The organism is Anoxybacillus ayderensis (assembly GCF_013761015.1).
GTDB lineage: Bacteria > Bacillota > Bacilli > Bacillales > Anoxybacillaceae > Anoxybacillus > Anoxybacillus ayderensis.
In genome coordinates this window covers 1-52,301 of the sequence record NZ_JACDUV010000010.1, presented here as the reverse complement: position 1 = coordinate 52,301, position 52,301 = coordinate 1, and the positions used below count along the sequence as shown (strand labels likewise).

General features: G+C 42.1%; 46 protein-coding genes and 1 pseudogene. 40 read left to right on the top strand and 7 right to left on the bottom strand.

From position 1 onward, the window contains the following. Positions 1-118: 118 nt before the first annotated feature. From HNR63_RS12920 to HNR63_RS12905, 4 genes are all read left to right on the top strand, one after another. A complete protein-coding gene (locus HNR63_RS12920; RefSeq protein ID WP_181520943.1) occupies positions 119-970 on the top strand; it encodes an amidase in 852 nt (283 codons plus the stop codon). Positions 971-981: 11 nt separating this feature from the next. Continuing rightward, positions 982-1,563: a Uma2 family endonuclease gene (locus HNR63_RS12915; protein WP_181520941.1), complete on the top strand. Its 582-nt coding sequence runs from the start codon at positions 982-984 to the stop codon at positions 1,561-1,563. A 19-nt stretch (positions 1,564-1,582) separates the two neighbouring features. Further along, positions 1,583-3,076, top strand: a complete 1,494-nt coding sequence (locus HNR63_RS12910; RefSeq protein ID WP_181520940.1) for a glycoside hydrolase family 32 protein — start codon at positions 1,583-1,585, stop codon at positions 3,074-3,076. Positions 3,077-3,176: 100 nt separating this feature from the next. Then, positions 3,177-3,899, top strand: coding sequence for a TspO/MBR family protein (locus HNR63_RS12905; RefSeq protein WP_181520950.1), 723 nt, complete (start codon positions 3,177-3,179; stop codon positions 3,897-3,899). 327 nt (positions 3,900-4,226) lie between these two features. On the opposite strand, the gene HNR63_RS12900 is transcribed toward HNR63_RS12905, so the two are convergent. Further along, positions 4,227-4,643 carry a hypothetical protein gene (locus HNR63_RS12900; RefSeq protein WP_181520939.1) on the bottom strand — a complete coding sequence of 139 codons (417 nt, stop codon included), beginning with the start codon at positions 4,641-4,643 and terminating at the stop codon, positions 4,227-4,229. 296 nt (positions 4,644-4,939) lie between these two features. Here HNR63_RS12900 and HNR63_RS12895 point away from each other — a divergent pair. The 8 genes and pseudogenes from HNR63_RS12895 to copZ all read left to right on the top strand — a co-directional run bounded on the left by HNR63_RS12895 (position 4,940) and on the right by copZ (position 11,782). Continuing rightward, positions 4,940-6,315: pseudogene (locus HNR63_RS12895) on the top strand (HAMP domain-containing sensor histidine kinase). Between the two features lie 2 nt (positions 6,316-6,317). Further along, complete coding sequence (locus HNR63_RS12890; protein WP_181520938.1) at positions 6,318-6,992, top strand: response regulator; 675 nt, start codon at positions 6,318-6,320, stop codon at positions 6,990-6,992. Then, positions 6,977-7,531 carry a TVP38/TMEM64 family protein gene (locus HNR63_RS12885; protein WP_181520937.1) on the top strand — a complete coding sequence of 185 codons (555 nt, stop codon included), beginning with the start codon at positions 6,977-6,979 and terminating at the stop codon, positions 7,529-7,531. Before HNR63_RS12890 ends, HNR63_RS12885 begins: the two co-directional genes overlap by 16 nt. Before the next feature lie 82 nt (positions 7,532-7,613). Next, positions 7,614-8,033 carry a hypothetical protein gene (locus tag HNR63_RS12880; RefSeq protein ID WP_246316803.1) on the top strand — a complete coding sequence of 140 codons (420 nt, stop codon included), beginning with the start codon at positions 7,614-7,616 and terminating at the stop codon, positions 8,031-8,033. Positions 8,034-8,204: 171 nt separating this feature from the next. Beyond that, positions 8,205-8,477 carry a hypothetical protein gene (locus HNR63_RS12875; protein ID WP_021095624.1) on the top strand — a complete coding sequence of 91 codons (273 nt, stop codon included), beginning with the start codon at positions 8,205-8,207 and terminating at the stop codon, positions 8,475-8,477. Positions 8,478-8,852: 375 nt separating this feature from the next. Next, positions 8,853-9,164 carry a metal-sensing transcriptional repressor gene (locus HNR63_RS12870; RefSeq protein ID WP_181520936.1) on the top strand — a complete coding sequence of 104 codons (312 nt, stop codon included), beginning with the start codon at positions 8,853-8,855 and terminating at the stop codon, positions 9,162-9,164. 14 nt (positions 9,165-9,178) lie between these two features. Then, positions 9,179-11,560 carry a heavy metal translocating P-type ATPase gene (locus tag HNR63_RS12865; RefSeq protein ID WP_181520935.1) on the top strand — a complete coding sequence of 794 codons (2,382 nt, stop codon included), beginning with the start codon at positions 9,179-9,181 and terminating at the stop codon, positions 11,558-11,560. An 18-nt stretch (positions 11,561-11,578) separates the two neighbouring features. Then, entirely contained in the window at positions 11,579-11,782 is a 204-nt protein-coding gene (gene copZ / locus HNR63_RS12860; protein ID WP_035019187.1) for a copper chaperone CopZ, read from the top strand. 41 nt (positions 11,783-11,823) lie between these two features. Here copZ and HNR63_RS12855 read toward each other — a convergent pair whose 3' ends face one another. Further along, positions 11,824-13,353: a multicopper oxidase family protein gene (locus HNR63_RS12855; RefSeq protein ID WP_181520934.1), complete on the bottom strand. Its 1,530-nt coding sequence runs from the start codon at positions 13,351-13,353 to the stop codon at positions 11,824-11,826. Positions 13,354-13,589: 236 nt separating this feature from the next. Between HNR63_RS12855 and asnB the strand changes: the two genes are divergently transcribed. Further along, entirely contained in the window at positions 13,590-15,482 is a 1,893-nt protein-coding gene (gene asnB / locus HNR63_RS12850; RefSeq protein WP_181520933.1) for an asparagine synthase (glutamine-hydrolyzing), read from the top strand. 92 nt (positions 15,483-15,574) lie between these two features. Further along, the gene (locus HNR63_RS12845) at positions 15,575-15,985 is read left to right on the top strand and encodes a protease complex subunit PrcB family protein (RefSeq protein ID WP_246316802.1); all 411 of its coding nucleotides are present in this window, start codon (positions 15,575-15,577) and stop codon (positions 15,983-15,985) included. Between the two features lie 21 nt (positions 15,986-16,006). Here the strand turns inward: HNR63_RS12845 and HNR63_RS12840 are convergent, their stop codons facing one another. Beyond that, complete coding sequence (locus tag HNR63_RS12840) at positions 16,007-17,476, bottom strand: phytoene desaturase family protein (RefSeq protein ID WP_343047769.1); 1,470 nt, start codon at positions 17,474-17,476, stop codon at positions 16,007-16,009. A gap of 70 nt (positions 17,477-17,546) precedes the next feature. Between HNR63_RS12840 and HNR63_RS12835 the strand changes: the two genes are divergently transcribed. The 3 genes from HNR63_RS12835 (at position 17,547) to HNR63_RS12825 (ending at position 21,570) form a co-directional block, all read left to right on the top strand. After that, positions 17,547-18,956, top strand: coding sequence for a cryptochrome/photolyase family protein (locus HNR63_RS12835; RefSeq protein WP_181520930.1), 1,410 nt, complete (start codon positions 17,547-17,549; stop codon positions 18,954-18,956). 144 nt (positions 18,957-19,100) lie between these two features. Further along, positions 19,101-20,531: an aldehyde dehydrogenase family protein gene (locus HNR63_RS12830; protein ID WP_181520929.1), complete on the top strand. Its 1,431-nt coding sequence runs from the start codon at positions 19,101-19,103 to the stop codon at positions 20,529-20,531. 115 nt (positions 20,532-20,646) lie between these two features. Continuing rightward, positions 20,647-21,570, top strand: a complete 924-nt coding sequence (locus HNR63_RS12825; RefSeq protein ID WP_181520928.1) for an AEC family transporter — start codon at positions 20,647-20,649, stop codon at positions 21,568-21,570. 52 nt (positions 21,571-21,622) lie between these two features. On the opposite strand, the gene HNR63_RS12820 is transcribed toward HNR63_RS12825, so the two are convergent. Further along, complete coding sequence (locus tag HNR63_RS12820) at positions 21,623-22,087, bottom strand: GyrI-like domain-containing protein (protein WP_181520927.1); 465 nt, start codon at positions 22,085-22,087, stop codon at positions 21,623-21,625. A 116-nt stretch (positions 22,088-22,203) separates the two neighbouring features. Between HNR63_RS12820 and HNR63_RS12815 the strand changes: the two genes are divergently transcribed. Together HNR63_RS12815 and HNR63_RS12810 are read left to right on the top strand one after the other, a co-directional pair. Beyond that, positions 22,204-22,599, top strand: coding sequence for a GtrA family protein (locus tag HNR63_RS12815; protein ID WP_181520926.1), 396 nt, complete (start codon positions 22,204-22,206; stop codon positions 22,597-22,599). 92 nt (positions 22,600-22,691) lie between these two features. Further along, complete coding sequence (locus tag HNR63_RS12810) at positions 22,692-24,053, top strand: methyl-accepting chemotaxis protein (protein ID WP_181520925.1); 1,362 nt, start codon at positions 22,692-22,694, stop codon at positions 24,051-24,053. A 34-nt stretch (positions 24,054-24,087) separates the two neighbouring features. On the opposite strand, the gene gltC is transcribed toward HNR63_RS12810, so the two are convergent. Beyond that, the gene (gene gltC / locus HNR63_RS12805; protein ID WP_181520924.1) at positions 24,088-24,987 is read right to left on the bottom strand and encodes a glutamate biosynthesis transcriptional regulator GltC; all 900 of its coding nucleotides are present in this window, start codon (positions 24,985-24,987) and stop codon (positions 24,088-24,090) included. Between the two features lie 119 nt (positions 24,988-25,106). Between gltC and gltB the strand changes: the two genes are divergently transcribed. The 5 genes from gltB (at position 25,107) to HNR63_RS12780 (ending at position 33,779) form a co-directional block, all read left to right on the top strand. Then, positions 25,107-29,651, top strand: a complete 4,545-nt coding sequence (gene gltB, locus HNR63_RS12800) for a glutamate synthase large subunit (protein ID WP_220127522.1) — start codon at positions 25,107-25,109, stop codon at positions 29,649-29,651. 37 nt (positions 29,652-29,688) lie between these two features. After that, a complete protein-coding gene (locus HNR63_RS12795; protein WP_181520923.1) occupies positions 29,689-31,149 on the top strand; it encodes a glutamate synthase subunit beta in 1,461 nt (486 codons plus the stop codon). Positions 31,150-31,215: 66 nt separating this feature from the next. Continuing rightward, positions 31,216-31,575, top strand: coding sequence for an alpha-helical endospore appendage domain-containing protein (locus HNR63_RS12790; protein ID WP_021095285.1), 360 nt, complete (start codon positions 31,216-31,218; stop codon positions 31,573-31,575). A gap of 79 nt (positions 31,576-31,654) precedes the next feature. Beyond that, on the top strand, positions 31,655-33,367 hold the full coding sequence (ilvD, locus tag HNR63_RS12785; protein WP_181520922.1) for a dihydroxy-acid dehydratase: 1,713 nt from the start codon (positions 31,655-31,657) through the stop codon (positions 33,365-33,367). A gap of 85 nt (positions 33,368-33,452) precedes the next feature. After that, on the top strand, positions 33,453-33,779 hold the full coding sequence (locus tag HNR63_RS12780) for a DUF3870 domain-containing protein (RefSeq protein WP_003395822.1): 327 nt from the start codon (positions 33,453-33,455) through the stop codon (positions 33,777-33,779). A 20-nt stretch (positions 33,780-33,799) separates the two neighbouring features. Here HNR63_RS12780 and HNR63_RS12775 read toward each other — a convergent pair whose 3' ends face one another. Next, on the bottom strand, positions 33,800-34,990 hold the full coding sequence (locus HNR63_RS12775) for an acyl-CoA dehydrogenase family protein (RefSeq protein ID WP_021095283.1): 1,191 nt from the start codon (positions 34,988-34,990) through the stop codon (positions 33,800-33,802). Further along, positions 34,980-36,137 (bottom strand): CaiB/BaiF CoA transferase family protein, encoded by a 1,158-nt coding sequence (locus tag HNR63_RS12770; RefSeq protein ID WP_181520921.1) that lies wholly within the window; start codon positions 36,135-36,137, stop codon positions 34,980-34,982. The genes HNR63_RS12775 and HNR63_RS12770 overlap by 11 nt, the downstream gene beginning before the upstream one ends. A gap of 408 nt (positions 36,138-36,545) precedes the next feature. Between HNR63_RS12770 and gabT the strand changes: the two genes are divergently transcribed. The 16 genes from gabT to HNR63_RS12690 all read left to right on the top strand — a co-directional run bounded on the left by gabT (position 36,546) and on the right by HNR63_RS12690 (position 52,147). Further along, positions 36,546-37,847, top strand: a complete 1,302-nt coding sequence (gene gabT, locus HNR63_RS12765) for a 4-aminobutyrate--2-oxoglutarate transaminase (RefSeq protein ID WP_181520920.1) — start codon at positions 36,546-36,548, stop codon at positions 37,845-37,847. Beyond that, a complete protein-coding gene (locus HNR63_RS12760; protein ID WP_181520946.1) occupies positions 37,847-39,289 on the top strand; it encodes an aldehyde dehydrogenase family protein in 1,443 nt (480 codons plus the stop codon). The genes gabT and HNR63_RS12760 overlap by 1 nt, the downstream gene beginning before the upstream one ends. Positions 39,290-39,303: 14 nt before the next feature. Next, the gene (locus tag HNR63_RS12755; protein WP_181520919.1) at positions 39,304-40,683 is read left to right on the top strand and encodes an APC family permease; all 1,380 of its coding nucleotides are present in this window, start codon (positions 39,304-39,306) and stop codon (positions 40,681-40,683) included. Between the two features lie 89 nt (positions 40,684-40,772). After that, entirely contained in the window at positions 40,773-42,398 is a 1,626-nt protein-coding gene (locus tag HNR63_RS12750) for a thiamine pyrophosphate-dependent enzyme (protein WP_181520918.1), read from the top strand. Next, complete coding sequence (locus tag HNR63_RS12745) at positions 42,395-43,870, top strand: aldehyde dehydrogenase family protein (RefSeq protein ID WP_181520917.1); 1,476 nt, start codon at positions 42,395-42,397, stop codon at positions 43,868-43,870. Before HNR63_RS12750 ends, HNR63_RS12745 begins: the two co-directional genes overlap by 4 nt. 13 nt (positions 43,871-43,883) lie before the next feature. Next, the gene (locus HNR63_RS12740) at positions 43,884-45,032 is read left to right on the top strand and encodes a saccharopine dehydrogenase family protein (RefSeq protein WP_181520916.1); all 1,149 of its coding nucleotides are present in this window, start codon (positions 43,884-43,886) and stop codon (positions 45,030-45,032) included. Positions 45,033-45,126: 94 nt separating this feature from the next. After that, complete coding sequence (locus HNR63_RS12735; protein ID WP_181520915.1) at positions 45,127-45,939, top strand: electron transfer flavoprotein subunit beta/FixA family protein; 813 nt, start codon at positions 45,127-45,129, stop codon at positions 45,937-45,939. Positions 45,940-45,951: 12 nt separating this feature from the next. Then, on the top strand, positions 45,952-47,001 hold the full coding sequence (locus tag HNR63_RS12730; RefSeq protein ID WP_181520914.1) for an electron transfer flavoprotein subunit alpha/FixB family protein: 1,050 nt from the start codon (positions 45,952-45,954) through the stop codon (positions 46,999-47,001). Further along, positions 46,994-48,289: an FAD-dependent oxidoreductase gene (locus HNR63_RS12725; RefSeq protein ID WP_009361404.1), complete on the top strand. Its 1,296-nt coding sequence runs from the start codon at positions 46,994-46,996 to the stop codon at positions 48,287-48,289. The genes HNR63_RS12730 and HNR63_RS12725 overlap by 8 nt, the downstream gene beginning before the upstream one ends. Continuing rightward, complete coding sequence (locus HNR63_RS12720; RefSeq protein ID WP_181520913.1) at positions 48,271-48,573, top strand: ferredoxin family protein; 303 nt, start codon at positions 48,271-48,273, stop codon at positions 48,571-48,573. The genes HNR63_RS12725 and HNR63_RS12720 overlap by 19 nt, the downstream gene beginning before the upstream one ends. A gap of 5 nt (positions 48,574-48,578) precedes the next feature. After that, entirely contained in the window at positions 48,579-48,779 is a 201-nt protein-coding gene (locus HNR63_RS12715) for a hypothetical protein (RefSeq protein WP_181520912.1), read from the top strand. Between the two features lie 149 nt (positions 48,780-48,928). After that, positions 48,929-49,972, top strand: coding sequence for a S8 family peptidase (locus tag HNR63_RS12710; protein WP_425485178.1), 1,044 nt, complete (start codon positions 48,929-48,931; stop codon positions 49,970-49,972). Between the two features lie 15 nt (positions 49,973-49,987). Further along, positions 49,988-50,950, top strand: a complete 963-nt coding sequence (locus HNR63_RS12705; protein WP_181520911.1) for an SAR2788 family putative toxin — start codon at positions 49,988-49,990, stop codon at positions 50,948-50,950. A gap of 15 nt (positions 50,951-50,965) precedes the next feature. Next, on the top strand, positions 50,966-51,514 hold the full coding sequence (locus HNR63_RS12700; RefSeq protein ID WP_181520910.1) for a hypothetical protein: 549 nt from the start codon (positions 50,966-50,968) through the stop codon (positions 51,512-51,514). A gap of 154 nt (positions 51,515-51,668) precedes the next feature. Next, the gene (locus HNR63_RS12695; RefSeq protein WP_246316800.1) at positions 51,669-51,938 is read left to right on the top strand and encodes a ferredoxin family protein; all 270 of its coding nucleotides are present in this window, start codon (positions 51,669-51,671) and stop codon (positions 51,936-51,938) included. A gap of 5 nt (positions 51,939-51,943) precedes the next feature. After that, positions 51,944-52,147 (top strand): hypothetical protein, encoded by a 204-nt coding sequence (locus HNR63_RS12690; protein WP_181520908.1) that lies wholly within the window; start codon positions 51,944-51,946, stop codon positions 52,145-52,147. Positions 52,148-52,301 lie beyond the last annotated feature (154 nt).

Sequence of the window (52,301 nt, the reverse complement as noted above, 5' to 3'; positions counted from 1 at the left end):
TACCAAAAACAGCAGGGGTGGCAAGCTTTTTTTGTCGAGAACCGCATAAAATCAGCAAAAACTTAGGGTATGTCTTTAAAACTTTTGACAATACCTTAGGTCATGGGAAGGGATATCAATGAAAAAAATTGTTGGCATCATCGCATTTTTATTCGCACTTGTTGTGGGAGGAGTATATTTGTTTGCACAAGAAAGACAGCCGGTGCGTGCAACGTGGCTTTGGAACCCATGGTTATTTGTGAAAGACGAAGATCGCGTTTTCTCTTTTTTACAAGAAAAACAAGTGAGCGATGTATACGTGCAAATCGATGAAGAAATTCCGATTGATACGTATCGTCAATTTGTCCGACGTGCAACCGAAAAAGGTATTCGTGTGTATGCGCTCGATGGGGCGCCAAATTGGATTGAAAATGGAGAAGGAATGGAACGCTTATTTCGATGGCTGGCCGAATATGAAAGCGTTGCCGAGAAGAATGAAAAGTTTCACGGTGTACATTTAGACGTTGAGCCATACTTGCACGCATGGTGGCGGACGAATGAAGAAGGGGCGATCGCTTCGTATCAAACGGTGTTACAACGAGCACGTGAGCTTGCGAAAGAACGATCGCTACGGTTTGAAGTAGATATACCGTTTTGGTTTGATAGGGTACAATATGGAAATGACAATTTGGCGGAATGGGTGATTGCGAATACAGACGGTGTGACAATAATGGCATATCGTGATCAAGCAAGAGACATCATTGACATCGTGAAAAAAGAAATGCAAATAGCTAGAAAATACGGGAAGCAAATTGTTGTGGGGGTTGAAACAGGACAGGTTGATGAAGGGGATGACGTTTCGTTTTTTGAAGAAGACGAGACGTATATGAACGAGCAATTGGCGATTGTTCAAAAGCACTACGCACGAACAAAAAGCTTTTCTGGCATCGCTGTGCATCATATGGAACAATGGATGAGTAGAAACGAGTGAAGGTGAGATAGATGAGTGAGCGTGAAGAAAAACAGCTGTATACGCTTGCAGAGTTTTTTGAGCTTGTCGGAGAACGACGAATGGAGTTGTACGAAGGTGTTCCTGTGCTCATGGCTCCAGCCTCATACGAACATGAGGGGGTTGTAGCGAATGTAATTGGGGAAATCACATTCGCGTTAAAAGGTAGCCCTTGTTTTGTGTTTGGAAGCAATTTGCAAGTCGTGCTTCTTTTCCAAGATGAGCAAAAAGGAAAAGAAAATGTCACGGTGTTACCGGACATCTCAGTTGTTTGTGAGAAAGAGAAACTGCGCAATAAGCGTTGTTATGGGGCCCCAGACCTCGTTGTCGAAGTTCTTTCTCCAAACACTGCAAGAAATGACCGATTATTAAAGCGTTATTACTATGAAAAAGCAGGGGTAAAGGAATATTGGATTGTTGATTATCAGCATCAGACGATTGAAAAATATGTCCTTCATAACGATCGTTTGCAACTAGAAGAAGTATATGATGCGCAAAACAATCATTTTGTCTCAACTTTGTTTTCAAATATACAGTTTTCTACACATGATATTTTTTCATTTTCTAATATATAAACGAGGAAGGGGAAAATGTATGTCGAAACATACGAAGCATATTTATGAAGCAGAAAGACGAGTACAACAAGCAAAAGAAAAAATGAACAGTACGTATCGCTTAGCATATCACATTATGGCGCCTGTAAACTGGATGAACGACCCGAACGGACTCATTCAATGGAACGGGGAGTACCATGTGTTTTATCAGTTTCACCCGGATAGCCCGAAGTGGGGACCGATGCATTGGGGGCATGTGAAAAGTAAAGACCTTGTACATTGGGAACGTGTACCGATTGCGCTTGCGCCGAGCGAATGGTACGACGAAGGTGGTTGTTTCTCGGGAAGCGCGGTGAATGATCAAGGAGTACTGACTCTTATTTACACAGGAAACGTTTGGTTAAATGAAGAACAAACGGAACTGAAACAATATCAATGTATTGCCACAAGCAAAGACGGCATTCATTTTGCAAAAGACCCGACCAATCCGGTACTTTCCGAGACGCCGTTTGACTGCCAAGGGCATATTCGCGATCCGAAAGTATGGAAGCATGGCGACGATTGGTATATGGTGCTTGGGACAAGAGAGGGGAATAACGGAAAAGTCGTTTTATACAAGTCGAACGATTTGCGCCATTGGGAATATGTCAACATCGTTGCGCAAAGCGATGGTAGCTTAGGCTATATGTGGGAGTGTCCAGATGTCTTCCGTTTGAACGGCAAAGATATTTTGTTATTTTCACCACAAGGGATTGAACCAGAAGGTGATCGTTTCCAAAACCTTCATCAAACAGGTTATGTTGTTGGTACGCTCGATTATAAAACAGGAAAACTAGCGCACGGAGCGTTTGAAGAACTCGATAAAGGGTTTGATTTTTACGCCGCGCAAACGTTTGAAGATGAAAAAGGACGACGCATTTTGTTCGGCTGGATGGATATGTGGGAGTCACAAATGCCGACGCAATCACATGGATGGGCCGGCGCGTTAACGATTCCGCGTCTTTTGGACTTGACAGATGATGAGAAACTGTTGATGAAGCCGGTGCCGGAATTGCAGTTATTGCGGGAAGAGCATGTGAAGCTGGAATCGATTTCAATAAAAGGAGAGAACGGAACGTATACACTTCCATTCAAAGGGGATCGACTAGAGCTACTCATCCGTTTTTCGTTAGCTAATTTTCAAGGAAATGCATTTGGTGTCAAAGTGCGTTGTTCGGGTGATGGAAGCGAAGAAACGATCTTCCGCTATGATGTGAAAGACTCCATCGTGACGTTTGACCGAAACCGCTCTGGAAAAGGAGAGGGCGGCATTCGTCGCGCTGTATTAGATAGACAGGGAGATGTGGTTACGTTCCACTTCTTCATCGATCGCTCATCGGTCGAACTATTTGTCAACGACGGTCGACTTGTGATGACAGGAAGAATTTATCCATCCGAAACGAGCCAAGGAATCGAATTGTTCACAGAAGGTGGGGACGTGACTGTCCTTTCTATCGATGCGTGGACATTGAAGGATATTTGGGGGGAGAAATAGGGGAGACGGTATAGAAAGCCGTCTCTTTTTGTTTCAAACGGTTATCGTGTCCACATGAGAGGAATAGTATAAATAAGAAAAGAAGAGATGGGGGATGATGATGGGACGATTTGTTATTTATATGATTGCATACGTTGTTATGGTTATTGTGAATATCATTGCTGAGCGGCTTCCATTAAATGGTCAGACGACAGGGGAAATATCGCGAAAAGCGGACGTCTTATTTACTCCGGCAGGGTATGTATTTTCGATTTGGGGATTTATCTACGTCCTATTAGCGATTTGGATTTTAAGACAATTTCCATCTTCCCGACGAGACTTACCTATTTATCGCCAAGCGTTCGTTCCTTTTGTTGTTAGCTGTATATTGAATGCGTTATGGATTGTTGTGTGGCATTATGAATATTTTTTCTTTTCGGTTATTGTGATGCTTTCTCTTCTTTTGACGCTGATATGGTTATATAAAGCGGTCAAACGTACGAATCCACGTTTTTTTGACCTTTTGCCATTTTCTATTTATTTAAGTTGGATTAGTGTTGCGACGATTGCAAACATTTCCTTTGTTTTAAAATACAACGGCTGGAACGGATTCGGATTATCTGATGCATTTTGGGCAATCGTTATGTTACTTGTTGCGACAGCTTTAGCCCTTCTTTTCATGCGCCGACAAAGCGATTACGTGTATCCACTTGTGTTCGTTTGGGCGTTTGTTGGCATCGGGGTGAAAAACCAAGGAACGGCGTCGCTTGTTGCGTACGTTTCATTTTTACTGGCAGGAGTTATATTAATTAGCACAGCATCTTTATACAAAGAAAAAACATAATCGCCCATATTTGCCTATGGGCGATTTATACATATTTATGTATCGCTTCATGAAATTGTTTTTGCATGTCTTTGTCATGAATAAGTTTTTTGAAGTGTGTTTTTGAAAATAAATATGTAGTGATGCTAGGATCTTTTAACATATGTTTTATCGTGTTTCGATCGAAGGCTTTTTGCGGTGCAATAATTCCTATTTTTTGCAGATGTTTTAATTTTCGTTTTGCGGTGAGATAACTAAACTGACCTAACAACAAAAAATCGAACAATCCACCTAACATTTCAAAACATAACTCGAATAGCATCCCCATCTTTCCCTCCGTCCTTTTTGTTATTTTTGATATATGATATCCTCTAATGTTTTTGCGCTATTCTTATTTAACGTACCAACATTTTCTTCAGGGTCATTACTTATAATCGTTGCTCCGATGTCCGTATGTTCAAACCATATGCGATACTGAATGACTTTTTCAGACATCTGTTGTTTTCCTTGTTTGAATATAATAAGTTTTGCATCTTCTTGTCTTGCCATTTTCACCTTTATTTGTCGATTCCATTTGATTTGCTCCAGTACCCGTTGTAGCTCCTCTAATGTTTTTATGTCTGTTATTTCTTTTTCGGATGATGTTTTTCCGTCAGTATAAATGATTACGTTCGCTTTTGTTATGACATCGTCTTCTTTTTGGATTAAGTAAAAAAGAAATGTTCCGATTATTACCAACAGAACAATCCACATATTCTTATGCATTTGATTTCCTCCATATTCCTAATTGGATAATATTTTATCATGATCGACTAGTTTTTTGAACAAAGAAAATGTGAGAAGAAGCTTATAGAAGAAGAAGGAATTGAAATTTTGCAAAGTCAAGAAAGCGATGTTTGGTCTCAAAACGTGGTGGATAAATACGAAAATCTTCAATGCAAACATCGGAGCGATCATGCCAATGCTCTGCCACAATTCCACAAGGGTATGTCGTCCCTCCACATTTTCTCCATATTTTTTCTGCTATAATGAAGAAAAACGCCAGTAAGGAAGGAATATTTGTGCGAAACCTTTCATTTAAGTTAGGGCTATTATTTTTTGTCTTTGTGTTAGGCATTGAAACCGTTTTATTTGTCGCTCTATATGTGACGCTTGTTCATGCGAAGGTTGACGAAGAGTTTGAACAATTGCTCGCAAGAGGGAATAATCATCGAGCGGTATTAGAAAGTCATTACGATGAAGTGACGTTAGAACATGTCGTTATGATGGAGTCGGAAGCGGAAACGGATGTCGTCATTACCGATGCGAAAGGGAATATTTTATATTTTTCCGATCACATTTTGCCGTTTGCGAAAAAACTCATTCCTTATACCGATGCTCGCCACATTCCTCATAGTGGAATGGTAGTGCGAAAAAACTGGAAAAACGAATCGTATATTGCCACCGCTAGCCCGATTCGGATGGACGGCAAGATAAAAGGATATGTATATATGTTTCAGCGGACGGCTTCTATTCAAAATATGATTGCTAAATTAAAATATCATTTTCTCGTTGTCGGCATTGTTTCCGTCTTTTTGACGATTTTGACGATTTTTTTCTTATCAAGAGTCATTACGATTCCGCTTATTCGGATGAAACAAGCGACCGAGAAACTAAGCAAGGGGGATTTTTCTGTCCGCCTGCAAGTGAAAGGGGAGGACGAGCTAGCGCAACTCGGAAAAGCGATCCAAACACTTGCGACCGATTTGGAATATTTGAAAAAAGAACGAAATGAATTTTTAGCGAGCATTTCGCATGAACTGCGCACCCCGCTCACATATGTGAAAGGATATGCGGACGTTGCGCGCAGACCGAATATTGCTGAAGAAGAACGAGCGAAATATTTGTCCATTATTTATGAAGAAGCAGAGCATATGCAAAAATTAGTGAAAGACTTGTTTGAGCTCGCGAAAATGGATCAACATTCGTTTCAAATTAAGAAAGAGCGAACTCTACTATGCCTTTTTTGAAAAAAATATACGAAAAAATGTATCCTGCATTTCAGACAAAAAATATGTCGCTTGTCTATCACTGTGATGCAAACGTTACCGTCCATATCGATCAACAGCGGTTTGAACAAGTGATGATGAATCTTTTAGACAATGCGTTAAAATATTCTCGCCAAGGTTCTACTGTTTCTATTGATGTGAAAACAGAGAAAAAGAACGTCATCCTCATCATTTCTGATGAAGGAATCGGCATCCCTGAAAAAGATTTGCCACATATTTTTGAACGGTTTTACCGAGTCGATAAATCACGGTCGCGAACAGGCGGGGGCACAGGGTTAGGTCTGGCGATTGCCAAAGAAATTGTCGAAGCGCACGGCGGTTCGATTCATGCGATAAGCAAATTTGGAAAAGGGACAAGCATGATCATTACGTTGCCGAGGAGTGAATGAAGGTGTATACCGTTTTACTGGTTGATGACGAAAAACGAATGTTGGATTTATTGGAGCTGTATTTAATCCCAAATGGGTATCGTTGTGTGAAATGCGAGTCAGGGCAGTCCGCTGTTCGCTATTTAGAAAATGATGAAGTAGACATCGTTTTGCTTGATGTGATGATGCCAGAGATGGACGGATGGGAAACGTGCAAACAAATCCGTAAGTTTTCAAACGTCCCGATTATTATGGTCACCGCAAGAGATGCGACGACAGATGTTGTTCAAGGGCTAAAAATTGGCGCAGACGATTATATTACAAAACCGTTTGACGAATCGGAATTGCTTGCGAGAATGGAGGCGGTATTGCGTCGTTCTGTAGGCAAACAAACGAAACTCGAGTTTCACGGCTTAGTTTGGGATGAAGCGCAACATAAAGCCCAATATGTCGGGCACGATATTTTTCTCACGCCAAAAGAGTTTGCCATGTTAGGACTTTTTCTCAAAAATCCAAACCGCGTATTTAGCCGCGAACAGCTGATCGTGACATTATGGGGGTATAACGCCAATACAGAAGAACGGACAATTGATTCGCATGTGAAAAATATTCGCGAAAAGCTCCGCCAAGCTGGTTTTCCAATCGATGAATTTTTGCAAACGGTTTGGGGAGTCGGATATAAATGGAAGAGCAAGTAATTGCTTTATTTCATACGTATCCATCGATCGCTTTTCTTCTCAGCATTGCGATCAATATTGTGATTAGTATTTTAGGTGTTGTTCCGAGCGTCTTTCTCACAGCTGCTAACTTGGCTGTATTCGGTTTTTGGCAAGGCACGTTTTTATCGTTTATCGGGGAAGCAGTTGGTGCGATTGTGTCATTTTTGTTATATCGAAAAGGATTTCGCAAACTTTCGGAAACGAAATGGCTTTCCGATCCGAAAGTGAAACGTTTGCTTGAGGCAGAAGGGACAGAAGCCTTTTCGCTTGTTTTGTCTTTGCGTCTTCTTCCTTTTGTTCCGTCGGGACTTGTGACGTTTGTGGCAGCCATTGGGCGCATGTCACTCCTTCTTTTTCTGGTCGCCAGCTCGCTTGGAAAGCTACCAGCACTTTTGTTAGAGGCATATTCGGTGTATCAAGTGATGAACTGGACATGGCAAGGGAAAGTGATACTGGCGCTTATATCTGCTTTTTTATTGATGTTTACTTGGAAAAGAATTGCTCAAAAAAAGGGGTAACTTCCATATATTTTCTAAATGTTTCTATGAACGTCGTACAAAGGAGAGTCGACCGTGATAGGATGTCAAAGCCAACGGTACCGTGAGTGCAAGCGATTATTCCATTACCGCGAAAGTGTATTTTGTAGACGGAACGACTCAAACGTATACGGCTGATTTTCCGATCGGTACGCAAGATTGGAACCGTGCGGCCATTTCGATCCATCCGTTTAAGCCGATTGACAAAGTGGACGCATCCGCTATGTTCCGCGGAAACTACACAGGAACGGTCTATTTTGACGCCATTCGTTTGATGGAAGGCAACGTCGTCACGAAAAACAAGTATGATGCCAATGGCAACTATGGGGAGGAAGAAACAGATGAAGCCGGGCATGTCACGAAAAAGAACTATGATGCCGTAGGAAATCTGTTGAGCGAATACGATGAGAAGGGACATCAAAGCCACCAAGCGAAGCGCGATAGAAAAAGCAAATTTCATGCAAAAAGGACTCTCTCTCCCTAATAGTGATGAAGTTGCAATTAAGTCATATGTAGACTATATTTATGAACAAGCATTTTCAAACAAATATTTACATGAAAACGATGAAGATATTGATGACGTTGACCAATATTAAAATGAGTAAAGTTAGGTATCAGTCGGGTATAATTCACGTATAAGTGAGGGAAATGAAAAATGAGCAAAGTTTATATTATTTCTGCTGCGGATGATAAGTCGGTTATTCTGGAATTACCGTCAACAAAAGAGGCTAAAATAGCCTACAAATACATTCGTTCTAAAACACCAGAAGCAAGCATTGGAGTATATGGTGCAAGAGATCTTCAAACATTTAGAAGAACACAAAGGACAATCGGACCTGCTACTGTGACGAGATCAGTTGAAACTTTTGTGAAAGCTTTGAACCTGAAAGAAAAATATATCCGCCGTGAACCAAAGACCACCTTATAAAAGAGGTGGTTTTCTTTTTGTTTTGATTGTCATGCCTGAGTTCGACAGTGACTAGGCAAACCAAGTGTCTCTCATCCGTTGATATAAAAGGGACGAGAGGCATTTGAGCATACTTCGGGCGTGTATCTAGGTGCGAGGATGGATGCCTAGAATATTCGGATGATGCTCCGGCCCTAGAACCGCAAAGAGTTGAGTCTATTTGTCCGTCAGTTCGATTCGTTGAGAAAGGTCTCTGTTTACGGAATTTTTGTTTCACAAAAAATCTACCAAAAGTGAATAGACCATGGGAAAACGTTGACGATAATAATGTTGTCAACACTTCCATTGCTTTATATACCCATTACCGGTATAATGTAATCAGAGGGGTGATATTTGATGAGCCATTGTGAAGATTACAATATGGATAAAAAAATGGTTCCGCGCACGGAAGAAGAAATTGGAAAAATTGTGAATCGCTTAAAACGAATTGAAGGACAAGTGCGCGGGGTGCAAAAGATGGTCGAAGACAATCGGTATTGCATCGATATTTTAGTGCAAATTTCTGCAATCACGGCAGCGTTAAATAAAGTAGGATTGAACTTGTTAGAACGTCATGTCAGCCATTGTGTGTCGAAAGCGATCCGCGAAGGAAGCGGAGAAGAATCCATTCGTGAGCTAATGGATGTCATTAAGCAATTTTCAAAGTAAGGGAGGGGAAATGGATGCGAACGGTGACATTAAAAGTGACCGGTATGACATGTGCTGCTTGTTCTGCCCGCATTGAAAAAGTGTTGAATAAAATGGACGGTGTAGAAGCAACGGTCAATTTAGCGATGGAAAAAGCGACCGTTCAATACGACCCGAATAAATATACCATTGCAGACATTGAAGCAAAAATTGAAAAGTTAGGATATGGCGTTGCGACAGAAAAAGTGACGCTAGATATTGAAGGGATGACATGCGCGGCATGTGCGACACGGATTGAAAAAGGGTTACATCGGATGGAGGGCGTGACAAGCGCAACGGTGAATTTAGCGACAAACAGTGCGGTGGTCGAATATAAAGAAGGCGTAACGTCGGTCGAAGCCATTTTAGAGAAAATTAAAAAGCTTGGGTACAAAGGGCAAATTCGCACCGAGGAACAAGACGATGCTGGTCGGAAAGAAGATCGGCTTAAAAAAAAGCAACGGCAACTCGTTATTTCCATCATCTTATCACTGCCTTTGCTTTATACGATGCTTGCCCATATGCCGTTTCATATCGGCTTGCCAATGCCGCATCTCTTGATGAATCCGTGGTTTCAGCTTCTTTTGGCGACACCCGTTCAGTTTTACATCGGTGGTCCTTTCTATGTCGGGGCGTACCGGGCGTTACGAAACAAGAGCGCGAACATGGACGTCCTCGTGGCGCTTGGAACATCGGCTGCCTATTTTTATAGCTTGGTTGAAACGTTGCGGGCGCTCACGAATCATGAACCGCGATTATATTTTGAAACGAGCGCCGTTTTAATTACGCTTGTGCTTGTCGGCAAATATTTTGAAGCGCTTGCGAAAGGGCGAACAACCGAAGCAATCTCTAAGTTGTTAAGCCTGCAGGAAAAAGAAGCGACTGTCATTCGACACGGGAAAGAAATAAAAGTTCCGCTCGAAGAAGTGGTGATTGGCGATACGATCGTTGTTAAACCAGGAGAAAAAATTCCAGTAGACGGTACGGTCATTGCTGGATCTTCTTCCGTTGACGAATCGATGATTACGGGGGAATCAATTCCAGTGGATAAAAAGGAAGGCGACTTTGTCATTGGGGCAACGATTAATACAAATGGTGTACTAACTATTCGTGCAGAAAAAGTTGGAAAAGATACTGCACTTGCTAATATCATTCAAATCGTTGAAGAGGCGCAAGGATCGAAAGCACCGATTCAGCGAATGGCGGATACGATTTCCGGCATTTTCGTCCCAATCGTTGTCGGGATTGCTGTCGTTGCATTCATTATATGGTACTTCTTTGTTGCACCAAACGATCTACCAAAAGCGCTCGAAGTTGCCATTGCCGTTCTCGTCATTGCGTGTCCGTGTGCGCTTGGCCTTGCCACGCCAACATCGATTATGGTTGGAACAGGAAAAGGTGCAGAACAAGGAATTCTCTTTAAAGGGGGTGAGTACCTAGAAGGAACGCATAAAATCAACGCGGTCTTACTTGATAAAACAGGAACAGTGACAAAAGGAAAACCCGAAGTGACAGATGTGTTGTCGTTCCAAGAACATATGCTTGACTATGCCGTTTCCGCCGAGAGCGCTTCGGAACATCCGCTAGCGCAAGCGATTGTGGCGTATGGAAAAGCAAACGGAATTGTCGCGCAACCGTTGACGCATTTTTCTGCGCTCGTTGGACATGGAATTGAAGCAACGGTGAACGGAAAGCATGTGCTCATCGGTACGCGCAAGTTAATGAACGAACGTGCGGTCGATATTGCCGAACATGAGGAACAAATGATCAAGCTTGAAAGCGAAGGAAAAACGGTCATGCTCGTTGCCATTGATGGACAGCTTGCTGGGATGATTGCTGTTGCCGATACGATCAAGGAAACGTCGAAACAAGCCATTGCGACATTAAAACAAATGGGTATCGACGTGTATATGGTAACGGGAGACAATAAACGGACAGCCGGAGCAATCGCGAAACAAGTCGGCATTGAACACGTATACTCAGAAGTGCTGCCAGAAGATAAAGCGAACATCGTGGAGGATTTGCAAAAGCAAGGAAAACGAGTCGCGATGGTCGGCGACGGCATTAACGACGCTCCAGCTCTGGCGAAAGCGGATATTGGAATGGCGATTGGCACAGGCGCAGATGTCGCGATCGAAACAGCTGATGTGACGCTTGTTGGTGGCGACTTGTTGCACATTCCAAAAGCGATTGAACTGAGCCGACAAACGATGCGCAACATTCGGCAAAACTTGTTTTGGGCATTATTTTATAATAGCGTTGGTATTCCAGTCGCTGCCGCTGGGCTATTACAACCATGGATTGCTGGGGCAGCGATGGCATTTAGTTCTGTATCTGTTGTGACAAACGCGCTTCGTTTGAAGCGTGTGAAAATATAAACTAGGGAGGAATAGATGATGACGATTACATTACAAGTACAAGGAATGACATGCGGACATTGCAAAGCGGCGGTGACAAATGCGCTACAAACGTTAGATGGCGTCAGCCGTGTAGAGGTGCATTTGCAAGAAGGTACAGTCGATGTAGATTATGATGAAACAAAAGTAAGCGTAGAAAAACTGAAAGAAGCGATTGAAGAACAAGGATATGATGTGAAATAAGGAAGAAAAGGGTGCCCACACAATGTTGGACACCCTCTTTCTTACTCCCCTTTATTCGTTGTATCGTTCGGATCTGGTGTATAGCTTGATTTGTAGTCTTTGTATTTTAATTCTGTGACCATTCCTGCTGAAGCGTGATGTAAGTCATGGCAATGGAACATCCAATTTCCCGGATTGTCTGCTTGAAATGCGACGACATATTCTTCTCCAGGGTTTATATTCAACGAATCTTTGATCAATGGAGAGCCTGTGACTGGCTTCCCGTTTTTGCTTAATACTTGGAAGAAATGGCCGTGTAAATGCATCGGATGGACGTCCATTGGTGAGCTGTTCACTAGTTTTACTTTGACAACATCGCCTTTTTTCACGTTGATTGGCGCTGTGTTAGGATACGTTTTTCCATTGATCGTGAACACCATCCCATTTTTGTCCATAGCCGTTCCTAAATCCATTGTGTACTCTACATCGTACGTTTGGTCTAGCGTAAATGGCCCTGCGTTGTATTTTCCGTACGTTGTGATATCGATAATAGGAAGTGTTTCTTTAGCATTTGTTTTGTCCGGCTTGTTTGTTTGGCCTTCGTATTGAATGTTTACTTTCATGCCATCAGTACCTTTCATATCCCCATGGCATTCTAATAACCATTCTCCTGGATTATCGGCGATAAACTCAATATCATAACGCTCACCCGGAGCAATATTCAACAGTTCATCTTTGATTGGTTGCGGATCGTTTAATGGCTGTCCGTCTGTTGCGACAATTTTAAACGAATGTCCATGCAAATGGAGTTTATGAGACATGTACCCTGCGTTGATGAGGCGAAGCCGCACTTTTTCGCCTTTTTTCACTTTCAGTGGTTCAATCGCTTGACCGCTTTTTCCGTTAATCGTGAAAATATCGTACATACTCATATCATGCATCATCGAGCTATTGCCGTGATGCATATTTGTATGATTGGCTTGTTCAGTCGTTGATGCTTGTTGTTGGCTCATCCATTCATCTAATACGAGCGTGTAATCTCGATCGACTTGTTCTCCTTCTTTTGGTTCAACGATCAATGTACCGTATAATCCTTTGTCCACTTGCTCGGCACTTTTTTGATGCGAATGGTACCAGTACGTTCCGGGTATAGTGGCTGTAAATTCGTACGTAAACGTTTCTCCTGGTTTAATGGCATCCATTGTCACCCCAGGCACACCATCTTGATCATTAGGGACAGGATAGCCGTGCCAATGAATAGCGGTCGGTTCAGGCAATTCATTTTTTAAAACAATTTTTACTCGCTCTCCTTGCTTTACACGAATTTGCGCTCCTGGTACTGATCCATTATACGTGTATACCGGGAGCTGGACTTGATCGTTGAGTTGCAATAACGTTTCCTTCGCTGTCAGATGAATTTCTTTTCCGGATATCACTTCTGTTGCAGTTGCCAAAGGCAAACTCTCTTTATTGGAAGTCGTTTCTTTTTTCGTATGCATGTTGGACATATCGTGTCCTTGCATCGAATTAGAGCAAGCTGCACTCATCGTAATGACTCCTACCATTACTGCTCCTAACCATAATTTCTTCATCGCATTCCCTCCATAAACTTGTATCGTAACATCATCATAAAAAAGAAATGTGCAAAATGTATGGAGAAAAGCTTATCAAGACAGCGGGCAAAATTTATGGTATAGTCTTTTGTGTGAATGAGAGTTTTTGTTCATCATTTCTCCACATTTTTTGTTTTAATAAAATAGCAAAAACGAAACAGCAAGTTCAATCATTCCAATGTGTAAAATGACGACTAAATGGAGGCAACTGTAGGATGTGTGGTTTTGTTGGCTATATTTCTGATGTTCCGAAAGAGATAAATAGTAACTGGAAAGAAACGTTCCGATATATGAACGATCTGATCACTCATCGTGGTCCTGATGATCATGGCTATTTTTTTGATGAATACGTCAGTTTTGGGTTTCGGCGGTTAAGCATTATTGATCTTGAAAATGGACATCAGCCGCTATGTTATGAAAATGAAAGATATTGGATTATATTTAACGGAGAAATTTACAACTACGTCGAGTTGCGTGACGAATTAATCAAGAAAGGGTGTTCGTTTTCTACCCATTCTGATACAGAAGTGATCGTTGCTTTATATAGTATTGAAAAAGAAAACGTAGTGAATAAACTTCGTGGCATGTTTGTATTTGTTATTTGGGATAAACAAGAAAAAGAAATTTTCGCAGCACGTGACCCGTTCGGGATTAAACCGTTTTTTTATGTAGAAAAAGAAGATCATCTATTTGTCGCTTCCGAAAAGAAAAGTATTTTATATGCCCTTGAACACGACGAACTAAATCATGAAGCTTTGCAACATTATTTAACTTTTCAATATGTTCCAGAGCCATTGACGATGTCCGCTCATATTCGCAAGCTAGAGCCTGGACATTATATGAAGAAAAAACTAGGAGAGAAATTAAACATCCAGCGCTATTGGAAGGCTACATTTCATCCGACGAATCAATCGGAAAGTGAACTTGTCAAAGAAATCCAACAAGTGTTGTTTGATTCGGTAAGTATTCATATGCGCAGCGATGTCCCGGTCGGTTCATTTTTGTCAGGAGGAATCGATTCTTCGCTCATTGTAGCTATTGCGAAACAATTTCATCCGCATATCAAAACATTTTCAGTCGGATTTGAGAGAGAAGGATTTAACGAAATTGATGTAGCAAAAGAAACGGCAGAAAAGTTAGGAGTTGAAAATATTAGTTACGTCATTTCTCCAAACGAATATGTGAAGGAATTGCCGAAAATTATATGGCATATGGACGATCCATTAGCAGATCCGGCAGCTGTCCCTCTTTATTTCGTAGCAAGAGAAGCGAGGAAATATGTAACCGTTGTTCTTTCTGGTGAAGGAGCGGATGAGTTGTTTGGTGGATATAACATTTATCACGAACCAAAATCTTTACAAATATTTGAGCGAATGCCGAATTTTATGCGATATATTTTAGCTATGATTGCAAAAGTATTGCCTGAAGGAGTAAAGGGAAAAAGTTTTATTGAACGCGGAATTACCCCAATTGAAAAACGTTATATCGGCAATGCGAAAATGTATAGCGAACAGGAAAAAAAGGAGTTGCTGAAAGCATACGATCAACATATAGCATACACAAACATTACCGCGCCGTTTTACCATGAAACAGAAGGATATCCTCCGATCAACCGAATGCAATATATTGATATTCATACATGGTTGCGAGGCGATATTTTATTGAAGGCAGATAAAATGACGATGGCACATTCTTTAGAATTACGCGTTCCTTTCCTCGATAAAAAAGTATTTGAAGTCGCCGCAAAAATTGCTCCGGAAATGAAAGTGAAAAATAAAACGACAAAGTATATTTTGCGGAAAGCAGCAGAAGGGATTGTTCCGGATCATGTTTTACATCGCAAAAAGCTAGGCTTTCCTGTTCCTATTCGGCACTGGTTAAAAGATGAAATATATGACTGGGCGAAACGTACGATAAAAGAAAGTGAAACAGATCATCTATTTCATAAAGACGTATTGTATCGTTTGCTAGAGGAACATCGTCAAAACAAAGCGGATCATAGCCGAAAAATATGGACAGTACTCACTTTCATGGTTTGGCACCAAGTGTATGTCGAGAAAAAATATCACTTTATGAATGAAGAAGAAAAAAGAAAACTGTTCGTGTAAATGAGTCATGTTCGGAGCTCCTGTTTTACCTCGGAGCTCTTTTTTATTGCTTTCTATGCATACAATAATATAAAAAAAGGGGGAATATGAAGATGAAAAAATGGATGATTATGTTTATGAGTTTTCTTCTTTCTGCTTGTGGTGTATCGAAAGCAGAGAAACAACATGCGTATAAAGAAGGAGATCAAATACCATACGAAGTTGTTACAGAAGAACAGCTTCCAAAGCAGATGAGAGCGTTGTATGAAAAACAGCATAAACAATTTCAAACGTATACCGTTCAACAAGAAGATGTGACGTATGTTGTCATTCATCTCGGTGAAAGAAAGACAGGCGGATATGGGATTGAAGTTATCGATGTGCGATACGAAAAAGGGAAAGCGATCGTCTATTATAAAGAGCGAAAACCAGCGCCGGATGCGGTTGTTACTCAAGCGTTAACATATCCGAAAGTGGCAATAAAAATAAAAACATCTGTGCCAATCGAAATAAAAAAGAAATAGCTCTATGTGTTGGGCATAGAGCTATTTGCTTGCTGAAATACCATCCGCAACAATCCATCCTGATAATGCGCAACCGAGCGATCCTGCGCCAGGAAACACCGTATCTCCGCAAAGCCATAACCCTTCGACATTCGTTTGCGGTGAATACGTAGACAATAAACTGAAGACACCGTTTGGAATATATCCCCCTACCTTTCCGAACGCCCGATGAGTAAAGCGAGAAAATGTCACAGGTGTGCCGACTAATTGAACATGTATATTTGTTAATGGGAATGTTTTGTTTACACGTTGCAATATTTGTTCTGTCAGTATCTTTTTCTGTTCATCATACGCATGACGATTCCACCAATGAAGTGGTTCGGTATGGGTCGAAATCGTTATGGAACGTTTTCCTACAGGCGCCATTTGTCGATCGAACGGTGCAGAAGCGGACAATAAAAATTGATTTCCTTCACTCATCGGTTTTGTTCGATCGACGATAAATTGGTGGTATAGGCTATCTGTCTGTAAGTCGTCGTCCGCTCCAATATAAATGGTAAATGCTCCCCAAGCTGGGCGCCTTTTTTCCTTTTCTTCACGAATTGAAAATGTGCGTTTTATTGAATCGTCTAAAATGGAGAAAATACTATGGATAGAGCCGTTAAATACAACATGTTTCGCTTCATATGTTTGTTTTCGATTTGTCGTCACAAGCCAATGACGCTGTTTGCGAATGGACACAACTTTTTCACGCATCCGTAGTTCTCCGCCAAGCTGTTTATAACGTTCAGCGATCGTATGAACAACGTTTGAAAGCCCTCCCTCAACGTAAAACGCTCCGCGATGAAATATGCTTAAGGCGACGGCGCCAAGCAAAGCGGGACAACGCTCAATCGTTGTTTGCACACTATCAACGAGTTGTCCGTTTAAAAAAGCAATGAACGTTTCGTCACGGATGCCATAATGTTGCAGTCGTTTCGCAATCGATTGAAACAAAAATGGTGTGGCGCTTATTAGTTTGCGGTCTGCTTTTTGCATCGCTTGAAATAAATGTTTAATCGTTTTCGGAGGAACGATCGGTCGTTTATATACAAAAGAAAGCATCGCATCCGCCAGGGAAAACATTTCTTCAAAAAAGCGAACAATGGCTGCGCTATCTTTTGGAAACTGTCGGGCAATTTCTTCAAACCAACGTTCTTTTTGTTGGTAATATCGAATCGTTCGTTCCGAAAAATGTACGTCCATGATCGTATCCAATAAATGAACAGGAGGGGGAGACATGTCGAGTTCATGAAATAGTTGTGAAAATACGCCGCCTTCTTCAAATCCCATCCCAAGTGTAGCGCCTGCTTGAAAACGAAACGACTGTCGTTCGAACTTTCCTGCACATCCACCGAGTTCGCTTGCAGCTTCGAGCGTGAGTGTGCGATATCCTTTTTTCGCAAGCAGCGCACTTGCGGTCATCCCTCCGAATCCTGTTCCAACAACAATGACATCGTACAATATGTTCACCTTCTTTTTCTTTTTATTATACAATTATTAAACAAATATTGTACAATAAAAACACGTAATATTTGAAAGGATGAGATGTATGCATACAGCAGTTGTTTGGTTTCGCCGAGATTTTCGATTGCACGATCATACAGCGCTCGTTCACGCGCTTCAGTGGGCGAAAGAAAGGGAAGGAAAGCTTCTTTTTTTCTTTCATTTTGACCCTTATTTCGCCAAAGAGCGAACGTATCATCATGAATACTTTTTTCAAACAGTTGAGCACTTTCGCCAGTCATTATGTGAATACGGCATTCACATGCATGTATTGTATGGGGACACAGATCAAGTATTTACTCGCCTCATTTATCATACAAATATGTGTGCGATTTTTTTAAATAAAGACGAAGTTGGGCGCGGAAAAGAGCGGGATGATTATGTTCAGGCGTTGTTACAAAAGCATGGAGTGGAAGTGTATACATATGATGATGCGCATATGCATGGGGCATTTGAAGTACTAAAAGCAGATGGAACGCCTTATAAAGTATATACACCATATTACCGCGCATGGAGAAAACGCCCGAAGCGTTTTCCGCTTTCAATAGACATCGATTTGTTACGTGCTCATATGTTACATATCACGCCGCTTTCGGAAGATGACGAGCGTGCGTTTACGATGTGGCTTGCGTCATGTACGAAACGTTGGGAGCATACGAGCGAACAAGACGCTTTACATGTTTTACAGCAGTTTATCGATACGGCACTTCCGTATTATCATCGGAAACGAGATATTCCGGGCGTTGCGGGTACAAGTCGTTTATCTCCACATTTAAAAACTGGGACGATTTCTATTCGCACCGTTTTTCATGCGGTTGCGCAACAATTTGGAAATGGATATGATGAAGCAATAGAAACGTATATAAAAGAGCTAGCTTGGCGCGATTTTTATCATATGATTTATGCGCATTTTCCGTTTACAAAAACGGAAGCGTTTATTGAAAAGTATCGTCATCTTCCATGGTCGCGTGATGATGAACGCTTTGAAGTTTGGAAAGAAGGAAAAACAGGTTTTCCACTCGTTGATGCAGGGATGCGCCAGTTGAAAAAGGAAGGATGGATGCACAACCGTCTGCGCATGGTTGTTGCCTCGTTTTTAACAAAAGATTATTTGATCGATTGGCGCATGGGCGAACAATACTTTCAACATATGTTAATCGATTACGATGAAGCATCAAATATCGGCGGATGGCAATGGGCTGCTTCTGTCGGGACAGATGCTGTACCGTATTTTCGCGTCTTTAACCCGATTGAACAATCGAAAAAGTTTGACCCAGACGGCACATATATTCGCACGTATGTACCAGAACTTGCTTCTTTCCCTTCGGCACATATTCATGAGCCATGGAAAAGTAACATAAAAGTCGATTACCCTGCACCGACAGTAGACCATTCATTGCAACGCCAACGCGCCATTGCGTTGTTTCAAATGAATGAACGATTATAGCCTACTTGATGAAGTGGGCTTTTTTGCTTTAGTTAAATCATGAAGGATTATAAATTGTAAAAAAAGAATAGAAATAAATAGCGTTTATATTTTGGCATTGTTATCAGCCGCGTTGATTGGGAGAGATGAGGAAGGGGGAGAACAATGATAGAAAAAAAGAAGCTTTACATTAACGGAGAATGGGTAGAAGCGGAGTCGTACACACATCTTTTGGCGCCATATGATGGAGAAGTATTGGCACACATTCCTATTGCGACAAAACAACATGTCCAGCACGCGATTGCGGCTGCGGATAAAGCGCGGCGAACGATGGCGAAGATGCCTGCACATGAACGAGCGGCCATTTTAGAGAGAGTCGTGACGTTATTGCAACAGCGTGCGGACGAAGCGGCTACGATCATTGCGAAAGAAGCCGCAAAGCCAATCACAATCGCCAAAGCGGAAGTAGCGCGCATGATTCAAACGTATAAATTTGCGGCGGAAGAGGCGAAGCGAATTCATGGGGAGACGATTCCACTTGATGCTGCGCCAGGTGGGGAACATCGTGTCGCTTTTACGGTCAGAGAACCGATTGGAGTGATTGGAGCGATTACCCCGTTTAATTTTCCGATGAATTTAGTAGCGCATAAGCTAGGCCCTGCGATTGCATCTGGAAATACGGTTGTATTGAAGCCTGCGAGCCAAACGCCGCTTTCTGCGTATTTTATCGCGGAGTTGTTTGATCGAGCAGGATTGCCCAAAGGGGCACTTAATGTCGTGACAGGGAGCGGAAAAACAGTTGGCGATCAAATTGTGACAGATCCGCGTGTTCGCATGATCACATTTACAGGAAGTCCTGAAGTAGGAATCGCTATTCGCAACAAAGCCGGCTTAAAACGTGTGACGCTAGAATTAGGGTCAAACTCAGCCGTTATTATTGATGAACAAGTGGACGTTGATCGAATCATTCCGCGGTGCGTCGTCGGTGCTTTTTCGTTTCAAGGACAAGTGTGTATTTCCTTGCAGCGCATCTATGTGCATGAGAAACGGTATAAAGAATTCGTCGAAAAGTTTGTGGCAGCGGTGAAGCAGTTGAAAGTTGGTGACCCGCTTGATCCGAAGACAGACGTTTCGGCTCTTATTTCTGAAAAAGATGTGGAGCGTTCGTTACAATGGATCGAGGAAGCGAAACAAGGAGGTGCTACCGTTGCAATCGGTGGGGAGAGACAAGGAAATATTTTGTTGCCGACAGTCATTTTAGACGCATCACCAACATTGAAAGTATCATGTCAAGAAGTGTTTGCGCCGATTGTGTTGATTAATAAAGTTTCATCCGTCGACGAAGCGATTGAGCTTGTCAACGATTCGCGCTACGGGTTGCAAGCAGGTATATATACAGACAATGTCCATACCGCATGGGAAGCGGCAGAGAAACTACATGTTGGCGGGGTTCTTATTAATGACATTCCAACGTTTCGTGTCGACCATATGCCGTATGGCGGGGTAAAGGAAAGCGGATTTGGGCGCGAAGGTATTCGATACGCAATCGAAGAAATGACAGAGTTAAAGCTTATTATTTTCAACCGAAATCGATAAAGAGTGCGCAATCGAACAATTTTGGCTCTTGTCGTCTGAAACAAGAGCCGTTTTCGTTCAGGTGCGCGAAGGATGGATGAGCGCAAGGAAGTAATACATAAAAGGGGGACTTCCATTGGACATTTTTATCCGTATTGTGATTGATGTCATTTTGCCGCTGTTTTTGTTGATTGGTGCAGGGGCGTATTTGCATCGATTGTTTCATTTTGATATGAATACGTTGTCAAAAATAACGACATATTTTTTGCTTCCGGCAGTTGGGTTTGTAAACATTTATGAGAGCGACATAACAAGTGATGTATTGTTGAACATCCTCTTTTTTCTCGTTCTACAAAATGGGACGCTTATTATGCTTAGTGCGATGATGGCAAGATGGCTAAAGCTTGATCGAAGTTTAGGGGCAACGTTTCAAAATACAATCGTGCTTAACAATTCTGGTAATTTTGGTATCCCGGTTAGTCAACTTATTTTTCGCCAAGAGCCGATAGGTTTGTCGATCCAAATTGTCGTAACGATTTTTCAAAACTTTTTAACGAACACGTATGGATTGTTTCAGTTTATTTCTGCAAGTGAAAATAAAGGGAGAATGACTCGTGAATTTTTAAAAAATCCGATTATTTACGCCCTTATTTTTGGTGTTATTTTCCGATTTTTTCATATTTCTGTCCCATCGTTTATTTGGCAGCCGCTTGAGCATGTCGCTGATGCTTTTTTAGCGATTGCCTTGTTGACGTTAGGTGCTCAACTTGCTTATATGAATATGAAACGTATTCCGCGTCTCATGTTTATAACGATTGGTAGTCGGCTAATTCTCTCTCCTTTCATCGCTTTTTTCATCATTTTGATTTTACATATAAAAGGAATTACAGCCCAAGCGTTGCTTATTGCGAGTGCATATCCTTGTTCGCGAAATACAGCGTTATATGCGTTAGAATACAATCATCATCCCGAATATGCAGCCCAAGCTGTATTTTTATCTACTTTGCTTAGTCCGGTGACAGTAGCTAGTGTCATTGGTATAGCGCATGTTTATTTTTAATCCATATGCCAAAGGAGCCCACCGTTTATGGTTCTTTTGGCATGCGTTTGTTTTATGACTTCATGATGACAGGAACCCACAATTCATTTTCCGGATGGCGAGTTGGCGGATAATAACATTCGATGCAAGGAAAATTAGCGAGCTTATATTGAGAAGCAGGGAGCCATTGTGAATATAATTGCTGCCACGCTTCGTCAATATTTGGAATAACTGCCCATGTATCATGCGAAATCGTCATTCGTTCCATGTTCGACACTTCCCCGTCATAGCGTATCCCCATGAAGTAAATAAACTCCTCATCTGTTATTGTTGCATCTTTCCCACAAACGCCTAACAGCCCTTCAAGTGTACACTTCGGCTGTTCCCACGACAAATCAATAAGTTGTTGCATCAATCCATTCTTCTCGGCATGAGCCCAAAGTGAAGGAATCGTTTGAAATGCTTCGTTTGTTTTTACACGGTATCCTTTTCCTACCAGTGTTAATTCAAATGGGATGGTTTCAATTTTATACTCCATTTCGTTAGCTCCTTTTGTTAAATTGATGGACATTTTTGTATGAGTTGAAATTTCTCACCTTTTTATATTAACATAAAAATCCAATATACATTTATAAATTTTTCAGAAGGTGTTGCATGATATTGAATAACATCGTTACATTCTTTCGTTTTATTGTTGTTGGGATGAGTAATACACTTGTGGATTTTTTGGTATTTTTCTCCCTCATAACGCTTCATGTGCCGTACATGTGGGCGCAAATATTCGGTTATAGCGTAGGTGTGATCAATAGCTATATATGGAATCGAACGTGGACATTTCGATCAGCAGGAGGAATGAAAAAACAATTTGTTCGCTTTCTTGTCGTAAACCTTTGTTCTCTCATCGTCACGATCATGATGTTACATCGTTTCAGCGAAATGTTTCCGATTGCTTTAAACAAAACGATAGCGACAGTGGGCGGAATAGCAATCAATTGGTTCGGCAGTCGCATGTGGGTGTTTTCTGAAAAAGCATGTTGTGAAGAAAAGTAACACATATTTCAAAATATTAAGAAAAAATAGTTGTTTTATTTACTTCTTATGTTATATTTATGTTATTAAATATAACATAAGGGGGCGTGTGTATGTTTTTGATAAAGAAGAGATTGAAAGTGGAAGAAGCGAAAGAAGAGAAACCGAGTGAAATACTAGGTCAAATTGAAGTGGCGGTTGATCAATTAAAAGCAGTTGTTGAACAAATGAAACTAGCTGCTAGTTCACTTGATCATACGTCTAATGCAACGCAACAAAGTACGTTCCAACTTGTTGACCATTTAGAAAAAACAGTAAGTTATACACTACAAGTGGAAGAAAAAACGAAAGTCATCGAGTCGTCAGCATTGAAAGTTTCCGATGTTTCCCGTCGCATTCATGAGTACAGCGAAGCGTCCTATAATGAGCTTATTGTAGCATGGAATTCACTACAAAAACTACAACTTGACATGGATGAGTTGCGAACGAGTCATTATGCTTTGCTTAGTCAGATGGAGTTGTTAGTCAAGCAGTCACAAGAAATTCGTCACATTTTGTCAACGATTGCTTCGATTTCACAAAAAACGGGTATTTTAGCTCTGAATGCAAATATTGAATCAGCACGCGCAGGAGAGCACGGTAGAGGATTTTCAGTTGTTGCGAATGAAGTAGGAAAATTAGCGAATCAAACATCTGTTGCAGTAGAACAAACGCGAAATATTTTATCTTCTATCCAATCGGGGATTCATTCGACGATGAGAATGGTAGAAGTAGAAAATGAGCAAATCGAAAACGGATCGAGTGAAATGAACCGTGTATTATCTCTTATGGTTGGGTTTAAAGAACGGTTGCATGATATGACCGCATTGGCGCACGAATCGGCACAATCTGTTGAAGGGCAGACAGCGAGTGTACAAGAAATTTCAGCTTTGCTTGCATACATTTCAGCGATGGCATCAGAAAATAAAAACTATGCGCACGAAGTAGCGAAACATATGGATATACAGCATAAAAATGTCGAACAAATGTTGAAAGTAAATGAAGCGATTGAAAAAACATCAAATGAATTACAAGTCATGATGAAAAAAGATGAACATGAACGAACGTTCTCTATGGATTTGCGTGTCATTGAACGAATGAAAGAAAAGCTTACATCATTTGTGCAATCTTATCCGTTTGATCGTTTGGATGCGAGTGAACATGAAGTGTATTTAAATGAATTTTTACACGTAAACGAAAATGTCGAGGCAGTTTGGTCAAATCGAATCGACGGAACATTTATTTACTCAAATCCTCCAGCTGGTCTTGTCAATGCCAAAGCTCGACCATGGTTTGTTGAGGCGACGAAAGGCAATGTGTACGTTTCTTCTGTATATACATCAGCGTTGACAAAACGCCCATGTTTGACCATTTCAGCACCAATTGTTCAAGATGGTTCTGTCGTTGGGGTTGTCGGCATCGATTTATCTGTGTAGTTATACAGTAAGCCGGCTATGCACATTAGCTGGCTTACTGGTATCGATCTAACATGGCGAAAAATTGTTTGACAAACTGATAAAATACGTTGACGGATGGCGCCAGGTCGTGATTCGGTAAAATAATTCCGACGTTGCGACGAACGAGCGGAAGTTCGATTGGCACTTTCACTGTATAGCGTGGAGTTGTCTCATAAAACGTGCTCTCTGGTAATAAAGTAACACCGATACTTGCTGAAACGAGCCCTTTGATCGCATCTAAATCTTCTCCTTCCGATGAAATAATCGGAGAAAAGCCCGCTTGTTTGCAAGCATCTTCTACTATTTTTCGCAAAATAAATCCTTCTGGAAACATGACGAATGGCTCATGCCGCAATTCGCTTAGTGCAATGCTTCGTTTCTGACTAAGTGGATGATCTTTCGGAATGAGCGCTGCGAACGACTCTGTAAATAAAATATCCCCTCGAATACCTTTTTCCACTGTTGGAACAGGACCTAAAAAAGCTAAATCGATTTCTCGCTTTTTCACCGCCTCGATTAAAAATTTGTACGACCCTTGGCGCAAATGAAAGGAAATGTGCGGATGTTGTTGTTTAAACGTAGAAATGACCATCGGCATCGTATAGCTAGCGAGACTTGTTGGAAAACCGATTTTAATCGTTCCGCGTTCTGGATCTAAATATTCCTCAATTTGTTGTTTCGCATAGTCGATCGCTTTTAGTGCTAATTCAATATGTTGTAAAAAGTGACGCCCGATCGGTGTTAATTTCACATTCCTTCCTTCTCGTTCAAATAACTTCACGCCAAGCTCATCCTCCAAATTGGCAATTTGGCGACTGACGGCGGATTGCGCAACATGCAATGCTTCAGCAGCTTCTGATACATGTTCCCGTTTCGCAACTTCCGTGAAATAAATGAGTTGTCTTAATTCCATCTTTACTACTCCTTTCCATTGTTCTCGAAATGAGATGAATGTTATCTAAATTATATATTGTTTGTATGATTATTGAAATCTACAATTATACATACATGATGACGGAATGGGGGATTCACATGAGAGGACTACCAAAAGCGCAAGGATTGTACTGTCCGCAGTTTGAACATGATGCATGTGGGATCGGGTTATACGCTCACTTAAAAGGTGAAGCGTCCCATCATATTGTAAAGCAAGGCCTTCATATGCTACGGCAATTAGAACATCGTGGCGGTCAAGGAAGCGACCCGCAAACAGGTGACGGGGCTGGAATCATGGTGCAAATTCCTGATGATTATTTTCGGGACGTTTGTTCATTTTCGCTTCCTCCGAAAGGACGTTACGGAGTTGGGATGATTTTCTTTTTTGAGCATAGCGAGCAAAAAAGAATGATGTTAGAGCATCAAATTTCTCATATCGTTCATGAAGAAGGACAAACGTTACTCGGATGGCGAGATGTGCCTGTTGATTTCGAAAAACTCGGAACATTAGCAAAACAAAGTCGTCCGTTCATTCGTCAGCTTTTTATTGCAGCGAGCGATGAAGTAACGGACGAACAACATTTTGAGCGAAAGTTATATGTCATTCGTAAACGAGCAGAAAAAGCGGTGAAAAACAATGAATATTATTTTGCGAGTTTATCAAGTCGCACAATCGTTTACAAAGGGCTAGTCACTCCGGAGCAATTAGATGCGTTTTATATCGATTTACAAGATGAGCGATTTCGTTCAGCGTTTGCACTCGTTCACTCGCGCTTTAGCACAAATACGTTCCCAAGCTGGGAGCGGGCGCATCCGAACCGTTATTTAATCCATAATGGAGAAATTAATACGTTGCGTGGCAATATTCATTGGATGATGGCGCGAGAGAAGCAATTTACGTCCCATGTTTTTGGTGAAGATTTACAAAAAGTTCTTCCGATTTTAGATACGAACGGAAGCGATTCGTCTATGCTTGATAATGCGTTTGAATTTTTTGTGTTAGCAGGAAAATCGCTCGCTGAAACGGCGATGATGCTCATTCCTGAACCGTGGTATTGGGATGAAGAAATGGACGATCATAAAAAAGCGTTTTATGAATATTACAGCTGTTTAATGGAGCCGTGGGATGGTCCGACAGCGATCGTGTTTACAAACGGAAAACAAATTGGAGGGATTTTAGATCGGAACGGTCTTCGCCCGGCTCGTTATTATGTAACGAAAGATGACTATATTATTTTTTCATCGGAAGTCGGAGTTATTGATGTAGCGCCGGAAAATGTTTTGTATAAAGAACGATTAAGCCCTGGGAAAATGCTTTTTATTGATTTTGAACAAGGGCGCATCATTTCTGATGACGAAATAAAAACGCAAATTGCCAATGAACGTCCGTATCGTCAATGGGTGGACGAACAAATCGTTTCAATTGACGAATTAACAACGGACGATGATGAACAATCATTTAATGATCTCGTTACGAAACAAAAAGCGTTCGGGTATACGTATGAAGATGTCGAAAAGACGATCATTCCGATGGCGACAGAAGGAAAAGATCCGACAGGGGCGATGGGAAATGATACGCCGTTAGCGGTTTTGTCCGATCGGCCACAAAGTTTGTTCAATTATTTTAAACAACTATTTGCGCAAGTAACAAATCCGCCGATCGATGCCATTCGTGAATATACCGTTACATCAACAGTGACGTTGCTTGGAAAAGAAGGGGATTTGTTAAATCCAGATGCATCAGCTGCTCGCCGCATTCGTCTAGATAGTCCGATTATCACGAACAAACAATTAAGGGCAATTCGAATGAGTCCGTATCGCGAATTCGCTAGCGTCACGTTGTCAACGATTTTTACAGACAACTTAAAAGAGGCGTTAGACGAATTATGTGAAGCGGCAGATGAAGCCATCGCTTCCGGTGTGACGTTACTCATTTTATCTGATCGATCAATGGACGAACAACGTGTAGCCATTCCTGTCCTTCTTGCGGTCAGCGCGGTGCATCAACATCTTGTTCGAAAAGGGACGCGTACAAAAGTAAGCTTAATTGTCGAAAGCGGAGAAGCGCGCGAAGTACATCACCTTGCTGCGTTAATCGGTTATGGGGCAGATGCTATTCATCCGTATTTAGCGTTTGCGACTATTCGCGAAGCGATCGAAAAAGGAGTGCTTCATTCCACATACGAAAAGGCAGTAGAAACCTATAAAAAAGCAGCGACGGATGGCGTTGTGAAAGTGATGTCAAAAATGGGTATTTCAACAGTGCAAAGCTATCGTGGGGCGCAAATTTTTGAAGCGGTCGGTATTGGTGCGGATGTGATTGAGCAATATTTTACAGGAACAGCATCACAAATTGGCGGAATCGGTTTGGATGAAATTGCTCAAGAAGCAAAAATGCGTCATATGCAAGCGTTCCACACATCTTATGATCAAACATTAGATTCTGGAAGTGAATTGCAATGGCGTAAAAACGGTGAACATCATGCGTTTAATCCGAAAATGATTCACACGTTACAATGGGCATGTCGAAAAAATGACTACGAACTGTTTAAACAATACTCGAAAATGGCAAACGAAGAGCAAATGACATTTTTGCGTCATTTATTTACGTTTGACGAAACGCGTACACCGATTCCTATTGAAGAAGTAGAACCTGTGGAAGCGATTGTACGCCGATTTAAAACAGGGGCTATGTCATATGGTTCATTGAGCGAAGAAGCTCATGAAACGCTTGCGATTGCGATGAATCGCATCGGTGGAAAAAGCAATAGCGGAGAGGGTGGAGAAGATCCGCGGCGCTATGTACGAGATGAAAATGGTGATTTTCGTCGCAGTGCAATTAAGCAAGTTGCATCGGGACGGTTCGGTGTAAAAAGTCATTATTTAGTCCATGCCGATGAGTTACAAATTAAAATGGCGCAAGGTGCAAAACCGGGAGAAGGAGGACAACTTCCTGCCAATAAAGTATATCCGTGGATTGGAAAAGTGCGTGGATCCACGCCAGGTGTGGAACTTATTTCACCGCCACCGCATCATGACATTTATTCCATTGAAGATTTAGCTCAACTCATTTATGACTTAAAAAATGCGAATCGTCATGCGCGTATTAGTGTGAAACTCGTTGCAAAATCTGGCGTTGGTACAATCGCAGCAGGAGTGGCTAAAGGTGGTGCCGATGTAATCGTCATTAGCGGATATGACGGTGGTACGGGCGCTTCGCCAAAAACGAGCATTAAACATGCAGGGCTTCCGTGGGAGCTCGGTTTAGCCGAAACGCATCAAACGCTTATGTTAAACGGATTACGAGATCGTGTTGTATTAGAAACAGACGGAAAATTAATGACTGGTCGTGATGTCGTGATGGTCGCATTGCTTGGTGCTGAAGAGTTTGGTTTTGCGACCGCTCCGCTTGTCGTTTTAGGGTGTGTCATGATGCGCGTTTGTCATTTAGATACGTGCCCTGTTGGTGTAGCGACACAAAATCCGGAGTTGCGAGCAAAATTTACAGGGAAACCAGAGCATATCGTCAATTTCATGTATTTTATTGCCCAAGAAGTGCGTGAGATGATGGCTCAACTTGGTTTCCGCACGATCGAAGAAATGGTTGGACGGGTAGATGTATTAAAAATAAGCGAGCGGGCGAAGCGACATTGGAAAGCGAAACATCTTGATTTATCGCGCTTGCTGTATCAAGTGGACGGACCGAGAACGTTTTCTAAACCGCAAAACCATCGTCTCGATGAAACGCTTGATCATACGATGATTTTGCCAGCGGTAAAGAAAGCGCTAGAAGATAAAAAACCGATACAGCTACATGTCCCGATTCGCAACGTTCATCGTACGGTCGGTGCAATGGTAGGTAGCGAAATATCAAAACGATACGGAGAAGAAGGTCTTCCAGAAGATACGATCCGACTACATGTTCACGGTTCAGCCGGACAAAGTTTTGCGGCGTTTGTACCAAAAGGAATGACGATGACACTCATCGGAGATGCGAACGATTATGTTGGAAAAGGGTTGTCAGGTGGAAAAGTAATCGTTCGTCCGCCACATGAAGCGGAGTTTGCATGTAGCGACCAAGTTATTATTGGAAACGTCGCGTTTTACGGCGCAACAAGCGGTGAAGCGTACATTCGCGGGCGAGCTGGGGAACGTTTTTGCGTTCGCAATAGCGGAGTTGTTGCCGTTGTTGAAGGTGTTGGTGATCATGGCTGTGAGTATATGACAGGCGGACGTGTCGTTATCCTCGGTTCTGTTGGAAAAAATTTCGCCGCTGGAATGTCCGGTGGCATAGCATACGTACTTGCTGATGACGATGCGTGGAAAAAACGCGCGAACCGTGAACTTGTTTTATTTGAGTCATTAGTCGACGAAAACGAAATACGAGACGTGCAACATATGATTATGAAACATTACGAATATACAGAAAGCCCGAAAGCGGCGTATGCGCTTGCAAATTGGGAACGAGTTGTGAAAGACATCGTCAAAGTCATTCCGAAAAATTATAAGCTTATGATTGAAACGATCGAGGCGCTAAAGCAACGCGGATTGTCGCATGACGAAGCGGTATTTCAAGCGTTTGAAACGGTTGCAAGCAAAAAAGGTGTCGTCGCTGAAAAAGTTATCGAAGCGGTCGCAAAGTAAGCGATCGCTTCTGTAAAAAAAAGAAAGGGGGAGAACGATGGGGAAAGCAACAGGGTTTATGGAATATGTACGGGAGGAAGAAAAAAAGCGTGATCCGCTTTCTCGTTTACATGATTGGAACGAATATACGTTTCCGTTTTCAAATGAAACGTTAGCACGTCAAGGAGCGCGATGTATGGATTGCGGTACTCCTTTTTGTCATATGGGAATGGAACTAAATGGCTTAACGTCAGGATGCCCGATTCATAATCTCGTTCCGGAATGGAACGATCTTGTATATCGTGGACGTTGGAAAGAAGCGTTTGAACGGTTAGCAAAAACGAATAACTTTCCAGAGTTTACGGGACGTGTCTGCCCAGCACCGTGTGAAGGATCGTGCACTGTAGCGATTTCCGATCCGGCGGTGGCCATTAAAGGAATTGAGCGAGCAATCATCGACAAAGCATTCGCAGAAGGTTGGGTTCAACCGCGCATTCCGAACAAGCGAACGGGAAAAAAAGTCGCTGTGATCGGCTCAGGGCCAGCGGGTTTAGCATGTGCAGACGAATTAAATCAAGCAGGTCATTTTGTCACTGTATACGAGCGTGCCGATCGCATAGGGGGATTATTAACATACGGCATTCCGAATATGAAACTTGGAAAAGATGTCGTCGAACGGCGTGTGCGCCTACTTAGCGAAGAAGGAATTACGTTTATCACGAATACAGAAGTTGGAAAGTATATTACCGTCGATGAGTTACAGAAACAATATGATGCGGTTGTTCTTTGTGTTGGAGCGCAAAAACAGCGCGATCTTGTTATAGAAGGACGCGAATTAGATGGCGTTCATTTTGCAATGGATTACTTAACCCGAACAACAAAATGGTTGTTGACCGGCGAAAAAGAAGAAACGTTTATTGATGCAAAAAATAAACACGTCATCGTCATCGGTGGTGGTGATACAGGAGCTGACTGCGTAGCAACAGCGCTTCGCCAACAATGTAAAAGCGTTGTCCAGTTCGGCAAACACCCCGCATTGCCGACTGATCGTGCAAGTGATAATCCGTGGCCACAATATCCCCTTATTTTTACCGTTGATTATGCGTATGAAGAAGCGGAAGCGAAGTTTGGTACGGATCCACGTCAATATTGCATTCAAACGAAAAAAATTGTCGGTGATGATAGAGGGAACGTAAAAGAACTGCATACGATTCAAATGGAAAAAATAGTAGATGAACATGGGCGTATTGTATTTAAAGAAATTCCAGGTACAGAGAAAGTATGGCCATGTGACATCGTGTTAATCGCCATCGGTTTTGAAGGACCAGAGCCATCGCTTTTACAACAATTTGGAGTAGAAACAGAAAACAAAAAAGGAAAAGCGTCACGATACAAGACAAATGTCGAAGGGGTATTTGTCGCAGGTGATGCAAGACGTGGGCAAAGTCTTGTCGTCTGGGCTATTCATGAAGGTCGGGAAGCAGCGAAGGAAATCAGTCGCTTTCTCCGTGACAAGTAAACGGATGAATCATCTCCTTTCATCACACATATATTGATGTATCATAAGAAAAAGGAGATGATTCATTTGTCATTCCCAAATGTCCCTAACATTAAGCCAGACATTGATTTAGATGAAGAAGATGTGCTGTCGCTATTGCTTGCATCGATCGCATTAGAGGAATTAAGTTTGGCGCATATTATGAATGCTGAGGCAGAAAAGTTGCAAGCCGTGTTAGGCACCCTCACAACGAGTGCAAGTGGAACGAAAGCACAGACGCTTCATGATTTATTGAAAGTCAACCGATCTGTTGAGCGAACGTTACGTACCGTGTTAAAAAACCAAATGTTGCTTCAGTTTAAATTAGAGGATGTTAGCGACTTAATTCAACTCATTCATGAGCAAAAGCGAAAAAAGCATAAAGAAAAAGATAGTTGTGAACATTAATGTTTCTATGATCTCTTTTTCTACACTTTTGTAGAAAAAGAGATTTTTATTTTTTGCAATTGTCTTTTTATTTAAAAAAATGTTACAATGTTTAACAAGTTTAGAGAAGATGGAGGGATTTGATTTGCGTAGCGATATGATTAAAAAAGGATTTGACCGCGCGCCACATCGTAGTTTATTGCGCGCGGCAGGGGTAAAGGAAGAAGATTTTAATAAACCGTTTATTGCGGTGGTCAACTCGTATATTGATATTATTCCAGGACATGTTCATTTACAAGAGTTTGGGAAAATTGTGAAAGAAGCGATTCGCGAAGCAGGTGGCGTACCGTTTGAAATGAATACGATCGGAGTGGATGACGGTATCGCGATGGGACATATCGGCATGCGCTATTCGTTGCCGAGCCGTGAAATCATTGCCGATTCTGTTGAAACCGTCATTTCTGCGCATTGGTTTGATGGGATGGTATGCATTCCAAACTGCGATAAAATTACACCTGGTATGATGATGGCTGCGATGCGCTTAAACATTCCAACCATTTTTGTAAGCGGAGGGCCGATGAAAGCGGGTGTGACAAGCGATGGGAAAAAAATTTCACTCTCTTCTGTATTTGAAGGAGTGGGAGCATATCAAGCAGGGAAAATTGACGAAAAAGGGTTACAAGAACTTGAACAGTACGGCTGTCCGACATGTGGTTCTTGCTCAGGGATGTTTACAGCCAATTCGATGAACTGTTTAGCTGAAGCGCTTGGCTTAGCTCTTCCGGGTAACGGTACGATTTTAGCCATTGATCCGGCACGAAAAGAATTTGTGCGCCGTTCGGCTCAACAGTTAATGTATTTAATCGAGCACGATATTAAACCGCGTGATATCGTGACCGAAAAAGCAATTGATAACGCGTTTGCACTTGACATGGCTCTCGGTGGTTCAACAAATACGGTGCTACATACGTTAGCGATCGCGAATGAAGCAGGCATTCATTATCCGCTTGAGCGCATTAATGAAGTTGCGGCCCGCGTACCACATTTAGCAAAACTCGCTCCAGCATCAGATATGCATATTGAAGACTTACATGAAGCAGGTGGGGTGTCTGCTGTATTACATGAATTGTCGAAAAAAGAAGGTACGCTTCATTTAGATGCATTGACGGTGTCGGGAAAAACGCTTGGTGAAAACATTGCAGGGTGTGAAGTGAAAAACTATGAAGTCATTCGTCCGATTGACAATCCGTATTCAGAAACAGGCGGACTGGCTGTATTGTTCGGCAATTTAGCTCCAGATGGTGCAATTATTAAAACAGGTGGCATTCAAGGGGGAATTACACGCCACGAAGGACCAGCGATCGTATTTGACTCTCAAGAAGAAGCGCTTGAAGGGATCGCGGCAGGGAAAGTACAGCCGGGGCATGTCGTCATTATTCGTTACGAAGGACCAAAAGGTGGACCAGGTATGCCAGAAATGTTGGCACCGACATCACAAATTGTCGGGATGGGATTAGGGACGAAAGTAGCGCTCATTACGGACGGTCGTTTCTCCGGTGCTTCCCGTGGGCTATCGATTGGGCACGTATCACCGGAAGCAGCTGAAGGAGGCCCGATTGCATTTGTGGAAAATGGGGATCACATTGTCATTGATATTGTGAAACGAACAATTGATGTACATGTTCCAGAAGAAGAATGGGAAAAACGAAAAATGAATTGGAAAGGGTTTGAATCAAAAGTAAAAACAGGTTATTTAGCTCGCTACTCGAAGCTCGTCACGTCCGCAAGTACAGGTGGAATTATGAAAATTTAAAGAATTTTGTCGAAAGGTTGTTCGTAAATGCAAAACAAGCTTCCGTTATAATGAAAGAAGTAAAACGATGATGGGAGTGAAAAAAATGAATACGCAATTCATTGCCGGTCATGCACGATTGCCTTCAGGAATGGCGGCAAAAAGCGTGTTTGATACGTTGACGATTACAGCAGAAGTAGATAAAAAGTACGGTGTCATCGTGGATGCTTCTTGTACGTTAGCAACAGAACACGGCCGTGATTATGTAGCGCGGTTGTTAAAAGGACATTCATTAAAAGATGGGATTGACGAGCCGCTTGCTCAATTACATGAAGGGTATTTAGGAAAAGCAAATCAAGCGTTATGCGCAGCATTAAAAGATTTGTATAAACAATATTGTAAACTAGAAGAAAAGATGCATGCAGAAAAATAGAGGGTGACACGAGCCACCTTCTATTTTTCTTCCCAAGCTGGAAGCATTTTTCGGAGCGGTTTATCTTGACGATAGCCAAGCACGTATTCCGCTTGCATAATCGTATGAATTTCGCGCGTTCCTTCGTAAATGACTGGCGCTTTTGAGTTTCGTAAATATCGTTCTACAGGATATTCATTTGAATAGCCGTAAGCCCCGTGAATTTGTACTGCGTCGTCAGCCGCCTTATTTGCAAAGTCGCATGCCATCCATTTCGCTAACGACGTTTCGCGCGTATTTCGTCTTCCTTTATTTTTCAAAAATCCTGCTTTATATACGAGCAAACGGCTCATTTGCAACCCTGCTTCCATGTTCGCAATCATTTGTTGCACGAGTTGATGGCGGCCGATTTCTTTTCCAAACGTTTTTCGCTCGTGACAATATTTCACACTTGCTTCTAAACAAGCCATAATTAAGCCGCACGCCCCAGCAGCAACAGTAAATCGTCCGTTATCGAGCGCGGACATCGCAATTTTAAATCCTTCTCCTTCTTCCCCGAGTAAATTTTCTTTTGGGACGCGGACATTGTCGAAAAACAGCTCACCTGTATTACCTGCACGAATGCCAAGTTTTCCTTTGATGGCACGTGATGAAAAACCAGGCATCGTCCGTTCAACGATAAAGGCAGAAATACCGCGATGTTTTTTTGATTTATCTGTGTAAGCAAAAACGATGAAATGATCGGCAATGTCACAAAGAGAAATCCACGTTTTTTGCCCGTTTAAAATGTAGTCATCTCCATCGCGTACAGCGGTTGTGGAAATGGCTGCGACATCTGAACCAGCGTTTGGCTCCGTTAGTCCGAATGCCCCAATTTTCTCCCCTTTTGCTTGTGGCACGAGATATTTTTGCTTTTGTTCTTCTGTTCCCCATTGAAGTAGTGTTAAACTATTAAGTCCGATATGGACAGAAACGGCTGTGCGAAACGCAGTATCTCCACGCTCAAGCTCTTCACATACGATGGCTAGTGAATTGTAATCCATTCCCATTCCGCCGTATTGCTCTGGAATGCATACGCCCATTAAGTTTAATTGTGCAAGACGTTTTAAAATGTTTGGATCGAAATAGCCTCGTTCATCCCATTCTTTTATGTGAGGTAAAATTTCTTTATCAACAAATTTTCTTACCGTTTGTCGCAACATTTCTTGTTCTGGAGTAAAATCAAAGTTCATCAAGTTTTTTTCCTCCTTTAATAAATAAATCGTTATGTTCCCCTGCAAGGGGTGGAGCAAATCGATATGTGACCGGTGTGTGTGAAAACTTTAACGGTGTGCCGACAAGTTTTAACGTTCCAACATCTGGGTGATCCATGTGGATGAGCATGTTTCGTGCGTGCGTTTGTGCATGTTGAAACACTTGATCTAGCGTATGAACAGGGCCGCAAGGAATGCCTTTTTGTTCAAACAATTTCTGCCATTGTGCACGCGTTTTCTTTTTTAATTCATCGTTTAGCCGGCGATTTAGCTCGTGACGATGAGCGACTCTACCGGCATTTGTTCGAAATCGCTCATCTGCACCAATCGATTGATCTTCTAGCAGTTCGCATAGTGCCTGAAATTGCCGATCGTTTCCGACGGCAACAACAAACAAACCATCGCTTGCTTCATATGTCGAATACGGAACGATGTTTGGATGATCGTTTCCTAACGGTTTTGGCACTTCACCGGACATGAGATAATTCGAAGCGACGTTTACAAGCGCACTAATGGCACAATCAAATAAACTTAAATCAATTTTTTGTCCGCTTCCTGTTTTTTGCCGAGCGATGAGTGCTGCTTGTACGGCGATCGCTGCATACAAACCTGTGAAGATATCTGTGACCGCCACGCCGACTTTTAATGGTCCGGATTGTTCTGTCCCGTTAATGCTCATCCAACCGCTCATCGCTTGAATAATATAATCGTAGCCAGCTAAATGATGATACGGTCCTGTTTCACCAAATCCGGTAATTGAACAGTAGATGAGTTGTGGATTGATGGCGGACAAATCATCATACCCAAGCCCAAGTCGTTCCATCGTTCCAGTTTTAAAATTGTGAATGATAATGTCGGCTGTTTTCGAAAGTTGACGAATCGTTTCTTTTCCGCTTTCATCTTTTAAATTGACAGTTATGCTTCGCTTGTTTCGATTGACCGCTGCATAGTAAGCGCTCATACCGTTTTGAAACGGTGGGCCCCAAAACCGTGTATCATCTGATCCACCGGGTGCTTCGATTTTTATGACATCTGCCCCGAGATCACCTAAAATCATTGTGGCGTATGGGCCAGCGAGAACGCGCGTCAAGTCAATTACTCGAATCCCATCTAAAGCTCCGGCCATTCGTTCACCTCCATTTTCGTAATAAAAAAACCAGTCCCTCCCTACAACGTACAGGAAAGGAACTGGCATAAACGATTCGAGCGTGCCTTTCGAAAAGAAAGTCGGTCGAATCGGAACAGTTCTTTAACAAAAAAAGTTACGTTGCTACCCGAAGCCAAACGGTCAGTTGTTTGGTGGGGTTAGCTATTTTCAGTATAAAACAACACATTTATTTTGTAAATATTTTTTATTTTAAAAATAGTTTGACAAAATTAAAAAGATTGTCTTAAAATAAAAACAAATAAGCAAAAACTGTGGAGCTTATTTTACTCGTCTGATCGGCGAGCAACGCATAAGCACCAGCCAGTTTAGTCATTGTGTCATCACGATGATTAAACTGGCTTTTTATTTGTCGAAGGAGGAGAGATCATGTCGAATTGGATGGAACGAAGAAGAGAAGCGGTTGCAAGAGCGCCATACAATGTGACGGAAATTTTTATTAAAGAAGCAAAAGGAGCGATCATTCGCGACATAGATGATCGCGAATATATCGACTTTGCGGGGGGGATTGGTGTACAAAACGTTGGACATTGTCACCCGAAAGTAGTCGCTGCCATTCAGCAGCAGGCGGCAGCGTTTATTCATCCATGTTTTCACGTGACGCCTTACGAATCGTACGTGTTGTTAGCAGAAAAATTAAATGAGCTAACACCGGGTGATTTTCCGAAAAAAACGATTTTTTTAAATAGTGGTGCGGAAGCAGTGGAAAATGCTGTGAAAATTGCAAGAAAGTATACAGGTCGCCCGGCGATTGTGTCATTTACAGGTGGATATCATGGTCGGACGCTATTAACGATGTCGTTAACAAGCAAAGTGATGCCATATAAAAAAGGATTTGGTCCGTTTGCTCCAGAGGTGTATAAATTTCCATATCCATACTATTATCGGGCAAACGGGCAAACGGTAGATGAGGTGGATGAACAGTTAATCGCAGCACTGCAACATTTTTTTACTGCGGAAGTGGCACCTGATCATGTGGCCGCGATCATTATTGAACCTGTACAAGGAGAAGGTGGATTTGTCGTTCCATCGGCGAAATTTATGCAAGCGATTCGTCGCATTTGCGACGAGCATGGCATCGTGATGATTGCTGATGAAATTCAAACGGGTTTTGCTCGAACAGGCCGTATGTTTGCGATGGAACATTTCGGTGTAGCCCCTGATTTAATGACATTGTCGAAGTCGATGGGAGCGGGGGTGCCGATCAGTGCAGTCGTTGGCCGAAGTGAAATAATGGATGCACCTGAGGTTGGGCAGCTTGGTGGTACGTTTTCTGGAAGTCCATTGGCATGTGTAGCCGCACTCGCTGTTTTAGATGTCATTGAAGAAGAACAGCTTATTGTGCGCGCCCGTCATCTTGGTGAAAAAATGATGACGCTTTTACAAGAAATGAAACAACAGTTTGACATCGTTGGTGATGTGCGCGGGCTTGGGGCGATGTGCGCGATCGAGCTTGTGACAGATCGCGAGCAAAAAACGCCAGCGAAAGAACAAACAGCATATATCGTTTCCCATGCATGGAAGCGCGGAGCGATCTTTTTAAGCGCTGGATTATACAGCAACGTTGTACGCTTTTTACCGCCGCTTGTGATGACGGATGAACAGCTAGAGCGTGGTTTTTCCGTTTTGCGTCAACTATTAGCAGAAGTACAACAAAAGGTGGTGAAATGATGCGTGAAGTGAAAAACTACATTGATGGTGAATGGACTGAAGGGAAAAGTGAAACGATTGAGCGATACAATCCAGCTGACCAAAAAGAGCTTGTTGCGATCGTGGCCGGTTCATCTGTTCATGATGTGAATGAGGCGGTGTTTGCTGCGGTGAAAGCAAAGAAAAAATGGGCGCAAACGGCTGCCCCAGAGCGTGGCGCGTATTTGCAAAAAGTCGCTCATTTATTTGAGCAATATGCGGATGAATTGGCGGAATTGGCTACGAAAGAAATGGGGAAGCGTTTTGTTGAAACGAAAGGAGAAGTATATCGTAGCGCAGCTATTTTACGTTATTATGCCGGAGAAGGGTTGAGAAGAGTAGGGGAAGTGTTACCGTCATTTGATGCAAAAAATTTATTTTTTACAAAACGTGTGCCTGTCGGGGTTGTAGCTGTCATTGCTCCGTGGAATTTTCCACTAGCTATCCCGATATGGAAAATTGCCCCTGCCCTCGTTTATGGAAATACGGTTGTATTTAAGCCTGCACTAGAAGCAAGCGCTACAGGAGCTCGCATCGTTGAATTGTTTGCAGAAGCAGGATTACCTCCAGGAGTTTTAAACTTTGTCGTCGGCCGTGGAAGCACAATTGGTGATGCCATTGTCGAACATAAAGATGTCGATGCGATTACGTTTACAGGCTCGAATGCAATTGGTAGTGAAATTGCAAAAAAAGCAGCAGCTCGTGGGGCGAAATATCAACTTGAACTTGGCGGAAAAAATCCAGCCATCGTTTTAAAAGATGCAAATATCGAATTTGCTGCTCGACTCGTTGTAGAAGGAGCGATGAAACAAACGGGGCAACGTTGTACGGCAACGAGTCGCGTATTTGTTGAGAAAGAGATTATCGATGTATTTCGAACGCATGTAATGGAACAGGTGAGACGCATTCGAGTTGGAAATGGAATGGACGAACAAGTGACGATGGGGCCGGTTGTCTCGAAAGGACAATTTGAAACGGTTCAGCGCTATATCTATATTGGAAAACAAGAAGGACGGCTGCTTATTGGAGGGGGAGCGAGCGATGATGTAGGCTGGTATATTGAGCCAACTGTATTTGATTCTGTTTCTCATCGCGCCACTATTGCGACGGAAGAAATATTTGGACCTGTCTTATCGATTGTAGAAGCGGCATCCATTGATGAAGCGATTGAAATGGCAAACGACAGCATTTATGGCTTAAGCGCGTCACTATTTACAAATGATGTATCGAAAGCGCTTTACTTTATTGAACATATCGAAGCAGGAATGGTGCAAGTGAACGGAGAGACAGGCGGTGCGGAACCGCAAGCACCGTTTGGCGGGATGAAGCAGTCAAGTTCAGGCACGCGCGAACAAGGGCAAGCGGCCATCGAATTTTTTACCGCGTATCAAACGATTTCTATTCGGCCACATCCAAATATGTGAAAGGGGGATATGTAATGGATCAACAGTTTCATAAAGTATTAACGAAATTAGATGTGTTGTTATTGGCATTTGGAGCGATGATCGGTTGGGGATGGGTTGTGCTCTCAGGTACGTGGATTACGAGTGCAGGTGCACTCGGAGCGATCATTGCCTTTTTAATCGGGGGAATTGTTGTTATTTTTGTTGGCTTGACGTATGCGGAGTTGTCATCAGCCATGCCGAAAGTGGGTGGGGAACATTATTTCGTTTTGCGAGCTCTCGGCCCTAAGGCTTCTTTTATTGCTGCTTGGGCAATTGCTCTTGGTTATTTATCAGTTGTCGCGTTTGAAGCTGTTGCGCTTCCAACAGTAATTGAGTACTTATTCCCAACATTTAAATTTGGCTATCTTTGGACGATTGCAGGTTGGGATGTGAACGTCTCATGGGTGATGATTGGCATGATCGGTTCAATCATCATTACATGGATCAACTATCGCGGGGTAAAAAGCGCAGCCTTTTTACAAGTCGTATTGACGTTTGTCATCTTTCTTGTCGGTATGGCACTTTTAGGTGGTTCTCTTGTGAATGGAGAAACATCAAATTTACAGCCATTATTTAAAGATGGGTCGGCCGGCTTACTCGCTGTGTTAGTCATGACTCCATTTATGTTTGTCGGTTTTGACGTCATTCCTCAAACAGCAGAAGAAATGAACATTCCACAACGTTCGATTGGAAAAATTCTTATTTTATCTGTCGCTTTAGCTGTTTTGTTTTATGTGGCGGTTGTTTTTGCAGTATCATACATTTTACCAGACGATGTGTTGACAAACTCATCGCTTCCAACAGCGGATGCGATGGCTGCAGCGTTAGGTAGTTCGTTTTTCTCAAAGGTGCTCATTATCGGGGGATTAGCTGGTATTTTAACAAGCTGGAACGCGTTTATTATCGGTGGTAGCCGCGTGCTTTATGCGATGGCACAAGAAAGATTTCTTCCACAATGGTTTGCCCGCATTCATCCAATATACAAAACACCATCCAATGCGATCTTATTCATTGGAACGCTCGCCACATTCGCTCCTCTACTCGGCAGACCAATGCTTGTTTGGCTTGTAGATGCAGGAGGTTTTTCAATCATCATTGCTTATTTCCTTGTTGCTTTATCATTTATTGCATTGCGCAAAAAAGAACCGAATATGCCACGTCCGTTTCAAGTCGGTCAATCATCAGCTGTCGGTTGGATCGCGCTCGTATTGTCGATCGGATTTATTTTCTTATACATGCCAGGTATGCCATCTCAGCTTGTCTGGCCATATGAGTGGCTCATATTTATCGGATGGTGGGTGATTGGGGCGTTTTTTATCGTACGAATAAAAACGAAAACAATGGAACAAACAGAACATGTTCATCGGATGTAGAGGGGCGAATGTGCTCCTCTTTTTGTTTATGAGGTCATAAAACGATTTCATTTGTGTATACATGATACAAAAAGAAAGGAGGGCTTGTAGTGAATGCAGCTGAGGCGATCGTTCAATGTTTAAAAAGCGAAGACGTTTCCCATGTTTTTTGTGTGCCGGGGGAAAGTTATTTACCGATTCTTGATGCCCTTTTTTCTGAGAAAACGATCCAACTCATTTCTGTTCGTCATGAAGGCGGCGCCGCATTTATGGCAGAAGGATATGCGAAAGCGAGCAAAAAAGTCGGTGTGGTGATGGCGACAAGAGGGGTAGGAGCAACAAATGCCGCCATCGGTATTCATACAGCAAGACAAGATTCGACGCCAATGGTTGTATTGTTAGGACAAGTCGCGCGGGCGTTTCGGGGGCGTGAAGGCTTTCAAGAAATAGATGTTGAAGCGTGTTTTCGTCCGTTAGCCAAATGGGCAGTAGAAATTGACGATGCACAAAGATTGCCTGAGTTGTTGACACGGGCGTTTCGAATTGCTCAAACAGGAAGGCCTGGGCCCGTTGTCGTTGCGCTTCCTGAAGATGTTCTTCATGAACAAGTCGATCATGTGACGTTTTCAAAAACGATTGTTCCAAAACCAGCACCGAACGAGGAGGATATTCAACGCATTGAGCAGTTGTTGCAGTCAGCGAGGCGACCGATTGTCATTGCGGGCGGAGGAATTATATGGTCAAAAGCAATCGATGCCCTTCGTTTATTTGCGGAAAAATGGTCACTTCCCGTCATGTCTTCTTTTCGTCGGCACGATGTATTTCCAAACAATCATCCTCTTTATGTTGGTCATCTTGGTTTAGGGACACAACGAGCGATCATTGAAACGGTGGAACAAGCAGATGTTGTTTTAGCCATCGGTACGCGCTTGTCAGAAGTGACGACACAAGATTATAAGTTATTATCTACACAACAGCTCATTCATATCGACATCGATTACGATGTCATCGGTGTCACGTATTCTCCACATATTGGCGTTGTTTCTGATGCGAAAGAAGCGTTAAGTCGGTTGTTAAATATTCAACTTCAGCCATCATGGATAGCTTGGGTACAAGAACGGCGGGAAACATACGAACGAGTTTCATCACTTCCGTCCATAAAACGGAATGTAAACGAAGAAATTATCCACACCCTTCAACATCTTCTCCCATCCGAAGCGATCATTACAAATGATGCGGGCAATTTCGCAAGTTGGCTCCATTCATTTTTTCAATTTCAGCAACATACATATATTGGGCCAACATCAGGAGCGATGGGATACGGATTACCAGCAGCTATTGGTGCAAAATTAGCAAATCCACATCGTCCCGTCGTTTCATTAAGCGGAGATGGTGGGTTTATGATGACGATCCAGGAGCTAGAAACAGCAGTTCGATACAACATTCCTGTCATTAGTGTGGTGTTTAACAATCAAATGTATGGAACGATTCGCATGTATCAAGAGCTTCGTTATCCAAAGCGCGTTATCGGGACAGATTTCAGCAATATATCGTTTGCAAGTATAGCGCGTTGCTTCGGAGCTGATAGTATGCGTGTCGAAACAGGAGAACAATTTTCATCCGCGTTTACTACAGCACTCCAAAACAATAAGCCAACCGTGATTGAAGTCATGACAGATCCGAACGTATTATCTCCATTTTTAACAATGGAACAGGCGAGGGGAGGAAAACAATGAAAGTATTAAACTATATAGACGGGCGATGGGTGTCATCGGTCAGCAATCAGTTTGTGCCGATTGTGAATCCTGCGAATGGTGAACGTATTGGAGAAGTGACGATATCAAACGAACAAGATGTCGAACAGGCGGTGTTGGCGGCAAAACGAGCCCAAAAAGCATGGGCGCTCGTTCCAGCTCCAAAACGAGCTGAAGTGCTTTATAAGGTGGGCATGTTACTACAAGAGCGAAAAGAACAAATGGCTCGCCTATTAACGATGGAGATGGGAAAAGTGATTGAAGAAGCACGTGGAGAAGTACAAGAAGGAATTGATATGGCGTTTTACATGGCAGGGGAAGGGAGACGGTTATTTGGCGATACGACCCCGTCGGAGTTGCCGAATAAGTTCGCAATGAGCGTCCGTGCGCCGATTGGTGTCGTCGGATTAATCACCCCTTGGAACTTTCCAATCGCTATCGCAACATGGAAGGTATTTCCTGCTATCGTTGCCGGCAATGCAGTTGTTTGGAAACCAGCGCTAGAAACACCGATTATGGCACAGCAACTTGCGCAAATATTTGAGGAGGCAGGCTTACCAAACGGTGTATTTAATGTTGTACATGGACGAGGTTCTGTTGTTGGTGAAGCGCTTGTTGAACATCGTGATGTAAAAGTCATTTCGTTTACAGGATCCAATGAAGTTGGTCGGCGCATTGCGGAAATGTGCGGGCGTCATTTGAAAAAAGTATCGCTTGAAATGGGTGGGAAAAATGCCATTATCGTCATGGATGATGCAGATATAGCGCTTGCTGTAGAAGCCATTATATGGAGTGCTTTTGGTACATCAGGCCAGCGTTGTACTGCGTGCAGTCGAGTTATCGTTCATGAACATGTAAAAAAACAAGTGGAAGAACGGTTACTCGCAGCGATAAGCACATTAACGGTTGGAAACGGACTAGAGGAAGGAGTGAAAGTCGGACCAGTCATTAATCAAGATGCGTTACAAAAAATTCACCATTACGTTCAAATCGGAAAAAATGAAGGGGCAACGTTACTTGCAGGTGGGTATATGCTGCAAGATGAGCCATACAAAGGTGGATTTTATTACGCTCCAACGTTGTTCACAAACGTTACACCGATGATGCGGATTGCGCGAGAAGAAATTTTCGGTCCGGTCACATCAATTATATCCGTTCGCAGTTTAGAAGAAGCAATTGAAGTAAATAACAGCGTTGATTACGGGCTTTCTAGCGCCATTTTTACACGCGACATTCATCGAGCGTTTACGGCGATGCGTGATTTTGATACAGGAATTGTATATGTGAATGCAGGAACGACAGGAGCAGAAATTCATTTGCCTTTTGGTGGAACAAAAGGAACAGGCAACGGACATCGTGATTCAGGTGTTGCAGCACTCGATGTATTTACGGAATGGAAAAGCATTTACGTTGACTATAGTGGCAAATTACAACGCGCCCAAATTGATGTGTGAAGGAGGTTAGACGATGAATGTCATTGTTCTTGGAGCAGGTTTAATGGGAAAAGAAGCGGTGCGAGATTTAATTGAACAGCAAGGGGTATTATCGGTGACACTTGCGGATGTCGATGAGGAGAAAGCGAAAAACGTTCAACGTTCGTTGGCATCAGAAAAAGTGAAAGTGAAGCGAGTGAATGCAGCGAATGATCAAGAACTGCGGGCTGCGATGCATGGGCATGATGTAGCCATTAATGCACTTTTTTATACGTTTAACGAAAAGGTAGCGAAAGCGGCCATTGAAACGGGTGTACACGCAGTAGACTTAGGTGGGCATATCGGACATATGACAGATCGTGTCCTCGCTTTACACGAACAAGCAAAACGAGCAGGCGTTACGTTAATTCCAGATTTAGGTGTTGCTCCCGGAATGATTAATATTTTAACAGGATATGGAGCAAGTCAACTGGATCGCGTTCATACCATTAAATTATATGTTGGCGGTATTCCTCTTCGGCCAGAACCGCCACTTGGATATAATCACGTCTTTTCGCTTGAAGGTTTACTCGATCATTACACCGATCCATCCTTAATTATTCGTGATGGACAAAAGCAACAAGTACCGTCTTTATCAGAAGTTGAAACGATTTATTTTGAGCGTTTTGGACCGCTTGAAGCGTTTCATACATCAGGAGGAACATCAACGTTGTCGCGTTCTTACCCGCATGTAAAATGTTTAGAATATAAAACGATTCGCTATCCTGGTCATGCAGAAAAATTTCAGCTTCTTGTCGATCTACAATTCACGCGTCGAGACTACGAAGTAGAAGTCGACGGAGTGATCGTACGTCCGCGTGACGTATTGTTAAAAGTGCTTACGCCACTTTTAGATTTAAAAGAAAAAGACGATGTCGTCTTGTTGCGCGTAATTGTTTCGGGTGAAAAAGATGGGAAAGAAAGAACGTACGAGTACGAAATGGTGACAGAAAAAGACCGACAAAAACAAGTTACAGCGATGGCACGTTCAACGGCATATACGGTTTCTGTCGTTGCACAAATGATTGGCGACGGAACGATTCAAAAGCGTGGGGCATATCCACCTGAACAAATCGTTCCAGGAGATCGCTATATTGAAGAAATGGTTCGTCGTGGTGTCGTCATTCGAGCGACTATTCGTTGAAATTGTAAACAAAATAGTAAATTTTCTGATTATTATGACGAAGGATTTATTCATTATGCTAAAATATGTATATATTAGGTTTGGAGGTGAACATATGCTACATATTGTAGCTTGTATTAAGCAAGTGCCAGATACGAAAATTATTAAAATGAACCCGAAAACGAATACGATGGATCGTGCGAGCGCCCCTGCTATTTTAAACCCGTATGATGCGCATGCGGTAGAAGAGGCTGTTCGTTTAAAAAAGAAGTACGGTGGAATCGTATCTGTTTTAACGATGGGTCCTCCACCAGCAGTCAAAGCCATAAAAAAATGTATCGAGCTCGGGGCTGATGAAGGGTATATGATTTCAGACCGAGCATTTGCTGGAGCGGATACGCTCGCTACAAGCTATGCGCTTACAAAGGCGCTCGAAAAAATCGCCAAACATCGTCCGATTGATCTTATCATTTGTGGAAAAATGACGATCGATGGGGATACGGGGCAAGTCGGACCTGGCATTGCACGTCGTTTAAACATTCCTCCTCTAACTGGTGTAAACAAAGTTGTTGAAGTGAATAAAGAAAAAGGGTGTGCGATCGTTCATCGCAAATTAGAAGATGGTTATGAAGTGGTGAAATCGCAATTACCTTGTTTGTTTACTGTCGAAAAAGACATCAATGACATCTCCTTCGCACCATTGCCAAACATGATTAAAGCCGCACGATATCAACCAACGATTTGGACTGCAGACGACTTAGAAGATGTTGACCGCAAACAACTAGGATTGAAAGGATCTCCAACGATTGTATCAAAAGTATGGGCACCACCGAAGCCAGAAGGTGGAAAAATATTAACGGGAACAAAAGAAGAACAAGTGAACGAACTGTTGTCTATTATACTTGAGAAAAAAGAGCTTTTTTCATAGGGGGAGTAGCGCATGAATTTCGATGATTATCGGGGGATATGGATATACATTGAAGTGAAGGACGGGCAAATTGCCCCTGTATCGTTAGAATTATTAGGAGCAGGACGGGTGCTAGCAGATAAACGTAAAACAGAGCTCGCAGGAGTTTTCATTGGTAGTGGTGTAAAAGCACTTGCCCCAACACTTTTTCAATATGGTGCAGACGTTGTATATGTATATGATGATCCAATTTTTGAACATTACCGAACAGAACCATATATGCGCGCTTTGCTTGATTGTTGCCATAAGCATAAACCAGAAGTCATTTTATACGGGGCGACGCCATCTGGAAAAGATTTGGCGAGTGCCATCGCAACTGATTTACCGACAGGATTAACAGCGGATACGACAATACTTGATATTGAAGAAGATACAGGGTTATTGTTAGCGAGCCGTCCAGCATTTGGCGGAAATATTATGGCGACGATTTTATGTAAAAAATATCGTCCACAAATGGCAACTGTTCGTCCAAAAGTGATGAAAGCGCTACCGCCAGATCCGTCGCGTACAGGTCGAGTGGTTGAGGAGCATATTGAGTTACACGAAGAAGAAATGCGGACGAAAGTGTTACAGATTGTGAGAGAGACAACGAAAAAAGTGCGTATTGACGAAGCGGACATTGTTGTTGCTGGCGGAAAAGGGATGGGCAGCAAAGAAGGATTCCAACTCATTCATCAGCTCGCAGAAGTGCTTGGTGGTGCCGTTGGAGCGAGCCGTGATGTTGTAGAGGCGGGATGGATTGACCATCATCACCAAGTCGGACAAACCGGTGTGACTGTCACGCCGAAAATTTATTTTGCGATCGGCATTTCCGGAGCAATTCAACACGTTGTAGGCATGCAAAATTCGGAGCTCATTATCGCCATCAATAAAGACCCGAACGCTCCGATTTTCCAATCATGCCACTATGGTATAGTCGGCGATGCGTTTGAAATTGTCCCGCTTTTAATTGAACGATTGAAAGAAGAAATTCCGAAGATAAAAGCAGCTGCCGATGTGAAGGAGGAGATCCGCCATGCCTGAAAAATTTGATTGTATCGTTGTTGGCGCAGGCCCAGCAGGAACAGCTTGTGCCTATGAACTAGCAAAAGCAGGGGTTCACGTGCTACTTTTAGAGCGCGGCGAATATCCAGGAGCGAAAAACGTCATGGGCGGTGTATTATACCGAAAAATGATGGAAGATATTATCCCAGAGTTTTATAAAGAAGCACCGCTAGAACGCCCAATCGTCGAGCAGCGGTTTATGATGATGGATAAAGAATCGGCGGTGACATTTAGTTACAAAGGATTAGAGTGGGGACGAGAGCCGTATAACAATTTCACCGTATTGCGCGCCAAATTTGACCAGTGGTTTGCCGAAAAAGCAGTCGAACAAGGAGCACTGCTCGTTTGTGAAACGGTAGCGGTCGAATGCATCGTTGAAAACGGTCGCGTCATCGGTGTTCGCACAGACCGACCAGATGGCGACATTTACGCGGATGTAGTCGTGTTAGCAGACGGCGTCAACTCGCTCTTAGCGAAACAGCTTGGGTTTCATCGCGAATGGCGGCCAGATGAAGTCGCTTTAGCGACGATGGAAATTTTAAAACTAGATAAAAACGTGATTGAAGACCGCTTTAATCTTGAAGCCGACCAAGGCTGTACAATTGAGATTTTTGGCGATGCGACAAAGGGGATTTTAGGAACAGGATTTTTATATACGAATAAAGATACGCTCAGCATCGGTGTCGGTACGCTTTTATCTGGATTAATTAAACATAAAATCAAGCCGTATGAGCTACTTGAGTATGTGAAAAATCATCCGATGATTCGTCCATACATTCAAGGGAGTGAACCTGTCGAATATTTAGCGCACTTAATTCCAGAAGGTGGCTATCATTCCATTCCGAAAGTGGCAGGCAACGGGGTGCTTGTTGTTGGGGATGCGGCACAGCTTGTCAATGCGATTCATCGCGAAGGTTCCAATATGGCGATGACTTCTGGTCGGTTAGCGGCAGAAACAATCATTATGGCAAAAGAGCAAAACGACTTTTCCGAAAGCATGCTTGATCAATACCGAATGAAACTGATGGAAAGCTTTATTGGGCAAGACTTAAAAAAATATAAAGATGCGACCCATCATTTTGAATCGTTCCCACAATATTTTGAACAATACATCCCGATGCTCAACCGCGCAGCAAGCCAAATGTTTACGGTGGACGGGGCATCGAAATGGGAAAAACAGAAAAAAATTTGGCGTGATCTCGGCTCAACGAAACAAAAGTTTAAGCTGGCACGCGATATGATGAAAGCATGGAAGGTGATGAAATGATGAAGGCGCAAACGATTGAAGAAAAGCAATATTTAGTCCGCTTTAACGCGGATACGAAATCGCATCTTCACGTGCTTGATGACAACATTTGTTTAACGAAATGTCCCGACAAAATTTGTACGATTTTTTGCCCAGCGTCTGTGTATAAATGGGAAGAAGTTCGGATGCACGTCGGCTATGAAGGCTGTCATGAGTGCGGCAGCTGTCGCATTGGCTGTCCGCACGAAAACATTCGGTGGGAATATCCACGCGGTGGTCATGGCATCGTCTTTCGTCTAGGGTGATCGCCATGTTTCACATCGGAGACTGCGTCGTCTATACGGATGGAACGAGAGGAATTGTGTTAGAAGTGACTGACGATCGTTGCCACGTCTTATGGGAAGATTACTTCGTCAGCTGGGAGAAAAAAGCGTTATTAACAGTCGATGAAGAGCTAACAAAAAAACAAACGATTCGCGGTTCTTCCCATGTGAGCCACCCTTTATCATAGGGTGGTTTTTTGTTTCTTTATATACAATTTATTCTAAAAAAGGGGTTGACAGATATTATTATTATTATTAACCTGTGGTGTTAGTTGAGTGGAAGAGTTCAACCAGTACCACGAGTTTAATTAAATCGTCCTATTTTGCTAAAAAGGGGGTGGTTAGGTTGAAAAAGATTATTTTACTGATACTATCGTTGTCTCTAGTAATTTCCTTTTATGTTTCAAAGAATTTTTTTAAAACTGATAATTTCAAAACACATGCCAGTAGTGCTAATGATGGAGGGGAAAAATCAAACCATCTAAGGCTGATAGATAATTCACGAAGAAAATTAAATGATATGCAGTTACTGATGAGTACTAAAAAACAAATTATTCCCTGGGGAGCAAATAGTATAGGTATCAATAAACTGCAGGTTAAGCAGGAGCCTGTCTCAAAAGTTAAGGTTGCAATTTTAGATAGTGGTATTAACAGAGAACATGAGGATCTTAAAGGAAAAGTAGTAAAGGAGTTTAATGCAATCAATCCAGGTCAACCTCTGTATGATACATATGGTCACGGAACAGCTATTGCAGGTACTATAGCTGCTAGTGATAACGAGGTTGGCATTCGAGGAGTTTCTCCCAACGTAGAAATATATTCAGTAAAAGTTCTGGATGATAAAGGGCGTGGAAATGTTAGAGACTTAGTAAGAGGAATCAAATGGTGCATTGATAATAATAAAGTACAGGTAATGAATATTAGTTTTGGCATGTCATTGGATAATCCAGAACTGCGGAAAGCAATTGAAACTGCTATTAACTCTGGCATAATAGTTGTAGCTGCTGCAGGAAATAACTATGGTAGGAAGACAGATTATCCTGCTAATTATAAAGATGTTATTTCTGTAACAGCAGTAAATAGTAATTATAAAATGGCCAGTTTTTCAGCACGGGGAAAGATTGATTTTTCTGCTCCAGGTGTAGATATTCTAACCACGTCCAATAATGGTGGCTATGGCATGTATAGCGGAACTTCTTTAGCCGCGGCCTATGTAACAGGAATTGTTGCTATTATTTTAGAGGAACCAGAGCAATTTGGAATATCTAAACTTAAAAAGAATAAAAAGTTTTCATCTGAGATGATAGATCTTTTAAGAAGATATTCTGTAAAAATAGGAAATAAAACATATTATGGGAACGGATTCGTCAAATTATCATAAAAAGGTGAGACATGAATGTTTAAATTTAAACGGGTTATATCCATTCTATTGACTTTAATTCTTCTTATTGGAATAATACCAGTAAGTGGTAACGTATTAGCAGATGAGATAACAGACACCTCAACACAAACGGGTGTAGTAAATGAAGAAAATATTACAGTTGTACAAAATAACGAGAAAACATTAGAGATTCAGAGTGAAGTTTCAACTGATGGTATATCATCAGTTGGGACTAATGATGATGTAACAAATGCAGCTATTGATAACGTAATAGATGGGAGTAACGATGATAAAACAAATACAGTTACTGACAGTGTAACAGATGGGACTAGTGATGGTGCAACAGATGTTACTAATGATGGACATGCCATTGTCTCTCTATCTATGGATAAAGATACGAGGGAATTTATAGTGAAATCTGTAGAAACAGATTCTGAAGGAAACCAAGTAGAGAAAGAGTACAAGGTAGATGTACAACAAGCTACAGAAAATGGAATAATCGCCACTTTTACAGATACGAATACAGGTGAAAAATATGAAATAAATACAAATGAATTGCATGCATCTTTTGCATTTCTAATCCCAATAGGTGTTGTCATAGGAGAAGCACTTTTGGAACATTTAATCGCCATTGGGCTTGCAGCAGTTATTGCAGGAGTGACTTATACAGCAGCTTCTAGCGTCGCTGACAAACTACGAAAAAAACAATATGACCACTATCCAGCATATATAAATAGAAAGAAGGATATAGTAATGATTGGAAACCAACCATTGACACTAGAGGAAGCTGCATCGAGATTGAAAGACAAAGATCCATATAACGATGTGTGGTCTACAGATTCAGTGAAGGCATTTAAGGTTGCTGCAAAAGCTGGTAATGGCAAACGACCTATACATGATGATCCGCATGAGTGTAAAGACGGATATCTTCCACATTGGCATATATATAATAGAAGTGGAGGACACTCATTCTATTAACAGGGGGAAAACCACTTGAAAAATAACTTATTTCAAAAATACCAACAATTAAATATGCCTCATAAGTTTTTAATAACTGAGGTAGACATGATATTAAAAAAGAAATATAAAGCAGTTGAAGTTCCTGTCACTGAGTTTATAGAGTTTAAAAAAGATCCTTTTGTTGATTATTCAACATTTGTGAAGAGCTACTTTATTCAAGATGAGGAAATTTTGAATAGTTTGTATAGTGAGAAAGAGAAGGCGGATATTGATAGAATGAAAAAGTGTATTCAAGAGATGACGACGACTGGTGAACTTCTTGTGCCGCAACCGAGTGATGAAGATTATGATTTGCAAGTTAGATATATTAATTTTTCAGAAGGAAGACTAATAGCAGTTATTTTAGAAAGTGTAGATAAACAATATGTCAGTGGTTTTCAAACGCAAGGTGCAAGATGTGAGAAATTATATCATGAATTAAAGGTGTTTAAAGGAATTAGTCCAACAGATTGTGTAGAGGGTAACCCTGTGTTGAACGAGTATTTGGAATCTTTAGTAAAAGCGGGTTATTTACAAGTATAAACATTCGTACCTAAATCTGTGATAGGTTGACATCTGTTTTGACGTTGCTGTTGGTTTTATAGATACGTGATCCATCGTTAGCCATCAAGTTAAGAAATCGGTAAACGTCAAATAGCCCCCGCCTTTTGGAATGTCGAGGCTTGGGGTATTGTCGTTGTGCCTGTCACCTGTCGAAGCTCGCTTTAACGCGGATACGAAATCGCATCTTCACGTGCTTGATGACAACATTTGTTTAACGAAATGTCCCGATAAAATTTGTACCATTTTTTGTCCAGCAGCTGTTTATAAATGGGAAGATATTCGCATGCATGTTGGCTATGAAGGCTGTCATGAGTGCGGCAGCTGTCGCATTGGCTGTCCGCACGAAAACATTCAGTGGGAATATCCACGCGGTGGTCATGGCATCGTCTTCCGACTAGGGTGATCGCTATGTTTCACATCGGAGACTGCGTTGTATTTACGCATGATGGTGCGCGTGGTATCGTACTTGAAGTTGACGATCACTCGTGTCACGTTTTATGGGAAGACTATTTTGTTAGCTGGGAGAAAAAAGAGATGTTAACCGTTGATGAAGAGCTAACAAAAAAACAAACGATTCGCGGTTCTTCCCATGTGAGCCACCCTTTATCTTAGGGTGGTTTTTTGTTTCTTTATATACAATTTATTCTAAAAAAGGGGTTGACGGATAATTTTTTTTTTTTATGATTATTTTGTAAATTCTTTTTGAAATGGGAGGGTGTACATGGTTGCGATAAGGAAACAAATTATTTTGTTTTTTTGCTTTGTC

Excerpts from the sequence above, each read along its gene's own strand:
- HNR63_RS12920 (WP_181520943.1), top strand. The coding sequence starts at position 119 with ATGAAAAAAATTGTTGGCATCATCGCATTTTTATTCGCACTTGTTGTG.
- HNR63_RS12915 (WP_181520941.1), top strand. The coding sequence starts at position 982 with ATGAGTGAGCGTGAAGAAAAACAGCTGTATACGCTTGCAGAGTTTTTT.
- HNR63_RS12910 (WP_181520940.1), top strand. The coding sequence starts at position 1,583 with ATGTCGAAACATACGAAGCATATTTATGAAGCAGAAAGACGAGTACAA.
- HNR63_RS12905 (WP_181520950.1), top strand. The coding sequence starts at position 3,177 with ATGGGACGATTTGTTATTTATATGATTGCATACGTTGTTATGGTTATT.
- HNR63_RS12900 (WP_181520939.1), bottom strand. The coding sequence starts at position 4,643 with ATGCATAAGAATATGTGGATTGTTCTGTTGGTAATAATCGGAACATTT.
- HNR63_RS12885 (WP_181520937.1), top strand. The coding sequence starts at position 6,977 with ATGGAAGAGCAAGTAATTGCTTTATTTCATACGTATCCATCGATCGCT.
- HNR63_RS12875 (WP_021095624.1), top strand. The coding sequence starts at position 8,205 with ATGAGCAAAGTTTATATTATTTCTGCTGCGGATGATAAGTCGGTTATT.
- HNR63_RS12870 (WP_181520936.1), top strand. The coding sequence starts at position 8,853 with ATGAGCCATTGTGAAGATTACAATATGGATAAAAAAATGGTTCCGCGC.
- HNR63_RS12865 (WP_181520935.1), top strand. The coding sequence starts at position 9,179 with ATGCGAACGGTGACATTAAAAGTGACCGGTATGACATGTGCTGCTTGT.
- copZ (WP_035019187.1), top strand. The coding sequence starts at position 11,579 with ATGACGATTACATTACAAGTACAAGGAATGACATGCGGACATTGCAAA.
- HNR63_RS12855 (WP_181520934.1), bottom strand. The coding sequence starts at position 13,353 with ATGAAGAAATTATGGTTAGGAGCAGTAATGGTAGGAGTCATTACGATG.
- asnB (WP_181520933.1), top strand. The coding sequence starts at position 13,590 with ATGTGTGGTTTTGTTGGCTATATTTCTGATGTTCCGAAAGAGATAAAT.
- HNR63_RS12845 (WP_246316802.1), top strand. The coding sequence starts at position 15,575 with ATGAAAAAATGGATGATTATGTTTATGAGTTTTCTTCTTTCTGCTTGT.
- HNR63_RS12835 (WP_181520930.1), top strand. The coding sequence starts at position 17,547 with ATGAGATGTATGCATACAGCAGTTGTTTGGTTTCGCCGAGATTTTCGA.
- HNR63_RS12830 (WP_181520929.1), top strand. The coding sequence starts at position 19,101 with ATGATAGAAAAAAAGAAGCTTTACATTAACGGAGAATGGGTAGAAGCG.
- HNR63_RS12820 (WP_181520927.1), bottom strand. The coding sequence starts at position 22,087 with ATGGAGTATAAAATTGAAACCATCCCATTTGAATTAACACTGGTAGGA.
- HNR63_RS12815 (WP_181520926.1), top strand. The coding sequence starts at position 22,204 with ATGATATTGAATAACATCGTTACATTCTTTCGTTTTATTGTTGTTGGG.
- HNR63_RS12810 (WP_181520925.1), top strand. The coding sequence starts at position 22,692 with ATGTTTTTGATAAAGAAGAGATTGAAAGTGGAAGAAGCGAAAGAAGAG.
- gltC (WP_181520924.1), bottom strand. The coding sequence starts at position 24,987 with ATGGAATTAAGACAACTCATTTATTTCACGGAAGTTGCGAAACGGGAA.
- gltB (WP_220127522.1), top strand. The coding sequence starts at position 25,107 with ATGAGAGGACTACCAAAAGCGCAAGGATTGTACTGTCCGCAGTTTGAA.
- HNR63_RS12795 (WP_181520923.1), top strand. The coding sequence starts at position 29,689 with ATGGGGAAAGCAACAGGGTTTATGGAATATGTACGGGAGGAAGAAAAA.
- ilvD (WP_181520922.1), top strand. The coding sequence starts at position 31,655 with ATGTTACAATGTTTAACAAGTTTAGAGAAGATGGAGGGATTTGATTTG.
- HNR63_RS12780 (WP_003395822.1), top strand. The coding sequence starts at position 33,453 with ATGAATACGCAATTCATTGCCGGTCATGCACGATTGCCTTCAGGAATG.
- HNR63_RS12775 (WP_021095283.1), bottom strand. The coding sequence starts at position 34,990 with ATGAACTTTGATTTTACTCCAGAACAAGAAATGTTGCGACAAACGGTA.
- HNR63_RS12770 (WP_181520921.1), bottom strand. The coding sequence starts at position 36,137 with ATGGCCGGAGCTTTAGATGGGATTCGAGTAATTGACTTGACGCGCGTT.
- gabT (WP_181520920.1), top strand. The coding sequence starts at position 36,546 with ATGTCGAATTGGATGGAACGAAGAAGAGAAGCGGTTGCAAGAGCGCCA.
- HNR63_RS12760 (WP_181520946.1), top strand. The coding sequence starts at position 37,847 with ATGCGTGAAGTGAAAAACTACATTGATGGTGAATGGACTGAAGGGAAA.
- HNR63_RS12755 (WP_181520919.1), top strand. The coding sequence starts at position 39,304 with ATGGATCAACAGTTTCATAAAGTATTAACGAAATTAGATGTGTTGTTA.
- HNR63_RS12745 (WP_181520917.1), top strand. The coding sequence starts at position 42,395 with ATGAAAGTATTAAACTATATAGACGGGCGATGGGTGTCATCGGTCAGC.
- HNR63_RS12740 (WP_181520916.1), top strand. The coding sequence starts at position 43,884 with ATGAATGTCATTGTTCTTGGAGCAGGTTTAATGGGAAAAGAAGCGGTG.
- HNR63_RS12735 (WP_181520915.1), top strand. The coding sequence starts at position 45,127 with ATGCTACATATTGTAGCTTGTATTAAGCAAGTGCCAGATACGAAAATT.
- HNR63_RS12730 (WP_181520914.1), top strand. The coding sequence starts at position 45,952 with ATGAATTTCGATGATTATCGGGGGATATGGATATACATTGAAGTGAAG.
- HNR63_RS12725 (WP_009361404.1), top strand. The coding sequence starts at position 46,994 with ATGCCTGAAAAATTTGATTGTATCGTTGTTGGCGCAGGCCCAGCAGGA.
- HNR63_RS12720 (WP_181520913.1), top strand. The coding sequence starts at position 48,271 with ATGGAAGGTGATGAAATGATGAAGGCGCAAACGATTGAAGAAAAGCAA.
- HNR63_RS12715 (WP_181520912.1), top strand. The coding sequence starts at position 48,579 with ATGTTTCACATCGGAGACTGCGTCGTCTATACGGATGGAACGAGAGGA.
- HNR63_RS12705 (WP_181520911.1), top strand. The coding sequence starts at position 49,988 with ATGTTTAAATTTAAACGGGTTATATCCATTCTATTGACTTTAATTCTT.
- HNR63_RS12690 (WP_181520908.1), top strand. The coding sequence starts at position 51,944 with ATGTTTCACATCGGAGACTGCGTTGTATTTACGCATGATGGTGCGCGT.